The organism is Aquibium pacificum, from assembly GCF_040839445.1.
Classification (GTDB): Bacteria; Pseudomonadota; Alphaproteobacteria; order Rhizobiales; family Rhizobiaceae; genus Aquibium; species Aquibium pacificus.
In genome coordinates this window covers 447,525-503,078 of the sequence record NZ_JBDPGJ010000001.1, presented here as the reverse complement: position 1 = coordinate 503,078, position 55,554 = coordinate 447,525, and the positions used below count along the sequence as shown (strand labels likewise).

Here is a 55,554-nt window from a genome sequence, read left to right as displayed (position 1 = left end):
ACCGCGACCAAGCACCAGCGCGAGGTCGGCACCGGATATTTCGATGCGGTCTCCATGGCGATCACCGGCGGCACCTCGTCGACCACCGCCATGAAGGAATCGACCGAACACGACCAGTTCAGGCCGGCCGCCGAATAATGTCTTAGAACAAGAGGAAACGCCCGAAGGGCACAAGGATCGACAGGAGATAAAAAAATGGCTCCCAACACTCGCGTCAAGGAACGTGCCGAGGAACAGTCCTCCAGCATGAGTGCCGACCAGCAGGCCATGATCCGCATGGTGGCAAACGATCTGCACCGCCTCAACCAGTCCGTCATGAAGGCGGTGGAATCGGGCGTATCGGTCGAACTCGTGCGTTCCGCCCGCCATCACGGCGGCAACGGAAACTGGGGCGATCTCCTGATCCCCGTGGTCGTGACCCAGGGCCAGGCCTGATCCTCGTCCGCCGGTCCATCGCGGACCGCCATGAAGATGAGAAAAAGCCGTTCGCCGTCTGGCGGACGGCTTTTTCATGTGGAAACGCCACGGGGGCCGGATAGTATCAAATGATAGTGACTGGTTCCGGAAAATGCGGGAGCTTGGACGCGCATCTTTCGTGGTGAGCCGTGACGCCTTGTGTAGGATGACCCTCCATGGAGCTGGCGAGATACTCCGCGCCCGATCATTCCCGGGAAGTTCTCGCGGGATATGGTGCGATTTCCTACTTTCCTCGGCGGCATGTCGTCACGTAGGTTGCGGATGTCTCAACCCTGAATTGCGTTATTGCGTGACGGCGCGCCGATCGAGGAAAGCCGAAGGCTCCGGATGATTGAAGACAGGTATTTGAACGCGTCCCATGTCCTGGTGGTGGGGAGTTCGTCAGTCAATTGCGTGGTCGTATCCCGCGTTGTCGAGCGGATGGGGCTGAAGGTGCGGGTGGAACGGCCCGAAAATGCCGCCCTGGCACTTCGCGATACGACCCCCGCCATCGTGATCCTGGATGGCGGCGCGGACAATCAGGACTGCGACGGGCTCCTCGGAGACCTTCAGAAAACCCGGGAGGCCTCCGAAGGCGCGTTGCCGGCGGTCATTCTGCTTTCCACCGCCAATGTCAGTCCCGATACCCTGGCGGCGCCGGCAATCGACATGGTGGTCTCGAAGCCTCTCACCATCGACCGCCTGCAGCCGGCCATCGAGGCGTTGCGCGCGCGCAACGGCGACTTCGCCCGGAAAAACGGCTGAAGCCTTCCCTTCCCGGCGTGGCAAAGTCTATAGTCATGTCATTGCTTGATTTTACCCCGGTGATTGATGCCTCCCGAAAAGAAGGAAGCCCGGTCGGCTGGACGCGGCACGCGCGTCCGCACGCCGGCGTTCGTGAAGAACCTGCGCGGCGTTAAGGACTGGAAGGAAGCCCAGACCTGGCTCGAATGGCGCGGTATCGAGGACATCGAATGTATTACGCCGGACCAGGCGGGCGTGGCGCGCGGCAAGATGATGCCGTCCAAGAAGTTCACCTCGAACACCTCGCTGGCGCTTCCTTCGGCGGTCTTCATGACGACGATCACCGGCGGCTACCCGGAGAACGGCAACGGCTTCGCCTATCCCGAGGACGACGGCGACCTGAAGCTCGTCCCGGATCTCTCGACGCTTTCCGCCGTTCCCTGGGAATCGGATCCGACGGCGCACGTGATCTGCGACCTGGTCCACCAGGACGGCCGCAACGTCGAGTTCACGCCCCGCAATGTCCTGCGCCGCGTGCTGGCGGCCTATGACCGTCGCGGGCTGAAGCCCGTCGTGGCGCCGGAGATCGAGTTCTATCTCGTACGCAAGAACCCCGACCCGGACTATCCGCTGACGCCGCCGGTCGGCCGGTCGGGCCGCCCCATCGGCGGTGGACAGGGCTATTCGATCGCGGGCGTCAACGAGTTCGACGAACTTATCGACGACATCTATCACTTCTCGGAAGGGCAAGGGCTCGAGATCGACACTCTCATTCACGAGGAGGGGGCCGGACAGCTCGAGATCAACCTGCGCCACGGCGATCCGGTCGAACTCGCCGATCAGGTCTTCATCTTCAAGCGCACGATCCGCGAGGCCGCCCTCAAACACGAGACCTATGCGACGTTCATGGCCAAGCCGATCCAGGGCCAGCCCGGCTCGGCGATGCACATCCACCAGTCCATCGTGGACAAGAAGACGGGCCGCAACATCTTCACCTCCGAGGACGGAGGGGAATCGGACGCATTCCTCCACTTCATCGGCGGCATGCAGCAGCATATGCCGAACGCCCTGGTGATGATGGCGCCCTACGTGAATTCCTACCGTCGCCTGACCCAGGCCGCATCTGCCCCCGTCAACACCAAATGGGGCTACGACAACCGGACGACCGCCTTCCGCATTCCGCGGTCGGATCCCGCCGCCCGGCGCGTCGAGAACCGTGTCCCCTCCTCCGACGCCAATCCCTATCTCGCGCTTGCCGGATCGCTGGCCTGCGGGCTGATCGGAATAATAAACGGCACGAAGCCGGACCAGCCGGTTGGCACCAGCGCCAACGAGGATGAGATCGACCTTCCGCGCGGCCTGCTCGAGGCCGTCGAGCGCTTCGAGGGCGATACGAGCCTGCGCGACATTCTCGGCGATGCCTTCGTCTCGACCTACGCCGCGATCAAGAAGGCCGAGTTCGAGACCTTCATGGAAGTCATCTCGCCCTGGGAGCGGGAGTTTTTGTTGTTGAACGTATAGTCGAGGGATGAGGGGAGTGCGTAACCACGTACTTCTGGTCGATCGCATCGGTGCGGCAAACGTCGATCCGAGAAACGATCTTCTCCAGCAGATCGCTAGCGCCGGCAAACTGCTGCAGCTACTCATCCGACGGTTGGCAGCAGATCGAACGCACACCTATTCCCCTGCTCTCCTACTCCCCTGAAATCATGACCTACATCTCCCCCATCTCCCCCGGCTTCTCCTGGTATGAAGACACCGTCGGAGAACGTCCCGAATACCCGTCGCTCGACGGCGACCTGACGGCGGACGTCGTGATCGTCGGCGGCGGCTTCACCGGGCTGTCGGCCGCCGCGCATCTGGCCAAGTCCGGCGTCGACGTGGTCCTGATCGAAGCGCACCGCTTCGGCGACGGCGCTTCGGGCCGCAACGGCGGGCAACTCGGCACGGGCCAGCGCGCAGGCGCTGAGGAGATGGAGGCCGAATACGGTTTCGAACGCGCCAAAGCGCTCTTCGACCTCGCCGAGGAAGCCAAGGCGAACCTTCTGGAGTTTGCCGAGACCAACGGCATCGAGATCGACTTCCGGCCCGGCCACCTCAACGTCACCCACAAGAAGCGCGAACTCCCCGAATTCGAGGAACACGCAGAGGCGATGACGGTCCGCTTCGGCTATCCTCACCTGTCGATCATGGACTCGGCCGAGACGGCGGAGCGCGTCGGCTCCACGCAGTATGTCGGCGGGGTCAGGGACACCGGGACCGGGCACATCCACCCTCTGAAGCTGGTGGTGGGAACGGCACGCGTTGCTGCCGCCGCCGGCGCGAAGCTGTTCGAGAACACGAAATCCACCGGCATCACGTCGAATGGCGGCAAGATCCGCGTCGGCACAGCAAGCGGCAGTATCACCGCCGACAAATGCCTCATCGCAACAAATGCCTACGGCGCGGATCTCGAACCCGTCAGCGCCGCCCATATCATGCCGATCGGTTCCTTCATCGGCGCCACGGTGCCGCTCGGAGACGACAGCCCGGTTCTGCCCGGCGGCGAATCCGCGTCCGATTCGCGCTTCGTGGTGCGCTATTTCCGCAAGTCGCCGGACGGCCGGCTGCTCTTCGGTGGGCGCGAGATATATGCAGTGGACGACCCGAAGGACATTGCGATCCACATCCGCCGCCAGATCGCCGAAATCTATCCCGCGCTGAAGGACGTGGAGATCACCCACGCCTGGGGCGGCTATGTCGGTATCACCCTGCCGCGAAAGCCGTTCGTGCGCGAGGTCATGCCGAACGTGATCTCGGCCGGCGGCTATTCCGGGCACGGCGTGATGCTGTCAAACTTCACCGGCAAGCTCTACGCCGAGGCCGTCGCCGGCAACCGGGACCGCCTCAAGCTGATCGAGGACCTCAAGATACCGCCCTTCCCCGGTGGCCGCCGCTTCCGCGCGCCGTTGCTCTTCCTCGCGCTCAACTGGTACGCGCTGCGCGACCGTGTCTGACGCCGCGGCGGGGAGCCCGCGACTTGATCTTCGTCAACGACATGAAGCTCTTGCCGGTCCAGATGAAAAGTTCGGGCGGAGCCACCTGTCTCTTGGAGCTACCGGCCGTCGGGAGGAGATCATGGCGGAACTGTCGAGCGGGACCCCACCGCCGGTCGCGCGTCCGACTGGAATGCCGCAAATCCGGGAGTTGAGCGTCGGGGACATCCGCGCCGCGCTGATGAACGGCCTGTCCGATTTCGCGCACGCGCCGCTCTACGGCCTCTTCTTCGGCGGTGTCTTCGCTCTCGCCGGCATTGTCATCGTGCTTGCCCTGACGTGGTGGAACATCCCCTGGATGATCTATCCCTTTGCGATCGGGTTTCCGCTGATCGGCCCCTTCGCGGCGGCGGGACTTTACGAAGTGAGCCGGCGCCTGGAAACGGGCAGCCCGCTCGTCTGGAGCGAGGTCCTGTCGGTCGTCTGGGCGCAGCGTGGCCGCGAACTGTCCTGGATGGCCTTCGTGATGCTTTTCGTCTTCTGGATGTGGATGTATCAGGTCCGGCTCCTGATCGCGCTCTTCCTCGGCCGCATGTCCTTCTCGACGCTCGAAAAATTCATGACGATCGTCTTCACCACCGAGCAGGGCTGGATCTTTCTCGCGGCCGGACACGTCGTCGGCGCGGCGATCGCGCTGGTGCTCTTCTCCATCACAGTGATCTCGATCCCTCTCCTCATGGATCGGCAACTGGACTTCGTCACCGCCATGATTACCAGTGTCAGGACCGTGCTGATGAGCCCGATCCTGATGATCGGATGGGGCATCGTCGTCACATTGGCGATGCTGCTTGCCTGCGCACCTTTTTTCCTGGGCCTGCTGATCGTGCTCCCGGTACTAGGACATGCAACCTGGCATCTCTACCGGCGGGCCGTGCTCCCTGCAGCCTGAGGTGGGTCAGCGCGGCTCCCACCGGACCGGCAGGTTGAGAATTCCCCGGAACGCCCAGCCGCCGATCCGCACCTGCGCGTTCTCTTCGATCTGAAGCCGGTGGAGGCGGCCGAATAGCTTCGGCAACGCCACCTCGGCCACCATGCAGCGCGACGCCCACGCACCGGCGCAGAAATGTGGGCCGGCGCCGAAGGCGATCGACTTGGACGTGTCGCGCGAGACGTCGAACCGGTCCGCGTCGGGAAAATGCGCCTCGTCGCGGTTGGCGGAGCCGAACATGAAGAAGACGCGGTCCTCCGGTTCGAACGTGATGTCCCCGTAGCGATGCTCGACCGCCACGCGGCGTGGCGACATGCCGATCGGGGCCAGCCATCGGCAATATTCGTCGAACACCTGCATCCAGCCGGCCTCACCCGCCTCCACCTTCGCCCGTTCCGACGGATGGGTCAGCAGCGCCCAGACCGCGCCCGATATGGCATCGCGCGGTTCGTTCTGGCCGCCGCTGATGGCGAGCTTCACGTTCGCGCGCACGCTCTCCATCGGCATCCCGCCTTCGAGCATGACGCTGAGCAGGCTCGGGTTGGGAGCGGCGCGAACGACGGGCAGCATGTCGTCGATCGCCGCGTCTATGCCTGCCGTCGCCGCGTGGCAGCGCGCCTCCACCTCCGGATCGCCGGCGTAGTTGGCGATACCGTCGATCATCGCCTGCGACCAGGCATCCATCTCCTGGAACCGCATGTTGACGAGCCCGGTCAGGGTCTTCAGGCACTCGGCGGAAAACCGCAGCGCGAACTCCTTGACGAGTTCGGCCCCGCCCCGCGGCTCCAGTTCGTCGAGCACCTCATCCGCATGCGCCTCGAACTGCTGCTTCCAGACGTCGCGCACGGTCTTCGGCGACACCGACGGAAAGATGGCGCGGCGCTCGGCCATGTGCGCCTCGCCGTCCTTGCGCATCATGTTGTGGCCCATCAGGCGGTTCATCAGCCCACCCGGCTGGTGCGACGAAAAGACGGCAATGTTCTTCTCGCAGACATAGATGTCGTCGCGCCGCGAAAGCAGCGTCGCGCCGAGTTGCGGCACGAAGGCGATCGGCGCCACCGCGCGCATGCGTTCGAGATCGGGATAGGGATCGCGCCAGAAGGCGGCCGGATCGATTTCGTAGCGCGGCGCGTCCAACATGGTCTCCTCCCGGTCGCCAGATCACCAGCACCGGCGCGCGAGCGCAAGGGCGCGGTCTCGCTTTGCGATCAGAGCGGCCAGAAGAAGAGGATCGCGGGAACGGAGACGGCGAGGATGATCGCTTCCAGCGGCAGGCCGATGCGCCAGTAGTCGCCGAACCGATAGCCGCCCGGGCCCATGATGATGGTGTTGTTCTTGTGGCCGATCGGCGTGAGGAAAGCGCAGGAAGCCGCGACCGCCACGCCCATCAGGAACGGGTCGGGCGACACCTCGATCGAGTTCGCCACGCCGACCGCGATGGGCGCCGCGATCAGCGCTGTCGCCACGTTGTTGAGGAAGTCCGACAAGGTCATTGTGACGATCATCAGGATGGCGAGGATCGCCCAGGCCGGCAGGAACGAGGTCTGCGCCACGATGGCGTTGGCGATCAGGGCGGTACCACCCGAATCCTCCAGCGCCAGCCCGATCGGGATCAGCGAGGCGAGGAGCACGATGACCGGCCATTCGACGGAATCGTAGACCTCCCGCGGCCCCACGATGTTGAAGATCGCATAGAACCCGACCGCCGCAGCAAGCCCGATCGCCAGCGGCACGAAGCCGATCACTGCCGCGGCGATCGCCGCGACGAAGATGCCGATGGCGAGCAGTGCCTTGCCGCGCTGGATGACGGTGTGGCTGCGTTCGGCGAGCGGCAGCACGCCCATCCACTCCGCCGCCTGCGCAACGCGGCTGGCGGGGCCGATGAGGAGGAGCACGTCGCCCGGCTTGATCTGCACCGCTCGCACCCGCTCCCGGAAACGCTTGCCCTGGCGGGAGATCCCGAGCAGCGACACGCCCTGGCGGGTGAGAAGCCGCATGCCGTCGGCGGTGCGGCCCACGGCGCGGGCGCCATCCGGCACGATCGTCTCCACCAGCGTCAGCGACTTGCTCGTCAGTCCCTCATCCTTGTTCTCCGATGCGATCTCGAGCTTGGTGGCGCCTATGAAGGCTTCGATGGCTTTCGGATCGCCTTCCAGCACCAGCCGGTCGCTCTCGCGTATCTCGTCGCCAAGCGCGAAGCCGGGCAGGCGCCTGCCGTTCCTCACCAGTCCGAGGATCGTCACGTCCTGCTCGCCCGCCAGTTCGACCATGTCGTTTGGCGTCTTTCCGATCCATTCGGATTCCTCGGGAACGTCGGCTTCCGCGACGAAGAGCCCGCCGGGGCCCTCCACGATCGGGGTCGCCTTCTGGGCGTGCTGGGGAATGAAGCGCCATCCCACCGTGGCGACGAAGGCGATGCCGGCGACGGCGCAGATGAGGCCGACCGGGGAGAAGTCGAACATCGAGAAGGGTTCGCCGAAGGCGCGGTCCCTGTATTGGGCGATGACGATGTTTGGCGGCGTACCGATCAGCGTGATCATTCCGCCGAGAATGGTGGCGAAGGACAGCGGCATCAGCGACAGCGACACCGGCCGTTCTGCCTTGCGCGCCGTCTCCAGGTCGAGGTTCATGAGGATGACGAGCGCGGCGACGTTGTTGATGATCGCCGACAAGGCAGCGCCTACGACGGCCATGATGCCGATATGGGCAGAAAGCGAGCGGCCCTTGTCGACGACATATTGCGCGATGAACTCGACGGCGCCCGAATTCATCATCGCCCGCGACACGATTAGCACGAGAGCGATGATGACGACCGCTTCGTGGCCGAAGCCGACGAAGGCGTCCTCCGCCGGGATCACGCCAGCCGCCACGCCGATGACGAGCGCGCCGAACGCGACCAGATCGTAGCGGATGCGGCCCCAGACCAGCATCGCGAAGACTGCCCCGAGCAGCCCGAAAAGGAACATCTGCTCGAATGTCATGCGATGGAATTCCCCCGAATTGACCCGGTCAACGCCCGCCCCTCGGCGCGGGTTCCGCCCCGCTGGCCGCAGCCATGGTCAGATGCAGCGCCCGCCGTCCACCTCCAGCGCGACGCCGGTTATGAATTCGGCCTCGTCGGAGGCGAGCCAGAGCGCGGCGTTGGCGATGTCGAGCGGCGTCGAGAGCCGGCCGAGCGGGATCGACGCCCGGAACTGCGCGCGCCGCTCCGGCGTATCTTCGCCCATGAATTGCGCCAGCATTCCGGTCTCGCCCGCGACGGGGCACAGGCAGTTCACACGGATCTTCTGCGGCGCGAGTTCGACCGCCATCGACTTCGTCGCGGTGATCGCCCAGCCCTTGGACGCGTTGTACCAGGTGAGCCCGGGACGCGGCCGCAGCCCCGCCGTGGAGGCCGTCGTGATGATCGATCCGCCGCCCTGTTCCCTCATGATCGGCACGACGGCGAGCGCCGTCAGGTAGATCGCCTTCATGTTCACCGCACCGATCAGGTCGAAGGTCGGTTCGTCGACGGTGAGCATGTCCTGGTTGCGGTGGGTGAAGCCGGCATTGTTGACCATGACGTCGATCCGCCCGAAACGCTCGATGGTGGCGGCGACCATGGCTTCGATGTCGGCCTTGATCGAGACGTCGGCGGTCACCGGCAGCGCGGCATCCCCGATCTCGCCCGCGACACGCTCGGCACCCTTGGCGTTCAGGTCGGCGACGACCACCTTCGCCCCCTCTTCGGCGAAACGCTTCGCCATGCCTTCGCCGAAGCCGGATGCTCCGCCGGTGATGACGGCGACCTTGTCTTTGAGACGCACTTGTCGATTCCTTTCTGTGTGATGTCTTCCAGTTCGCCGACCACCGACCCGAATCTCTAGAGATCTTCGGGCTTCAATCCCGTGTGTCGAGCGATGCGGGCGAGCATCCGTGGACCCACCTCCTCGCGATCATGGAAAGCGAAGACATAGTTGGGCCAGCCATCCCTTGTGAGTACGCGATGTGATCCATCCTGGCGCTTGACCGCCCATCCTATGCGCTCAAGAGAGGCAAGGACGCGCCGGGCTCGGGTTGATCGCCACTGGCTCATGCCGCAACGATAAAAAGCTCTCCAACCTCAGGCACCGTCTCGCCATGTTCGATGCGGTCGGCCAACGTCCTCAATGCCAGGGCTTCGACCTTGCCGCGCGCCTCTTCCCGGCTCGCGCCGTAGGCCATGACGCCAGGCAGGCTCGCAATCTCGGCGATCCAGCGACCGTCTTCTTCCCGTTCGAATTCGATACGCAGCATGCGGTCGTTCCAATCATTCAGCCGGCGCCGATGTCGGCCTCATCTCTACCAGCAAGCACCTCCGATTGACCAGCATTGGCTGGATCACGCTCATCCCGCAGTCGAGGCATCACTTGTCTGCGTCTCACCCGTGGTTGAACACAATCGTCTTCGTCGCGCTCATGTCGTAGAGGGCCTCGAAGCCCTTTTCGCGGCCATGGCCGGATTTCTTGAAACCGCCGAACGGGAGTTCGATGCCGCCGCCGGCGCCGTAGCCGTTGACGAAGACCTGGCCGGCGCGCACGCGCTTGGCGACGCGATGCTGGCGCGCACCGTCGCGCGTCCACACCCCCGCGACCAGCCCGAACTCCGTTCCGTTGGCGATCCGGACCGCGTCCGCCTCGTCCTCGAAGGGCGTGACCGCAAGCACCGGCCCGAACACCTCTTCCTGCGCGATCGCCTTCGCCGGATCGACCGAGCCGAACAGCGCGGGGGCGAAATAGTAGCCTCCGGACGGCGCGTCGGCGCTGACCGAACCGCGCGCCAGCACGTCCACGCCGGCCTCCTCGGCTGCCGCCACCAGGCCGGAGACCCGCTCCAGCTGCTTTCGATTGATCAGCGCGCCGAGATCGAGGTCGGCGTCGTGCGGGCCGGCGACCAGCCTGGAGAACCGCTCCGCCAGCGCGGTGGCAACCTTTTCGTAGACCTCGCGCTGGACGAGGACGCGGCTGCCGGCCGAGCAAGTCTGGCCGCCGTTCTGGATGATGGCGTTGACCAGCACCGGCATCGCCGCGTCGAGATCGGCGTCTGCGAAGACGATCTGCGGCGACTTGCCCCCGAGCTCCATCGTGACGCCGCGATTGTTGATCGCCGCCGCCTGCTGGATCGCGGTTCCCGTCATCGGAGAACCGGTGAAGGTCACGTAGTCCACCAGCGGATGGGCCGACAAAGACGCTCCAGCGTCACGCCCGTAGCCGGTGATCACGTTGAAAACGCCTGCCGGAATGCCGGCTTCCAGTGCCAGTTCGGCGATGCGGATGGCGGTGAGCGAGGCATCCTCCGCAGGCTTCACGACGAGCGTGTTGCCCATTGCGAGCGCCGCACCCGCCACGCGTGCGAGAATCTGGAGCGGATAGTTCCAGGGAATGATCCCCGCCACGACGCCGTGCGGCTCGCGAAGCGTCAGCGCCGTATAGCCATCGAGGAACGGGATCGTGTCGCCGTGGATCTTGTCGCCCGCGCCGCCATAGAACTCGTAGTAGCGCATGGTGGCGGTCACGTCGGCCCTGCCCTGCCGGACCGGCTTGCCGGTGTCGCGTGATTCCAGCGCCGCCAGTTCGTCGCCGTTCTTCTCGACGAGATGGAAGAGCCGGGTCAGGCAGCGGCCGCGTTCGACCGCCGGCGTCCGGCTCCAGGGTCCTTCGTCGAAGGCCTTGCGCGCCGAACGAACCGCGCGGTCGACATCCTCCGCGCCGCTCGCCGGAATGGAAGCAAAAACCTTGCCGTCGGAGGGCGAGATCACGTCAATGCGCTTGCCGGACACCGCCTCGACCTGCCGGCCGTCAATGACGTTCATGAAGGCAAGGCCCTCCGCCACCGTCCGCGAGAAATGCGTTCCCATGTACGCCGCTCCAATTGCTTTCCATCACCATCGCTTTATGCTGCACCGCAGCAGCGGGTGTCGTCGCGACAAGGTGAAACCCGCGCCGCTCGCGCGTGTCAAGCCCGGCGCGGCGGCGCTGGCGGACTGGCGTTTCTAAATCGATTAGATTATAGCGGCCGTGACGAAGCCCTCCCGAAAGCGCGGAGCCATGACAAGCCAGATCATTCCCGTCGATCCGTTCGACTTCATCGCCTTCGGCGGAACCGGCGATCTTGCCGAACGCAAGCTGCTGCCGGCGCTCTATCAGCGTCAGATCGCAGGGCAGTTCACGGAGCCCACGCGCATCATCGGCGCCTCGCGCTCCAAGCTCAGCAACAAGGAGTACCGCGAGTTCGCCAGCAAGGCGATAACGGAACACGTGCCCGAGAAGGACATCCATGCCGACGAACTCCAGAAGTTCCTGGCAAGGCTCTCGTACGTCGCGGTCGACGCCGTGTCCGGTACAGGCTTCGAGGGGCTTCGCAAGGCGCTTGGCGACAGCGAGCGCATCCGCGTCTACTATCTGGCGGTCGCGCCCGCGATCTTCGGCGACATCTGCCTGAAGCTGAAGGACCATGGGCTCGTTTCGGAACAAGCGCGCGTCGTGGTGGAAAAGCCGATCGGCCGCAACCTCGCTTCCGCCCAGGCCCTCAACGACCAGATCGGGCAGGTTTTCGCCGAGCACCAGATCTTCCGTATCGACCACTATCTGGGCAAGGAGACGGTGCAGAACCTGATGGCGCTGCGCTTCGCCAACGCGCTCTACGAGCCCTTGTGGAACTCCGCCCATATCGACCACGTCCAGATCACGGTGGCCGAGACAGTGGGGCTGGAAGACCGGGTCAGCTACTATGACAAGGCCGGCGCCCTGCGTGACATGGTGCAGAACCACATCCTCCAGCTCCTGTGTCTGGTGGCCATGGAAGCGCCGTCCAACATGGATGCCGACGCGGTGCGCGACGAGAAGCTGAAGGTGCTGCGCTCGCTGAGCCGGATCAACGGCAACGAAGCGAGCAAGCTCACCGTACGCGGCCAGTACCGGGCCGGCGCATCGGCAGGCGGCGCGGTGAAGGGATACGCCGAAGAGCTGCAGAACGGCGCCAGCCCGACGGAGACCTTCGTCGCGATCAAGGCCGAGATCGCCAATTGGCGTTGGGCAGGCGTCCCGTTCTATCTCCGCACAGGAAAGCGTCTCGCCACCAAGGCGTCCGAGATCGTCATCGAATTCAAGCCCATCCCGCACTCGATCTTCGGCGACCACGCCGGCATGGTCTATGCGAACCAGCTCGTGATCCGGCTGCAGCCGGACGAAGGCGTGAAACAGTGGATCATGATCAAGGATCCGGGTCCGGGGGGCATGCGGCTGCGCCACGTTCCGCTGGACATGAGCTTCGCCCAGTCCTTCGCCGTGCGGAACCCCGACGCCTATGAAAGGCTTGTGATGGATGTGGTTCGCGGGAACCAGACGCTGTTCATGCGCCGCGACGAGGTCGAGGCGGCCTGGCGGTGGATCGATCCCATCCACGAGGCCTGGGAGGATTCCGGTCAGTCTCCCAATGGATACACCGCGGGAACCTGGGGACCGTCCGGATCGATCGCGCTGATCGAGAGGGACGGGCGAACCTGGCACGATCCGCAGTAGGATAGGAGCGCTCTTGTTGAACTGGAAGGAATTCGCATCGGCGCAGGCGTTGGCGCAGGCGCAGGCTGACGAGGTCGCGGGCTGGCTGTCGGATGCCATCGCCACAAAGAACGTTGCCTCCCTCGCCGTTTCGGGCGGCAAGACGCCCGCGCGGTTCTTCGAGGTTCTTTCCACACGCGTGCTCGACTGGTCGAAAGTCACTGTAACGCTGGTCGACGAACGCTTCGTGCCGCCCACGTCCGACAGGTCGAACGAGAAGCTGACGCGGGACGCCCTGCTGCGCAACGAGGCCGCGAAGGCGCACTTCGTCCCCCTCTATTCCGAGGTGGACACGCCGGAAGCCGCGGCAGAGAAGGCAGAATACCGGCTGGTGGAGGTGCACTTTCCACTGGATGTGGTGGTCCTCGGGATGGGCACGAACGGGCATACCGCGTCGTTCTTCCCGGATGCCGAAAATCTCTCCGAGCTTCTGGATCCGAAAACCCCGCAGACCGTCCTGGCGGTGCATGCGGCGAGCGCCGGGGAGCCGCGCCTGACGCTCACCCTTCCGCGGCTGGCCGAGGCGAGACACCTCCTGCTCCACATCGAGGGCGGCGACAAGCGGGACGTCTTTGATGAGGAGATGTCGGCCGACACGCCGCGGCTTCCGATCCGTTTCGTCATGGATGCGGCCACGAGCGAGCCGAGCGTCTACTGGGCACCCAGCAAGGAAAGCCAGCGATGACCGCCAGCAAAGCCATCGAAGCCATCACCGCGCGGATCCGCGAGCGCTCGAGACCGCGCCGGGAGAGCTATCTTGCGCGGGTCGATGAGGCCGCCGGCAAGGGCGTGAACCGTTCCGTACTCTCCTGCGGCAACCTCGCCCACGGCTTCGCCGCTTGCGGCGTGGGTGACAAGCAGGCGCTTGCCGGCGACCGGGTGGCGAATGTCGGCATCATCACCTCCTACAACGACATGCTTTCGGCGCATCAGCCCTTCGAGAGCTTTCCGGCCCTGATCAAGCAGGCGGCGAAGGAGGCCGGCGGCGTGGCGCAGGTCGCGGGCGGCGTGCCGGCGATGTGCGACGGCGTCACGCAAGGCCAGCCCGGCATGGAACTGTCGCTGTTTTCGCGCGACGTCATCGCCATGGCGACCGCGGTCGGCCTGACGCACAACATGTTCGACGCGGCCGTCTATCTCGGCGTCTGCGACAAGATCGTGCCGGGGCTCGCGATCGGCGCGCTTACCTTCGGCCACCTGCCGGCGGTGTTCATCCCCGCAGGGCCGATGACCACTGGCCTGCCCAATGACGAGAAGGCGCGCATCCGCCAGCTCTTCGCCGAGGGCAAGGTCGGCCGCGCCGAACTGCTCGAAGCCGAATCGAAGTCCTACCACGGTCCCGGTACCTGCACCTTCTACGGCACAGCGAACTCCAACCAGATGCTGATGGAGATCATGGGCCTGCACACGCCCGGCGCCTCCTTCGTCAATCCCGGCACGCCGCTGCGCGACGCGCTGACCAAGGAAGCGACGAAGCGGGCGCTGGAGATCACCGCGCTCGGCAACGACTATCGCCCGGTCGGCCGCATGATCGACGAGCGCTCCTTCGTCAACGGCGTGGTCGGGCTGCACGCGACCGGCGGATCGACGAACCACACGATCCACCTTATCGCCATGGCCGCGGCCGCCGGCATCGCGCTGACCTGGCAAGACATATCCGACATTTCGGACCATGTGCCGCTGCTGGCGCGCGTCTATCCCAATGGCCTCGCCGACGTGAACCACTTCCATGCCGCCGGCGGGCTGGGCTTCCTGATCCGCGAACTGCTCGATGCCGGCATCCTGCACGAGGACGTCGAGACGATCTGGGGCCACGGATTGCGGCCCTATGCCGTCGAGGCGAAGCTCGCGCCTGACGGCACCGTCTGCCGCGATCCCGCGCCGGAAACGAGCGGCGACGAGAAGGTGCTCGTCCCGTTCCCGAAGGCGTTTCAGCCGACCGGCGGACTGATGGTGCTGACGGGCAACATGGGCCACGCCATCATCAAGACCTCGGCGGTAAAGCCGGAGCGCCGCGTGATCGAAGCGCCGGCCGTCGTGTTCGACAGCCAGGAGGACCTGAACGCCGCCTTCAAGGCAGGCGAGCTCGACCGCGACTTCGTCGCCGTCGTCCGGTTCCAGGGGCCGAAGGCCAACGGCATGCCGGAACTGCATCGGCTGACGACAGTGCTGGGCGTGCTCCAGGACAGGGGCTACAAGGTGGCGCTCGTCACCGACGGACGCATGTCGGGCGCCAGCGGCAAGGTGCCGGCTGCGATCCACGTCACGCCGGAAGCGGTCGAGGGCGGGGTCATTGGCAGAATCCGCGACGGCGACGTGGTGCGCGTCGATGGCGAATCGCGCACGCTGCACGTGCTGGTGGACGACGCCGAAATGGCCGCCCGCCCGGCGCCTCAGCCTGACCTGACGGCAAATGGCTACGGACTCGGCCGCGAACTCTTCGCAGGCTTTCGCGCGCTTGCATCGCGCGCCGATCAGGGTGCCGGTGCGTTTGGTCAGGCTGCCTGAACGAAGAGGCGCTCGGAGCCACGCCGAATGTCTCCCGCCGCGAACCTCGTTGACGGCATCGCGGTTTCGGGCGTACTACCCCGCGCCATGTCCAAGATCGTGCTTCCCCTCCTGATTTCCGTCCTGCTCCTGTCGGGCTGCGGCGGCGGCTCGCCCTATCGCGTGGAAACGCGCGACCCCGGCGCCGTCAGGCAGGAGCAGGACATCGACACGCTGCTGAGGCAGGTCAAGCGCGAGCGGCAGATCAACGACACCCGCAGCGGCATGTAATCGATCAAGCACGACGGCAGGAAAATCGTCAGTAGGTCGTGCGACGTTCCTCGCTCGGCGGACGGCCGAATTGCAGCCGATAGCTCTGTGCGAAGTAGGAATGCGACGTGAAGCCCGTCGCGATGGCCACGTCCAGGATCGGCATGTTGGTCTGCCGCAGAAGCTCGCGGGCGCGTTCGAGCCTCAGCCGCATGTAATAGCGTCCGGGCGTCATGTTCAGATGGCGCAGGAAAAGCCGCTCCACCTGCCGCACCGACAGGCCGGCGGACTTGGCGAGTTGCACGGCGGAGAAGGGCTCGTCGAGGCTGTCGGCCATCACGGCGACGATCTTCTTCAATTTCTCGGACTTGCCCGTGAGGTCGCGCTCCGGACCCACCCTCTGGCGGTCTGTCGTGCCGCGGATGCGCTCGTGGTGGAACTGGTTTGCCACCTCGTTGGCGACGTTGGCTCCGAAATCGGCGCGCACGATTTCCAGCATCAGGTCGATGGAGGTCGTCCCCCCGGCGCAGGTGTAGCGCTTGCGGTCGATCTCGTAGACGTTGCCCGTGCACTCGATGTCGGGAAACCGCTCCTGGAACCCGGCACGGTTCTCCCAGTGGATGGTGCAGCGGTAACCTTCGAGCTGCCCCGCCTCGGCAAGCAGGTACGAGCCGACCGACAGTGCCCCCAACGCCCCGCCGCGACGGCCCCAGGACCGCAGCGCGCCCAGAACCTTGCTCTTGCCGGGGAATTCGAGCGCAAGGCCGACGCAGACGAACAGGATGTCGGCGGGAGGCATGTCCGCGACCGCATAGTCGACCTTCAGCGGCAATCCGTTCGACGCCATGACGGACTCGCCGTCTGCCGAGATCGTCTTCCAGGCATAGTAGTCGCGGCCTACCAGCCTGTTGGCCGACCGGAACGTGTCGATCGCCGCCGACAGCGAGAACATCGAGAACTTGTCGACGAGCAGGAAGGCGAACTGTCGGACAGGCAGGGCGGTATCGGACATGGATGTCGTTTCTACAGGAAGTGGCGCGCGGGGCAAAGGATGCCGCCCGCCGCCCTCGGGTTCAGAAACGCGGCGGCTCCCTGCCAGCCCTGCGGCACGCCGATACCAGCGTGTTGGCCATGAGCATGGCGATCGTCATCGGCCCCACGCCGCCTGGTACCGGCGTGATGGCACCCGCGACCTTCTCGGCTTCCGCGAACTCGACGTCGCCGACGAGCCGCGTCTTGCCCTCTCCGCGCTCGGGAGCTTCGATCCGGTTGATGCCGACGTCGATGACGGTGGCGCCGGGCTTCACCCAGTCGCCCTTGACCATCTCCGGCCGACCTACCGCCGCAACGAGAATGTCGGCGGTACGGCAGAGCCCCGGAAGGTCTTTCGTGCGGCTGTGCGCGATCGTTACAGTGCAGTTGGCGGCGAGCAAGAGGTTCGCCATCGGCTTGCCGACGATGTTGGAGCGTCCGACGACGACGGCGCTGAGGCCAGAAAGATCGCGCCCGCGCACCCGCTCCACGAGCAGCATCGAACCGGCCGGCGTGCAAGGCACGAAGGCCGTCGACGTGTCGCCGGTGCCGAGCTTGCCGACATTGATGAAGTGGAACCCGTCGACGTCCTTGTCGGGCGAGATCGTCTGAATGACGCGGCCGGAATCGATATGTCTGGGCAGCGGCAATTGTACGAGGATGCCGTGGATCGCGGGATCGCCGTTAAGCTGGCCGATCAGCGCCAGCAGGTCGGCCTCGGACGTGTCTTCCGCGAGCGTGTGCTTGACGGAGTGGAAGCCACACTCCTTGGCCTTGCGCGACTTGGAATTGACGTAGACTTGACTTGCCGGATCCTCGCCGACAATGACGACGGCGATCCCCGGCGTGATGCCGGTCTCGGCGATGAGCTTGTCCGCTTCCTGCTTGACCGAAGCCAGGACCTCTTCGGCGACTTTCTTTCCGTCAATCACGTCCGCCATGCGAAACTCCCCGTACTCTATTGGAATGCGGGGAGCCTTATCCGACATTTCGTCCCGCGATAAGCGCGACAATGCGCCGTCCGGTGCCGTAAACCCGAAAGGGCCTTTCGGACTCAGAGGAAGCGCCTGCGTCCCCTGTTCTCGGCCAGCTCGCGCAGCGCCTCGCGGAATTCGCGCAGGCTTTCGCGTATCTCGTTGATAGCGGTGCTGTCGGCGCTTGCCGCCTGTCTGCTCTCATTCTGCGCGGCAGCCGCTTCCCGCTGGGCAGGTACCTCTTCGAGCGAGGGACGCGGATAGGGCGCCGGGTTGTAGCCTCCCTGCGCGTAGGGAGCGGGGCCGAATCCCTGGCGCGGGTCGGCGCCGGGATATCCGTAGCCCCCGGGGGCGCCCTGCGGGGCGGGCTGCCAGTATGGACCCGCTGCAGGCGCCTGTCCGTATCCCATGGGCATGGAGGGATAAGCGCCGTGGCCCGGATAGCCCGCCTGACCCCTGTCGTCGCCATAACCGGAGGGATGGGCGACCGGCTGCGGATAGGGTTGGAACGGCGCCTGCGCGTATGCCGGCGGTGTTCCGTAGGGCTGGTACTGATGCGCCGGATAGTCCGGCTGCTGACCGCTCTGCCCGTAGGCGTCCGGGGTATAATGCCGCCGGTCGTGCCAAGCGGGACCGGCCTGATGGCTCGGCGCGTAGCCCTGCGGGGCGGACGGATGGTCAGCCTGCTGGGCGGGAGCCCACGGATTCTGCGGCTTCGTGTGATACATTCTTGCCTCCTCGGCGGTGGTGGCCGATTCATCGGCCTGGTTTTCCTCGTACGCTTCACTCGGTATTCCGGTACTCCGGTACGCACCGACGCTCGCTTCGCCGAACGGTTGCATGTCCGGCTGCGGCGCGGGCGAACCCGGACCCTGTTCATGATCGGGGACAGGGGCGGCGGCGGCGGCCCGTCCTTGCGGTGGCTGGGGCGCGGGCGTGTCGTCTCTGCGCGATCCCCGCGCTCCCCCCTGCGAACGCACGTCGTCCCGCAGGCTGTCGAACGTGCCACGGCCGATGCCGAACATCAGGCCGAGCCCGAGACCGAGGAACGCGCCGAAGATGGTCATCGAGGCGCGCGACATGCTCGACGGTTGCAGCGGCGGCATCGCCGCCGAGATGACGCTGACGTTGGCGGTGTTCATGTCCTTCTGCTCGCCGGTTTCGCGGGCCCTGAGGAGAAATGCCTCGTAGACGGCGCGCTTGGCCGAGGCCTCGCGTTCCAGTTCGCGCAAGGTGACCAGCTCACCGCTGAGATTGGCCTGACGGGCCTTCAACTGGGCGAGCCGGGCTGCGAGTTCCTGTTCGAGCTGGACCGCGCGGCGCAGTTCCACCTGGATGGAGGACGCGACTAGGCGGAGTTCCTGTTCGATGCGCCCGCGCGCCGCCCCGACCTGTTCCTCGATAGCGACCCGCTCGGGGTGGCGCGGGCCGAGGCGCGCCGAGACCCGGTCAGCCTCCTGACGAAGCAGTGAATACTGCGATCGCATCTCGGTAAGCACGGGGGAGCTCATCTGCTCCGGCAGATTGCCGGCGAGAATGGCGTCAACGGTGAGGTCGCGCGTCGAATCCGCCCTTGCCTGAAGCTCCAGCGTCCTTGCCCGTGCGATTGCAAGCTGGTCGTTGAGCTTGACGATCTCGTCGTCTGAGATGAGTCGGCCTTGGGCATCGACGATGTCGTTCTCGGACTTGAACGTTTCGACCTTCCGCTCGGCTTCCTCGACGCTCCGGCGCAGTTCCGCGAGGCGCTGAGTCAGTTCGTCGGATGCCCGGCCGACGGTACGTGACTGGATCGCCCCGTAGGCCTCAAGGAACACTTCCGTCAGGGTATTGGCGATCAGTGCCGATTTTTCCGGTGATTCGGTTTCCACGTAAATCTCGACGACGAAGGTCCTGCCGCCGCGCTGCACCTCCAGAGACTTGGCAAGCGTTTCCACGGCCAGCGCCTTGCGGAGGATCGAAGGATCGGCGGTGTCTCCGCCCGAGAAGAGGATTTTCCGGATGTTCGGAATATAGCGTCCGATCGCGCTTTCTTCGGTCCCGTTGAACTCGGGATCGCTTGCCAGTCCCAGCTTGTCGACGACCGTGCTCAGCACGGAGCCGGACGTCAGCACGCGCACCTGGTTTTCGACGATCGCCAGCGTGGCTTCGGTCGACAACCCTCCTCCGCCGGTGACTTCGTTTCCGACGATCTGGAGCTGACGCGGGTCGATCAGCAATTCGGCCCCAGCGGTGTATTTCTTGGGAGTGGAGATTGCCAGCAAGGCGGCAATGACCGCTCCCGCGATTGCCGCGCCCACGATCAGATAGCGGGACTTCCACACTCCGCCCATTACCTTGAGCGGATCGATGAGCGGCCGCCAATCGCCGTCGCCGTCCGACGCGGAATTCGACGCCCGCGCATGCCGTGCGCGGTCTCTGGGTTCGAACTCCGTGTCCGGACCCTGAGACCGCCGGGCGGTAGAGGCGGCTATTTCGGCCGCCTGCGGGCGAGCCTGCGGCCGCGCCACCTCGGCCACGGGACGATCCTCACTTTCGAAGATATCGCGAAGTTCCCGTTCCTGCTCCCTGAAGGGTACGTCATCGTCCTTCGTCGCGATCGGCTCCTTCGACAGGGCGGCGAGAAGCGGGCTCTTGGCCGCCTCGCGGCGGGATCGGGCGAGACGGTGCCGCTCCGCCGCATAGCTCTTCCAGTCGACCGGTTCGGCTTCCCGGCTCTCCGGCCCAGCCGAATCGCCGCGTTCCCGCGAGCGTGCGCTCACGAGACTGAGGAGCGAGCCCTTTCTCTCTGGCAGGTCGCGGCTTTCTGATTCCGACATGTTCCGCAGGTTCTTCAACGCTGTGACGCGACGACCGGGTCTGGGCGCCATTCGTTAAGCCACGCTAAAGAGACGTGGAAAACAAAAGGTTAATGAGCGTTAGCGATCGGTTGAAATTCGACCGCTCCGCCGAACGGGCCGTTAAGATTTCCCCGTTAGCGTGCCTCAACCGAACGATCATCGCCAGGACCCCGCTGATGACATGGGTGGGCGGGCTTCCGCGCACGAACAGGCTGAACCGTATAGTGGATTTCGCGCTGGCGAGGTCCACCGTGCTGCGCGACTACGCCGCCGCGATCACCGGCACGGCCGGCCGCCTCGTCTTCTCGCTGTTCTACTTCGTCGCGCTGGCGAATACCCTCACGATCGCCGAGTTCGGCCTCTTCGCAACCGCTTCGGCGGCGGGCGTGATGCTGTCGCGAATCCTGGGGTTCGGCTTCATTTCGCCTCTCTACCGGATAGCGACGGTCAAGCCGCTTCTCCTCGGCGTCTTCACCGGCGGCTTCATCCTGATGTCGTTGCTCTCGCTCCCGGTGCTGGCGGCAGCCAGCTGGATGACCTACGCCATCTTCTTCTCCGGCGAGATGGCGCTGACTGCCTTCGCTCTCGTCATCGTCGCCGAGACCCTCTTCTGGCGCCCGATCGAGGTGACGCTCATAGTCAACAATGGGATGAACCGGTTCGGCCGTGCGGCGACGCTGGCGATCCTGGCAACCTTCCTGCGTGCTGTGGCCGCGGTGATTTTCTCGTTCTCGCCGACGCCGGGGCTCGACAACTGGCTGCTGTACTACCTCGCCGCCAACGCGACGGCGCTGCTGGTGGCGGCGGCCTTCTTCTATCCCCGTCGCCGCATTCGCATCAGGATACCTCTGTACTTCCGCAGGCTGCCGGATGCGCTTTACGTGGCGGCCGCCGACGTCGTGTTCTATCTCCAGATGGAACTGGACAAGCTCCTGGTGCTGGCGATCGGCGGACCGCAGCTTGCGGGCATCTACGCAATCATCATGCGGCTGGTGGATCTGACGGCGATCCCGATCCGCACGTTCACGATGATGCTCATCCAGAAGATGATGCGCGCCCGCGACATGCTCGGCAGCCTCAAGTTACGCCTGGGCATCGAGGCCGGCGTGTTCGTGATTTCGACCCTGGGGCTTCTGGGGCTGGCGGGGCTTCTCTACTTCTTCCCCAATCTGCTCGGCCGAAACGTCGCCGAGGCCGCCCCGATGCTCATCCTGGTGCTCTGCGTTCCGGGTCTGCGCAACCTCGTCGAATACCAGGCGGAACTCCTCTTCGCGCGCGGCCAGACCCTCTTGCGGTCGCTAAACCTGACCCTCCTGGCCGGGATGAAGGGACTGTTTCTCGCCTCGCTGCTCTTCTGGTCGCGCGACACGAGCCAGATGCTCGTCATGCTGAACCTGGCGTTCCTTGCGCTCTATCTCGCCTCCGCCGCCCTGACCTATTCGGCCATGAAAATGCCGGCGAAGCGGTTCTGAGGGGTCGGCTCTCGCGGCAGAGGATGCGACAGATCGGGGAAGGCTTCAGTTCGCTTCGGCGACCAACCGTCTCACCCGGCCGATGTCCATCCCGATGAAGGATTGGAGCCCGATCGCCACCTGCTGCGGCGACATGCCGTCGACGAAGGCGCGGAAGTTCTCGTCGGAGAGAGCCGGACCCCGCCAGTAGATCCTGCAGAGTTCCTCCTGCGTGGAGAAGTGGCCCCGGCCTTCGAGCACTTCGTCGGCATAGCGGCCGTAGATCATGCATTCGGAGAATTTGCGGGCCGAGCCGATGGCTTCCACCCAATGGTGGCCGCTCATCTGCTCGATCCTCTCGCACATGCCGATGATGGCATCCCGGCGCCAGGCGATCAGGGTCGCGATGTAGTCGTGCGGGGAAAACGCCGGCGCCTCGATGCCGAGGATTTGGCCCGCATGACGGGACCATTGGTTCTGTTCGCTGTCCGGATCGTCCGGTACGGCGTTTTCGCGGCGGAACAGCCTCAGGTCGCCGTCGCGCCAGAAGACCGAACAGTCGAAGTCCTTGAGGATGACGACGTCGGAATCGCAGTAGACGAGGCCGTCCTCCTGCGCGTGCATGGCGATTCCGATCCGCCGAAGCTGTTGCACGTGCCAGCCGCGGAGCGGCATGGTGCGCGTACTGAGCCAGATCCGGCGCCGGAAGAGGCTGGTGGGATCCTGGAACGAGCGCAGCCAGCGCGGCAGCAGATCGCGCTCGTCGATCACGATCCGCTTCGCCGATTCGAGCTGGCGGAACAGCGGCACGTCCGAATGTTCCACGAGGATGTAGTGCCTGGAGAAGCCGGTGACGTGCCGGTCGATGGTTTCGCAAAGCAGCTTGCAGCGTTCGAAATCCGGCGCATAGCTCGCCGTCACGATGGAGGAACTCCCGACGGACTGCACGTCCCGGGGCGCATCGGATGGGCGGACGATCATGTTCACCGCCCCCTCACCTTCCGAGCAGCAATTGCCGCACGATCCTGATGAGGAACACGGGATTCCCGATCATGTACCGCCTCCAGAGGCGCGACGGCTCCAGGATAAGGCGGAAAAGCCATTCGAGCCGCGACCGCCTGATCCAGGTAGGCGCGCGAGGCACCGCTCCGCTCATGAAATCCAGCAAGGCGCCGACCGCGAAGGCTAGCGTGCAGTGCTGATCCGTCAGGTTCCGGTCCATCCACAATTCCTGGCGCGGAACACCCATCGCCACCAGCAGGACGTCGGGGCGCAGTTGCCTGAGCCGTTCGAGGATGCCGCTTTCCTCGCGGTCGGAGAAGAAGCCGTCGCTGACGACGATGATCTCGTGCTGGGGCAGCATCGCCCGGAGGTTTTCCGCTGCGACTTCGACGTTGCGGCGCGATGTGCCCAGGAGGCCGACCCTTACCGGCGTTGCGAGCGCCTTCAGGAAGGCCGGGACAAGATCGGTGCCATTGAGGTTTGCGGGAAAGTTGGCGCCGTACAGCATGCGCGATGCCATGTCGACGCCGACGCCGTCGGGCAGCACCATAAAGTCCTGCATCGCCGCTGCGTATGCGGGATCGGCGGACGCCGAATTGGCGGCATGGGCGTTGAGGAACCCGACCTTCGTGAACCGCCGCTCCCTCATGCGGCGCTCCAGAACGTCGATCGCTTCGCTCCAGGAAAGAGGTGCGACATCGACGCCGAGGATGTTCCGCGTCGGCCGCGTTTCCGCGACAGGAGAGCTGAGGTGCCGGACGCTCTGAATATTCATGCCGCGGCCTTTCCGCGGGTAGAGGCGAGCTTGGAAAGACCCAGAACGATCTTTTCGTCAAGCGCGCGCAGTTGCGCCTGGTGGAACTGGCGTCCGTCGACGTCCGGCATTCTCTCCGACGCCGCCTCCGCGAGCGCTGCCGCGAACGCCGACGGATCGTCCACAACGCGGCAATTGGCGGGAAGATAGCTGATGCCTCGCAGCGAGCGCGACGTCGCGATGCAGGGCAGGCCGAGCTCGAACGCCTCGATTGTCTTTAGCTGGACGCCCGTGCCCGCCTGTGCGATCAGCGGCAGCACCGCCGCGCCCCGGACGAATGCCTTCGCATCCTCCACCCGCCCGATAAATTCGACGCCATACGGGGCTTTCAGCCCCGCCGGTATGTGTCCCGCCACCTGCGTCCGGAAGTTTCTCGGGAGCCAGGGTGTCACCTCCCGCAAAAACCATTCCAGGCCGATGCGGTTCGGCTGCCAGCTCCACGTTCCGATGAGAGCGGCGTCGCAGGCGATCTCGCGGCTGGCCAGCATTTCCTCAACGAACGGCCGGGTCACGAGCGGAAGCGCCGCCGAACGATCCTCGCTGGCCACGCCGAGGGCGGCACGGTCTTCCTCGGCGAGCGTGAAGGTGAAGCTGGATCGATGGCAAAGCCGCGCCTCGATCTGCCTGAGCAAGCGTGCCTCGCGCGTGAACAGTATGCGCTGCACGATGTCCTGGACGGCCTCGGCGTTCTCCGCGGCGGAACGGTGCTCGACATTGTGGGCGATGAAGATCGAGGGCTTGTCCGAGAACAGGGTCTCGAACGCGCCCACCAGTTGCACGCCGTTGATGACATAGGCGTCGAAGGGACCGACCCGCTGGAGCGCGCTACGAACGTCCGCTTCGTTCGTCGCTCTCAGCTTTGCGGATGCGAAGGTCACGCCCGACATCAGCGCTTCCGCCAACCATTTCGCCTTCTGAAGCGCCGGGGCACCTTCCGTGCGGACGTTGATCTCTCCGAGCGAAACGGTGTTCTCCGGATCGGACGGCGGCCTGCCCGGCCACGAGTAGCCGAGGATCGTGACACGCGCACCCGCACGGCGCAGAGCGGCGATGATCGCCGCGCTGGCGATCTCGTATCCGGTCCCGGGTTCCCCGTCGGGGACGAGCGATGTGACGAAGATGAGATGCATGTCGGTTACCTGATGTCTTCCGATAGCGTGACGCTGTGAAATCTTGCTTAAGCCACGCAATCGCCATGCCGCAGGAACCGGATTCGCGGCTCGCCTGTCCGCCTTCTTCCTCCATTGCTTAACCATGTCTTAACAGGGGATGCGCTTTATGGAGCCAAGCGCAGCCAGGTGCCCAGATGCCGCCGATCTCCAGTTCCGAGAACATCACGGTCGTAGCCCGGTCTCCCGGGCTTTCGCGCGATTCCATCGAGATCGCAGTCACCTTGCCCACCTACAAGCGACCCGAGCAGCTTCTCGCAACGATCGAATCCGTGATGGCACAGGCGACGGCACGCAAGTTCGCGCTCGTGGTCATGGAGAATGACGCAGAACGGCACGCCGGAGCCGATGCCGCCGCACCGCTGTTCGAAAACGGAACAGTGAGGGGCGTCCTCATCATCGCCCACGAGCGCGGCAACTGCTGCGCCTACAATGCCGGCTGGTCGACCGCGCTCTCGGAGTTCCCCAATCTGCGCTACGTGCAGGTGATCGACGATGACGAGATCGCCCGCCACGACTGGCTCGAACGAATGTGCGCGGCAGCAGAAAGCCTGGACGCCGACATCGTCGGCGGTCCGCAGGTGCCGGAATTCGCGCGCCCCGACAGCGATCACTGGCGCAACCACCCCGTCTTCTCGCCGCCCTACGGCGAAACGGGCCGCGTCGATGCCCTCTACTCCTCCGGCAATCTTCTCGTTTCGAAACGCGTGCTGGATGCCATGCCTCGCCCCTTCCTCGATCCTCTGTTCAATTTCATGGGCGGCGGCGATTCCGATTTCCTGAGCCGCGCCGCGACCAAGGGCTTCAATCTCGGCTGGTGCGCGGAAGCGGTGGTGGTGGAGACGATCCCCGACAGACGGCTCGAAAACGAATGGATCCGCTCGCGCTCGCTCCGCAACGGGGTGATCTCGACACTGGTGGAAAAGAGAAAGCGCGCCGGCAGCCCTTTCGGGTCTCTGCGAGTGGCGGCGAAGAGCCTCGCGCTGCTGGCGGCGTCACCGCTCAGGGCAACCGCCAGTCTTCTACGCACCGGTTCGATGTCGGCAGCACTCTATCCCGTCCACGTGGCGCTCGGCCGGATCCTGGCCGAATTCGGCTATGCGAATGAACAATACCGCCACGCTGAAAAGAACTGACGCGGCGGCGATCGCCTCGCGGATTTCGCGGCGCACCGTAGCGACGGTGATCGCCACCATCCTGTTCGCGATCATCATGATTTCCTTCCGGCCGTTCGATCCTGCCGGCCCTGAAGCGGCGGGTGGCGACATCGTCAACCAGATCGGGTTCAGCGCCCTCGGCGCCGCGGCCGTCTTCAGCCTCTTCGCCTTCGTGGACCGGCGCGTGCTGACGTCCCTCCTCAGCCCCTGGTGGCTGCTGATGATGGCCTTCTTCATGCTCTCGGTGCTCAACGCGACGGACCCGATGGGGGCCTTTCGAACCGCCCTCTTCACCTTCATCGGCATCATCACCGTTGCCGCGGTGCTGACCGTTCCGCGCGACGCCGACTCATTCTCTACCGTATTGGGAGTCGCGGGAATCCTGGTCGTGGTTCTCTGCTATGCCGGCCTCTTCCTCTATCCGGGCATCGCCATCCACACGTCGGCTTCCGCCGAACCGCAGCACGCCGGTCTCTGGCGGGGACTGTTTTCGCACAAAAACGTAGCCGGCCCGGTGATGGCGGCCCTGTCTTTCGCCGGACTCTATCTTTTTCGCCGCGGCAGACGCCGGTCGGGGTTCATCCTCTTCGTCACCGCCCTGTACTTCCTGTCGAACACCGGGTCGAAGACGACGGCGGGGATCGTGCCACTGGCGATCGTCATGGTGATGGGTCCGAGCATCTTCGGTATGCGCCGGCTCGTCCCGGTCATCTTCGCCGTCGCTTTGATACTGTCCGCCGTCGCCACCGTCGGCATCGTGATCTCACGCCCGCTGTGGGAATTGTCCCAGCAGCTCTCGCCCGGCTTGACCTACACGGGCCGGACCGCGCTCTGGAGCTTTTCACTCGACATGCTGGCGAACCGCCCATGGTTCGGATACGGCTACGAGAGCTTCTGGGGAACGCCGCTCCTCCTCAACCAGGATCAGCCGTTCGACCGCAGCTGGGATATCCGCAACATCGTGCACGGCCACAACGGCTATCTCGATATCGCCGTTCTCATGGGCCTGCCCGCGCTCGTCGTGGCGGTCATGACCTTCCTCGTGGTGCCGATGGTGGATTTCCTGCGCGTCAGCCACCGGAGGGAGAACGTGTTCCTCGCCGACCTGTTCATGATGATCCTGATCTTCACCTCGCTGAACGCGTTCCTCGAGAGCTTCTTCTTTCGAAGGGCCGACCCGGTCTGGCTCTTCCTCGTGCTTTCGGCGTTCGGCCTCAGATTCGTGGCGCGGTTCCCGGTTCACCGGAAGGTCCCCGACTGACGCCGTTGCGCTGCCTTCGGTTCGGGTGCTAACCCGCCATCGAACGGAGAAAGCAATCATGAGCGTCAAACTGCTTCTGGTCGGCTGCGGCAACATGGGCTTCGCCATGCTGGACGGATGGGTGCGTTCCGGCAAGCTGGTACCCGGCGAGGTCTTCGCGATCGAGCCGAACGAGGCGCTGCGCGAGCGCGCCGCGAAGCTCGGCGTCGCCGTCGCCGCTTCCGCCGACGACGTTCCCGCCGGCATTGATCCGACCGTGGTGATCTTCGCGGTGAAGCCGCAGATGATGCGGGACGTCGTTCCCGCCTATCGTCGCTTCACGGACAAGGCCGCCTTCGTCAGCATCGCCGCCGGGACCGGCGTGGCGGCACTCGAAAGCCTGCTCGGAAGCGACGTCCCGATCATCCGCTGCATGCCGAACACGCCCGCTGCGATCGGCAAGGGGATGATGGTCGTCTACGCCAATGGCAGCGTCTCGGCCGAGACAAAGGCATTCGTCTCCGAACTCCTGTCGGCGAGCGGCGAGGTCGCAGAGATCGACGACGAAAGGCTGATGGATGCGGTCACCGCGGTTTCGGGCTCCGGTCCGGCCTACGTTTTCCACTTCATCGAATGCCTTGCGGCGGCCGGAGAGAAGGCGGGGCTGCCGGCGGAGGTGGCGAAATTGCTCGCCATGCAGACGGTCTACGGTGCCGCCAGCCTTGCCCGCGAAAGCGGCGAGGAACCGGGACGGCTTCGCGAGCAGGTGACCAGCCCCAACGGTACGACGGCGGCGGCACTCGGCGTGCTGATGGGCGGGGATCGCCTGAAGTCGCTGGTGGCGGATGCCGTGGAAGCCGCTCGTGCGCGCGGTGAAGAGTTGGGCAAGAGCTGACGCACTGGGTCCCCTGGCGGGGCTAAAGCCCGAGGCGATCCTTGATGGCCAAGGCGCACTCCATGGTGGAGGCGGTCGAGGTATCCACCTTGAGATCGTACTGCATGTCGCGGTGAACTCGGCCGAACTGCCAGCGGGCAAGCCCGGGAAGCCGGTCGCCGCGTGCGCTTTCGCGTGCTTCCAGCACCTCGAGCGGAGCAAAGACGCCGACGGCATGAAATGTCACTCCCTCGAGGAGTTGGCGATAGACGTCGTCGCTCTCTCCGATCAGCACGTCGTCGACGATGAGATCGTTGCCTGCGCGTGCCATCGCCGCGACCGCCTCACGCATTCCTCGCAGCAGGCGAGCGCCCAGCGGACCCGTTTCGATGGCGACGGCGCTGTGCCCGTCCTCGGTCACGGTCCGGTATCGAAAGGTCTCGGGATGATCCTGTAGCGCCTCCGGCAGCATGTCCAGGAAGGCGTCCATCTGCACGTTCAGGAAGGGTGTCGTGGCAATCGCCTGCAGCGCCTTGGCGATCGAACTCTTGCCGGCGCTGCCCACCCCGTTGAGAAGGACGACGCGCCCGGGCATGGTGTCAGCCTGCCTTGCCGTGGAGCATCTCGTCCTGCCGCTGCCTCAGGGCCCAGAGACGTGTCGAGCGGTCCGGCGCGGCGTTGTCGGCGGTGAGAAGTTCGCCCTTGCGCACCGCCTGCAGCACCTTGCCACCTTCGAGCAGGCCGACAGGCACCGCACGCGCGGCGCGCGATTCCTCGGCGCGCATCGTCCAGGAGCGGTAGCAGGTCTCCCCTATCGCGTCGAAAGTCTCGCCCGGCTTCAGGTCGCGCTTGGCGACGGCGCAGACTTCCGCGACCGGCCGCGGCAGCGGCACCATGTCGGGCCTGCCGGTCAGCATGATGCGCGCGGCAGTCAGCGGCACTTCCAGCGAGGTCAGATGGTAGGGCCGGTGAAACGCATAATACGGCCCCTTCCCAACGTGCAGATCGTCCATTCGCTCGATGATGCGCGGATGTGTGGCCTCGACCACCACGAAGACCCCGGGCGCGACGCCCTTGCCGATCGTGTAGTCGACCACGCCCTTGCGTGAGAGAACGCCTCCGTCCGCCCGCGGGATCAGCACCTTCGCCAGATCGTCGCGGCCGGCATTCGGGCCGTGCATGCCGGGCACGTCGGGCACGAGGCCGGTCGCGTTGGCGATCGCGCACATCTCGACCATGGTCTTGGACCCGTCCACGAACTCGACCAGCATGCGCGGGTTCATGTTGCGCCGTGTCGCCTCCTCGACATAGTCGTCAGGTACAGCGTCGTGGTCGAGCGGGTTGTTCTTGCCCTTGCCGGCCGACACGATCGTATAGCCGAGGGCGGACGCGAACTCGATCAGTTCCATGCACGAGGAAGGCTCGTCGCCGGCGCCGACGGAATAGATCACGCCCAGCCGGTCAGCCTGGTGCTTGAGGTAGGGGCCGATGGTGACGTCGGCCTCGACGTTCATCATCACGACGTGCTTGCCGTGCTCCATGGCCATGAGGTCGAAGTCGGCCGCCACGCCGGGCTTGCCTGTGGCGTCGATCACCACGTCGATCAGAGGGTTCGTCACGAGCAGTTCGTTCGACGTGATGCCGATCCGGCCGGCCTCGATCGCCGCGGTGAGACCGGACGCTGTATCAGCCTCGCGGGCCATCGCCTCGTCGCCGTAGGCGATGCGGATGGCTGCGCGGGCGGTGTGCGGACGGCGGGTCGAGATGGCGCAGATTTCGACGCCCTTCATCAGCATGCCCTGGGTCACCAGGTCGGTTCCCATCTCCCCGGAACCGATGACGCCGATCCGCACGGGGCGCCCCTCCTCGGCCCTGCGGGCGAGATCCCGGGCGAGGCCGGTCAATGCGACGTTGGTCATGCGGATTCCGGATATAGCGGTGTCATGGTGGGGCAGTTAGCAGATTTGCAGCTGCGATTGTCAAACGAACTGGGGAACGCCGCCCGACGGCACTTGTTTCCTCTCCCTGCTGTCGAGGATTGCGGCTATCACCCGGTCATGTCCGAAAAGATCCACCTTTTGATCGAACAGTGCGAGGCCGTCTGTCGCGAGGCGGCGTTGCGTGCAGGCGCGAGCGAGGCCGCGGCCACGGCGCTTGCCCGCGCGAGCGTGGCGGCGGATGCGGAGGGAAACCATGCTGTCGGGATGGCGCACCTGTCGCTCTATCTCGATGCCCTGCGCGAGGGCCGCATCGACGGCAAGGCCGTGCCGGAGATCGGGCGGCCGTTGCCAGCCGTCGTCCACGTGGATGCACGCGGCGGCACTGCCCATCTCGGCTTCGATCTCGCCTATGAAAAGCTTGTGGAGGCGGCACGAAGCTTCGGCATCGCCGTCTTCGCGCAGAAGAACGCATTCACCTGCGGATCCCTCGGCTATTTTGTGCAACGGCTCGCCGAAGATGGACTGGTGGCACTCGCGGCCACCAACGGTCCCCGGCTGATGACGGTTTCCGGCGCCAGGGAACCGGTCTACTGCACCAATCCGTTGGCCTTTGCCGCGCCGATGCCCGACGGCGACATGCTGCTCATCGACCAGGCGACCAGCCCGACGGCCTTCGCGAAGGTCAGGAGCGCCGCGGGCCGGGGCGAGGAGATACCGGAGGGCTGGGCGGTCGACGCCGAGGGGCGCCCGACCACGAGCGCGGCGGAGGCCGTGAAGGGCGCACTCGTGGCCTTCGGCGGTTCGCGCGGCGCCAACATCGCGCTGATGGTTGAGATCCTCGCGGCCGGGCTGACGGGTGCGAACTGGTCGCTCGACGCGCCCTCCATATCCGAAGGAGACCGCTCGCCGCGAACCGGACTGTTCGTCATCGCCATCGAACCGTCCGCCTTCGGTCAGGATTTTCCCGAAAGGCTCCGGACGCATGCCGGACGACTGGCGGCCAAGGGCGTGCACGTGCCGGGGCGCACGAAGGCCGCCGCCCGTTTGAGGGCACGCCAGGAGGGGTTGTCCGTCCCGCGTCATCTCTTCGAGAAAATCGAAGCCTGGGGGCGATCGTGAACCTTCGTTCCATTGGCAGTCGCGCCGGGAAGCGCCATAAGGGGTCCCGCATCCCCAGTCCCCGCCGATGACCCTTTCCCAGGACCAAGACATCCCTCGCCTTGCCCGACTGCCCTCGCCCCTGCAATGGGCGTTGCTGCTCGCGATCTCCGCCGCGATCTCGGCCGGGCTGGAACTGCTACGGCTGCCAGCCGCGCTTCTGGTCGGCCCGATGCTGGCCGGCGTCCTCTTCGGCGTCAACGGCGCGACGATCAGGCCGCCGGAGCAGCTCTTCGTGGCCGCCCAGGGCATCATCGGCGCGATGATCGTCGCGGCCATCCGGCCGGACATGGCGGGCGCGCTGCTGGACCAGTGGCCGATCATCCTGGGAGCCGTACTCGCAACGCTAGCCGCGTCGAGCCTCCTGGGCGCCATGGTGGGCCGCTGGGGATCGCTGCCTGGCACCACCGCTGTCTGGGGTTCCGCCCCGGGTGCCGCGAGCGCCATGGTCCTCATGGCAGACGCGTTCGGTGCCGATGCCCGCCTGGTCGCCTTCATGCAGTATCTCCGCGTGATATTCGTGTCGATTTCGGCGGCACTCATCGCGCGCATCTGGGTCGACGTGTCGGGCGTCGCGTCTCCACCCATCGAGTGGTTCCCGCCGCTGCTCCTGCCGGATCTTGCCACCACGCTCGTCGTGGCGCTCGCGGGCGCGTTCCTGGGAAAGCTGTCGCGTATCCCCGGCGGGACGCTTCTGGGACCGCTCGTCATCGGCGTACCGTTGCACCTCGGCGCGGGGCTCGACCTGCAACTCCCCGAATGGCTGCTCGCGGTAAGCTATGCCTTCGTGGGATGGTGGATCGGCCTGAAGTTCACGCGTCCGATCCTCGCCCACGCCGCGCGGACACTTCCGCAGATCCTCGCGGCGATCCTTCTGCTCATCGCCTTCTGCGCGGCCATAGGCGCGGCTCTGTCGTCTCTGCTAGGGGTCGATCCGCTGACCGCCTTCCTTGCCACCAGCCCCGGCGGAATGGACTCGGTCGCGATAATCGCGGCGGCCTCGCGCAACGTCGACATTTCCTTCGTGATGACGTTCCAGATGACTCGTTTCCTTATCGTTCTGCTGCTTGGCCCGCCGGTTGCGAGAATGATCGCCTCGCGGATGATCCGCCGCCCGCCTTGATGCGGTCGGGAGCAGTGTCTATGTGGCGGCGACATGAATCGCACCGCAGGGAATGCTTGGAAAATGTCCGGACCCGTCTCACGCTTCCTCGGCGACAGCCCGCTGCGAGTGCTCATCAAGCTCCTTGTGGTGTCGTTCATCGTCGGGTTCGTCATGAACATGTTCGGCTGGTCGCCACTCGACGTCTGGTACGCACTGCGTGAAGCCGTGCTCGACATCTGGCATCTCGGATTCGATGCGTTCGGCCGCTTCGCCGGCTACATCGTACTCGGCGCCGCGATCGTCATCCCCGCCTTCATCGTCCTGCGCCTGCTGAGCTTCAGGCGCTGACGGGCTCCGCAGCGCCGGCATCGGCGAATTCCGCCGCGACCTCGAACAGGATGGCGTGCCGTTCGGCGAGAGCGGGAACGTCGGTCGAATAGCCGCCGCCGATGACGCCGCAGACCGGTACGCCGCCGCGGCGGAAATGCCCGATCACTGCGGTATCCCTCCGGCGCAACCCGTCGTCGGTGAGCGCCAACTTGCCGAGACGGTCGGTCTCGTGCGCATCGACGCCCGCATTGTAGAAGACGAGGTCCGGCCGCGCGTAATCGGTGAGCAGCGGCAGGATTTGGTCAAGCTTGCGCAGATAGGCCTCGTCGCCGGTGCCGTCCGGCAGCGCGATGTCGAGATCGGAAGGGATCTTCCGGGCGGGATAGTTCCGCTCGCCATGGATGGAGAAAGTGAACACCCGCGGTTCGTCGGCAAAGATGTCGGCCGTGCCGTCCCCCTGGTGAACGTCGAGATCGACGACGAGCACGCGCCTTACCGCTCTCTCCGCCAGCAGCGCGCTCGCCGCGACGCCGACGTCGTTGAAGGTGCAGAATCCCGCGCCCTGCGCCCGCCTCGCATGGTGACTGCCGCCCGCCGTGTTGCAGGCGATGCCCATGGCAAGCGCCATCCTCGCCGCCAGCAAGGTGCCGGACACGGCCAGATGCGCGCGCCGGGCGATCCGTTCGTCGACCGGAAAGCCGATCTCCTTCTCGATCGGCGACGGCACCGATACAGAAAGCACCTGTTCGACATAGATCGGATCGTGCGCCAGCCCGAGGATCTCGGCACCGACGGGTTCGGGCACGTGCAGCGCGCCGTCGGCGGTCAACCCTCGCCGCTCCAGCGATTCCATGAGGAAGCGGTACTTGCCCATCGGAAACCGGTGATGGGCAGGAAATTTCGCGTCGTAGTCGGGGTGGTGGACGATATCGAGCGGCATCCAGCCTTAGCTAGGTCTCGTGCGCGAGGAAGAAAAGAGCGCACATACTATCGCGCCGCATCGCCGCACTCTAGAACCTCCCTGTCTCGTCGAAGGAACCCGGATGGAAGACGCTCTCGGCAAGCAGCCCCTCGAAGTCGCCCCTGTGCCTCGCGACGGCAATACCTTCATGGTGACGCATCGGCTCGTGCTCTCGATCGCGGTCCCGATGACGCTGGCATACCTGACAACTCCCCTTCTGGGCATCACGGACACCGCAGTGGTCGGCCAGTTCGGCGACGCCGCTCTTCTGGGAGGGCTTGCGGCCGGCGCGATCGTTTTCGATCTGGTGTTCGCTACCTTCAACTTCCTGCGGTCCGGCACCACCGGTCTGGTGGCCCAGGCCTACGGACGCGGCGACGGGCGCGCCGAGCAGGCATGGTTCTGGCGCGCGTTTGCGATCTCGATCGGCATCGGCGTCGTTCTCGCCCTCGTCGGCCCGGCGATCGCGTGGATTGGCGCGCTGTTCATCGACGGCGGTCCCGCCGTGACCGAGGCGATGAAGAGCTACGTGATCATCCGCCTCATCTGCGCACCCTTCGCGCTCGCCAATTATGCCATCCTCGGCTACGTGCTCGGCCGGGGCGAAGGCATGCTCGGCCTGTTCCTCCAGATCCTGCTGAACGGCGCCAACATCGCTCTTTCGATATGGCTCGGGCTGGTCCTCGGATGGGGTCTGGAAGGCGTCGCCTGGGGCACCGTCTGGGCCGAGCTGATCGCCTCCATCGTCGGCCTCAGCATCGTACTGAAGCGTTTCGGAAAATTGCCGCGCCTGCCGCTTTCGGAACTCCTGGATCGGATCGCGCTCAGGCGCATGATCGCAGTGAACCGCGACATCATGATCCGCTCCTTCGTCCTCCTCTTCGCATTCGCGTTGTTTGCCCGCCAAGGCGCCCAGCTCGGGACCCTGACGCTCGCGGCCAACGCCGTGCTGATGAATTTCTTCCTCGTGGCGGGTTACTTTCTCGACGGCTTCGCAACCGCTGCGGAACAGCTCGCCGGACGCGCAGTGGGCGCCGGCCAACGGAAGGCGTTCGCGGACAGCGTGAGGCTGAGTTCGTTCTGGGGATTTGCCCTGTCGGGGCTTGTCGCGGCGGTCGTCCTGATCTTCGGCGACCAGTTGGTGGCGTTCATCACCACCGCGGCGGACGTGCGCGAACAGGCGTCCGCCTACCTGCCCTGGGCCGCGCTGACAGCCGTGTCGGGCGTCCTCGCCTTCCAGATGGACGGCGTCTACATCGGCGCGACGTGGTCGCGCGACATGCGCAACATGATGCTCCTGTCCTTTGTGCTCTACGTCGCGGCGCTCTTTGGGTTGACCGCGCTTTACGGAAACACCGGGCTGTGGGCGGCGCTGCACGTCTTCCTGATTGCGCGGGGTCTCAGCCTCACGGCGATCCTGCCGTTCCGGATGCGGGAGACCTTCGCGTCGGCGCCGTTCCCGCCCGAGGAGCGCCGCTGATCAGCCGATCGGCTGTGCCGCCCAGTGGTCGACCCGGCTGTCGCGGATTTCGCCAAGCGAGGTGAGCCCCTCCCGGTCGCAGTAGGCCGACAGCCCCTTGACCATCCGCCCCGGCAGCGATGGCCCGGCATAGATCATTGCCGTGTAGAGTTGCACCAGATCGGCGCCCGCCCGGATCTTCTCCAGTGCCGTCTCGGCCGAGTCGACTCCGCCGACGCCGACCAAGATCGTTCGCGCGCCCACGCGCTTGCGAATGCGGGCGAGCACCGCCGTCGAGCGGCCGAACAGCGGTCTTCCCGACAGTCCCCCCGACTGGTTCGTCTGTGCGTCAGCACGGAGGCCGGCCCGCGAAAGGGTGGTGTTCGAGACGATGATGCCGTCGATCCCGTTCGCTTCCACTTCGGCGGCGATGTCGTCGAGGTCGCCTTCATGCAGGTCGGGCGCGATCTTCAAGAGGATCGGGACAGCCGGCGCGGCCGAAGATCGGCGAGCCTCTGCGACGCGCAGCAGGAGTTCGGCAAGTTGCTCCCGTCCCTGCAGGTTGCGCAGGCCCGGCGTGTTTGGCGATGAGATGTTGACCGTCAGATACGTGGCGAGCGGCGCGAAGCGGAAGACGCCGGCGACGTAGTCGGCGACCCGGTCGGCGGTATCCTTGTTGGCGCCGATGTTGACGCCGACGATGCCTTTGTGGCCCCGCCGGGACGAAAGCCGCCGGAATGCCGCCTCGTGGCCTTCGTTGTTGAAGCCGAGACGGTTGATGACGGCCTGGTCGCGCGTCAGGCGAAAGATGCGCGGCCTCGGATTGCCGGGTTGCGGCAGCGGCGTTACGGTTCCGACCTCCGCGAAGCCGAAGCCCAGCCCGAGCAGTGCATTGGGAACTTCCGCATTCTTGTCGTAGCCCGCGGCCATTCCCAGAGGATTGGGGAACTCCAGACCGCCCAGCCGGACTGCCAGCCGGGGATCGGGTGCGGCGCGGTGACCGAGCGGCAGTCCGGTCTTCAAGGCCGTGATCGACAGTCCGTGCGCCGTTTCCGGATCGAAAGCGAAGAGGGCCCGCCGCCCGGCCACCTCGAGCAGACTTCTCACGCAATGAGGTCCGGAAAGACGTGACGCCCGTCGGGTCCGAGCGGCAGCGGCTTCACCCATAGAACGTTATGCGTGGAGAGCGAAGCGTAGAGATGCGGGAACAGCGCGCCGCCGCGCGAAACCTCGTACTTGAGCTGTTCGCCCAGACGGTCCGGATCGACGGCGACGAGGACCAGATCGGCCTGCCCTGCGAAATGTTTGGCTACGGTCTCCTCGACCTGAGCGGCGGTCGAGAAATGGATGAAGCCGTCGGCCACGTCGATCGGCGCTCCGGTGAATGAGCCGTTCCGTTCGGCCTCGTGCCACATCGCGGAAGGGCAGATCTTGTAGATTGGTTCGGTCATGGCCGCCCTATAGAAGCATTTCGCTGACGAGGGAATGGCTGCGACCGCCGCTACAACCCATTTCCGGCGCATTCCCATGCATCATCTGTCGCGGGCAACAGGAGGACTTCATGCGCACGATCTTGATCGCATCGGTGCTGGCGCTGGGAACGGCCGGCGCGCAGGCCCAGGACGATAGCCGCTACACGCTCCAGCGGACCGACGACGGCTATGTCCGGATGGACAAGATGACCGGGGCGATGTCGATCTGCACCGAAAGAAGCGGTCAGTTGGTCTGCAAGCTCGCGGCCGACGAGCGCGGGGCCCTGCAGGCCGACATGGAGGAGATGCAGGACCGGCTTGACGGACTTGAGAAACGGCTGGCTGCGCTCGAGACCGGACGGCAAGACGCTGTCGGCGGGCTGCCCACCGAGGACGAGTTCGAGAAGTCGCTCAGCTACATGGAGCGGTTCTTCCGCAGCTTCATGGGAATAGTTCGGGAGTTCGAGCGCGAGGAGAAGCCCGCGCCGGAGCGTACCTGACCGCTGCCTGTCAATCGGACGGCAGCGGCACGGTCCGCCGCGTCGACAGGTCGAGGAGAATGGCCACCACCTCCCCCGTCGCGATCGGTTTCCCGTCGCCGAGGCGGACGAGTTCATGGCGCAGGTGCAGCGTCTTGCCGCCGGGGCGCAAAGGCAGCGAGTAGAGCACGAGCCCCTCGCCTGCCCGGGCCGGCATGTGGTGGGTAATTTTCATTTCGAGAGCGACCCGGCCGATGTTTCGCGCCTGAAGAAGCGCGATCCCCACCCCCGCCCGTTCCCAGACATGGGGAGCCGCGTCCGTGAAACGGCCGATGTAGAACTGTTCGAGAAAATCCCCGGCAGCGTCGCATTCCGCTGGCGCGACGATGGTACGCTGGGAGATCAGCCCGCCACGTGCCAGCATTTCCTCACCCGGTATCGGCATTGCCACCCCGACCTCGAGGCCGCGCGGAACCGCATTCTGGGCCGCGACCGCTTGCACCTCGAAACCTGTGGGAATTCCCTGGCAGGGCGCATCGAGCGCGGAGGCCGCGAGCTTGCCGGTCAACAGATTGTCCAGAAGATGAACGGAATGGCCCGCGAATGGTCCATCCGCAATTACGCCTGACCGCGTACGCGTGATCGTACCGGCGCGCAATTCGGCGTGGAAACGCACGTGGCGGGTTGCCGGCAAAGGTCCATCGATGCGGCCGCCGCGCATGCCGGCAAAGAGCCGCGCGGCCTCGTCGAATCGCTTGAAGTAGAACTGGACGTTGAGGTGGTCGTTGTCGTCGCATTCCCATGTGTTGACGAATGAGCGGTGCGTCTCCGCGAATGGTCCCACCGAAGCCGCGCTCCCGCCAGATGCCTGCTCTTGCATTTCCTTGCCCCGACTCTCGCCCATCTTTCGCACGGCTTCTTATCAGAAGGAGGGCATTGAAGCGGAACGGGAATTCGGACTCTTGCAATGGGAAACGCGACGACGGAGACCGAGCTTTTTAGTGCGCGGCAAAGGCGAACGGCTGAACGCCGAGCAGGTCCAGCAGCAGCGAGGACGCGAAGAACCCGCACGCGGCGATCAACGTCGTCCTGGCGAACAAGGCGTACACCTCGCGCAGGACGGTCGAAAACATGCGGTTCGAACGCTCGCAAGATGGCCTCCACCTTTCGTCCAGGTAGATCCAGGCCTCCGTCCGCCTCGGTGGCACGGCGTGGGCCTGCAGGGCCTTGAAGGTGAGTATGGCGGACATGAGAAGCGTGGTGATGGCACCGCATTTGAACGCTAGCACGGGATCGAAGGAAAACGCCACCATCAGCAATATGATGGCCAATGATCCGAAGAGCACTGCTCTCCCGACGCAGATCTCGGCGACGTGCCTGACGGGCTCCATACCCGGCCTCCGACATTGGCGATTTGCCAGCAGAAATCCCGAAACACGTGTTCTGTTCCATCCGAAACGTATCTTCCGCGCGACCGCGGGTGATCCGTTCCGCCTATCTGCTTGAATTCGCCGGGCGAGCCCGCATAATCACCTTCCCGTTATCCGACCGGCGTGCGAGAAGAGTCGGAGCCGGGCATGGGAGGGCGCCTTTGGCACCGGAGTTGAAATTCGTCGTCGCGGACGATCACCCGCTGTTTCGCGGCGCCCTCAGGCAGACGCTTGCGGGCACCGCGGAGAATGCGACCATCCTCGAGGCCGGCACGTTCGCCGAGACCAAGACGATCGTCTCGAACACCGACGACATCGACCTCGTCCTTCTCGACCTGACGATGCCAGGCGCCAGCGGCCTCTCTGGACTGGTCGCCTTGCGTGCCATCAATTCCGCTGCACCCGTCGTCGTCGTCTCGGCGCGGGACGATGTAGAGACCATCCGTCGCGCGATCGAGCTCGGCGCTTCCGGATTCATCTCGAAGTCGGCCAGCATGGACGAGATCAGGAAGGCCGTGGAGACGGTGCTCGCCGGCGGCGTCTGGATCCCGATGGATGTCGATCTCGGCGCGGAGATGGATCCCGAGATATCCGACCTTATCCAGCGCCTCCAGACGCTGACCCCGCAGCAGGCCCGCGTGCTGAGCATGATCGCCGAAGGGCTTCTGAACAAACAGATCGCGTACGAACTCAGCGTCTCGGAAGCGACGGTCAAGGCGCACGTCTCGGCCGTGCTGCAGAAGCTCAACGTGGACAGCCGCACGCAGGCGGTCATTCAGCTGTCGCGCATTGGCTCCGAGGCGCAGCAGGTCCCGGGTTCCTGACCCAGCCGACCTGCCCGGCGCCGTGTCTTCATTCTGCCGCGGGCGTAAGCTTGCGGTTGCGCATCAGTACGGCGCGAAGTGCCGCAGGTTTCACCGGCTTGTTGAGGATCGGAACGTCGATCGAACCGGCCTTCTCGCGCACTTCCGAGGACCGGTCGGCGGTCACAAGCACCGCCGGCATACCTTCCCCGAACCGCTCGCGCAGGGCGCGGATCACGTGCAGCCCGTCGTCCCTGTCGAGGTGATAGTCCGCCAAGATCACGTCGGGCGGCATCGCCTGCATGAGTTCCTTCGTCTCCGGCAGGTGGGTGAAGGTCGACACGCGGCAACCCCATCCTTCGAGGAGGAGGCGCATTCCGTCGAGGATGCGTCCGTCATTGTCGATGCACATCACCTTCAGCCCGTCGAGGGATCGTCCCGCGGCGGCCGAACCGATGGCCGTCACCGTCGCCTCCTGGTGGAGTGGCGCTGCAATCGGCAGGATTACCGAAAATCGTGTCCCGCGGTCCTTGTAGGACGAGATGCGAATCTCGAGCCGGAGGACCCGGGCGATGCGGTCGACGATCGACAGCCCCAGCCCCAGCCCCTGCGCCTCGCGCATGCCCTCGTCGAGACGCGTGAACTCGCGGAACACGGTGTTGAGTTTGTCGGGTGCGATGCCGATACCCGTATCCAGCACCTGGATCTCGACGAGGTCCCCCCGGCGGCGCGCGCCGACCAGCACCGTTCCCCGGCGGGTATACTTGATCGAGTTGGAAACAAGGTTCTGCGTCAGGCGGCGCAGGAGGTTGCGGTCCGTCGAGACGGTCAATGAGCAGGGCACCACCTTCAGCTCCAGGCCCTTTTCCCGTGCCATTGGAAGGAAGTCGTTCGCGATCTGGCGGAAGAGACCGTCCAGGCGGAACGACGTGACGGACGGTTTCATCGCACCGGCATCCAGCCGTGAGATATCGAGCACCGCGCCGAGGATCATCTCGACAGATTCGAGGGCGGATTCGATGTTGCTCGCCGCAGAGCCGATCGACCCCTTGCCTGCCTGTTCCAGGAGCGACGAACAGTAGAGCCGTGCCGCATTGAGCGGCTGGAGGATGTCGTGCCCGGCGGCGGCGAGGAATTTCGTCTTGCCGAGATTGGCTTCCTCGGCGAGCATCTGCGCCTGCGCCAGTTCCTCGTTGACTTGCATGAGTTCGGCGGTCCGGCGGGCAACGCGCTGTTCGAGCGTTTCGTTGGCGCTCTTCAGGGCGAGGCCGGCGCGCACGCGGGCGGTGATGTCCGCGTAGGTCGCCACGATGCCGCCATCCGGCATCGGGTTGGAACGCACCTCGATGATGCGCCCGCTTGCTGCGAGTTCGATCTGCCAGGGATTGCCGAAGGTATTGAGCCGCTCCAGCGTCAGGCCTTCCGCCCCGTGGGCGATGTCGCCGCGTCGCGCCAGATGCTCGAGCACCTGACCGATCGAGACCCCGACCTGGCCAAGTTCGTCCGGCAGGTCGAAGAGCAGGCGGAACTGGCGGTTCCAGCAGATCAGGCGGAAATCCTGATCGAACACGGTGACCCCCTGCTCCATCTGGTCGAGCGCGGTCTGGAGCAGGTCGCGGTTGTGCTGGAGCGCCTCGGAAGCGTCGTCGAGCAGCTTGAACGCGTCCTTGACGGTCGAGTCGCGCCGCTGCAGCAGCAGGGAGAGGATCAGGCGCGCCGAGGAGGAACCGACGGCGCTTGCCAGCAACTGCTCGGAAAAGCGGATCACAGTCACGTCCGCCGGCACGCTCCCGTCGATACGCCGGCCGGAATTGTGCCCGAAGGTCTCGAACGATCGCTCCGTCCGCTCGGCGCCGAGATAGCGCGAGATCGTGTCCTTGAGATCATCGACGGTGACGGCGGTGCGGAACCGACGCAGGCTCGGCATCGGGCTGACCTCGCGCGGCACGAAGATCGAGGCCTGGATGCGCTCGAGCGGCGACGCAGCGCGCGAAAGCGACCCGAGGATGTAGCCGGCGGTGTTCAGGAGCAGGCTCCAGAAGACGCCGTGATTGAGCGGTTCCGCCACGACGCCGAACAATGCTTGCGGCCGCAGCGCCTCCAGGCCGAGCGGGCCGTGGACGATGAAGGCCGTATCGGCCGGTGCCAGTGACGGAAGCAGGAGCGTATAGCTCCAGGTCAGGATACCTGCGGTCATCCCGATGATCGCGCCGCGCGCGTTCGCCCGCCGCCACAGCAGCCCGCCGAAGAAGCAGGGCGCGAACTGCGCGATCGCGGCGAAGGACATCAGGCCGATCGACGCGAGCCGCGCATTGTGGGTCGATTCCCTGTAGTAGAGAAACGCCGCGAAGAGGATGATGAAGATGGCCATTCGGCGCACGTTCATGATCACCTGCGCCCAGTTCTCGTTTTCACTGCGGCCGGCGCTGAGCAGGCGCCTGAAGAGCAGCGGGATGACGAGGTCGTTTGAGATCATGATGGAGAGCGCGACGCTCGCAACGATGACCATTGCGGTCGCCGCCGACAGTCCGCCGATGAAGGCGGCAACGGCAAGCAGGTCGTGCCCGGTGAGCAACGGCAGCGACAGCACGTAGAGATCGGCGCTCGTCTGGCCGCCGACGCTGACCAGCCCCGCGAAGGCGATCGGTATGACGAAGAGGTTGATTAGCACGAGATAGACGGGGAAAACCCAGGTCGCGGTGCGCAGTTCCGACGCGCCGCGGTTTTCCACGATCATTACGTAGAACTGGCGCGGGAGCATGATGATCGCGAAGGCGCTGAGGCCCGTCAACACGAACCAGGTGGCAAAGGACGTCGGGTAGGCCGATGCAGCGGCCACTTCGACGTTCGCCCTGACCGCAGCGATCAGATTGGCCGGGCCGTCGAAGAGGAAGAAGACGACGGTTACGCCGACGGCCAGGAATGCCGCCAGCTTGACCACCGATTCGACGGCGACCGCGAGGATAAGGCCGTCCTGGTGCTCGGTCGCATCGGCGTGGCGCGTGCCGAAGAGCACCGCGAACAGCGCCAGAAGCACCGCCACGAGCAACGAAATGTCACCGATGATCAGATCGATCGATGGCGGTGCGCCGTTGTAGTGCTCCACCATCAGGCTCACCGACCCGGATATCGATTTCAATTGCAGCGCGATGTACGGGATGGCGCCGATCGTCGCGATGATGGTCGCGATGGAGGCGACCGCGAAGCTCTTTCCGTACCGCGCTGCCAGGAAATCGGCGATGGAGGTGATCTTCTCGGCCTTCGAGAGACGGATGATGCGGTTCAGGAGCTGATAGCCGAATAGAAACACCAGCACCGGCCCAATGTAGATCGCGACGAATTCAAGTCCGCGTTCCGACGCAAGGCCGACCGAGCCGAAGAAGGTCCAGGACGTGCAGTAGATCGCTAGGCTGAGGGCATAAATCCACGGGCGAGGCTTGCCCGGCTGCAGGCGCGCGGCGCGGCGGTCGCCGATGCTCGCGATCGCGAAGAGCAGTGTCAGGTAGGCGACAGCGATAATGACGACGACCCAGCCGTGCATGCCGGTTCCTCCTGGCGCCGATGTTCATCAACTCCGCGTCAAAAAGCAAACGCCCCGTCACGCCGCATCATCCGCCGGAACGCGTGCGGCCCATGCATCCAGCGGCTGCGACTTGTCGTATAGTTCGCGGGCAGATCGGGATTCGCCGCTCTGCCGCCTGGTTCAAAGGAGAGGGTCCAATGTTGAAGGAATTCAGGGAATTTATCTCGAAGGGGAACGTCATCGATCTCGCCGTCGGCGTCATCATCGGTGGCGCGTTCGGACTGATCGTCAAGTCGCTGACCGACGACGTCATCATGCCGATCGTTGGCGCGATCTTCGGCGGCGTCGACTTCTCGAACTACTACATACCCCTTGCATCCGGTGTCACGGCCACGACGCTGGAAGCGGCCAGGGAACAGGGTGCGGTTTTCGCCTACGGCAACTTCATCACCGTGATCATCAATTTCCTGATCCTTGCCTGGATCATCTTCCTGATGATCAAGGCCGTGAACAGCCTTCGCCGCCGCATGGAGGAACCGCAGGCGACGCCCGCGCAGCCCGCCCCTCCCCCGGCCGACATATTGCTCCTGACCCAGATCCGCGACCTGCTCGCCAAGGGCGGCGAGCCTCCGCGGGCGGTCTGACGCTCCGCGAAGATCGGGCCAACAGGGAGACGCTTGCGGTCCGAACCGGGACCACGAGCGTTTTCCTGTTGAGCGGAGCTGCCCTGCGCCGGCGAGACTTGCCTATTGGCGGCCGTTTCTCTATGCGCTCGACATGAACACCGCGGCCCATCCCGACACTGTCCTCATCATCGACTTCGGCAGTCAGTTCACGCAGCTGATCGCTCGGCGCGTGCGCGAATCCGGCGTCTATTCCGAGATCGTTCCGTTCCAGTCGGCAGAGGAGGCGTTCCATCGGACAAGGCCCAAGGCGGTGATCCTGTCGGGCGGCCCCGCCTCGACCAGTGAGGCCGGCAGCCCGCGCGCGCCGCAGGTCGTCTTCGATTCCGGCGTGCCGGTGCTGGGAATCTGCTACGGCCAGATGACGCTGTGCGTCCAGATGGGCGGCAAGGCGGAAAGCTCGCCCCACCGCGAATTCGGCCGAGCCTTCGTGGAAATCGAGAAGGAATGCCCGCTGTTCGACGGCATGTGGGCACCGGGCCAGCGCCATCAGGTCTGGATGAGTCACGGCGACAGGGTCATTGCTCTGCCCGAGGGCTTCGAGATCCTGGCACGCTCGGACGGCGCGCCGTTCGCCGTCTTCGGCGATACGGACCGGCGAATGTACGGCATCATGTTCCATCCCGAAGTGGTTCACACGCCCGACGGTGCCAGGCTGCTGTCCAACTTCGTCCACGGCGTCGCCGGCCTCGCGGGTGACTGGACTATGGCCGCCTACCGCGATCAGGCGGTCGAGGCGATCCGTAGTCAGGTCGGCGACGGCAAGGTCATCTGCGCGCTGTCGGGCGGCGTCGATTCTTCCGTCGCGGCGCTGCTCATCCACGAGGCGATCGGCGAGCGGCTGACTTGCATCCTCGTCGACCACGGCCTCATGCGCAAGAACGAGGCGCAGGAAGTCGTCGAGATGTTCCGGCAGCACTACAACCTGCCGCTGATCCTGGTGGACGCCTCGGACCGCTTCATCGGCGCGCTCGAAGGCGAGAGCGACCCGGAGAAGAAGCGCAAGACGATCGGCCGCCTCTTCATCGAGGTCTTCGAGGAGGAAGCAGGAAAGCTCGGCGGCGCCGACTTCCTCGCCCAGGGCACGCTCTACCCCGACGTGATCGAGAGCGTCTCCTTTTCCGGCGGCCCGTCGGTGACGATCAAGTCGCACCACAATGTCGGCGGCCTACCCGCCCGCATGAACATGAAGCTGGTCGAGCCCCTGCGCGAACTCTTCAAGGACGAGGTGCGCATCCTGGGCAAGGAACTCGGCCTGCCAGAGAGCTTCATCGGGCGCCACCCCTTCCCCGGCCCCGGCCTGGCGATCCGTTGCCCCGGCGGCATCACGCGCGAGAAGCTCGAGATCCTGCGCGAGGCCGACGCGATTTATCTCGACGAGATCAGAAAGGCCGGTCTCTACGACGCGATCTGGCAGGCCTTCGCCGTGCTCCTGCCGGTCCAGACGGTCGGCGTCATGGGCGACGGCCGCACCTACGAATTCGTCTGCGCGCTGCGTGCGGTAACCTCGGTCGACGGCATGACCGCCGACTTCTATCACTACGACATGGAGTTCCTCGGCCGCGCGGCGACCCGCATCATCAACGAGGTCCGCGGCATCAACCGCGTCGTTTACGACGTGACGAGCAAGCCTCCCGGCACGATCGAGTGGGAATGATCCCACTCCGAGCACCGCCTCGAAAGGCCGCAGCCGCATGAACCAGACCGCCATCTTCTGGCCGATGATCGCGCATGTAGCGCTGGTCTACGGCGTCTACTTCATGATGTTCCTGCGCCGCATGTCAGCCGTCAGGGCCGGCAGCGCCAGGGTATCGCAGTTCCGGGAAAACCGGGACGAGCCGGCGCAGAGCCTGTTTGTGCGCAACAACCTGACGAACCAGTTCGAGCTGCCGGTCCTCTTCCACGTTTGCTGCCTCGCGCTCTACGCGACGGGCGCTGCGGGAGCGGTTGCGGTGGCGCTGGCGTGGCTGTTCGTGCTTTCGCGCTACGTGCACGCCTGGATTCACGTCACAAGCAATCGCATCCGCTTCCGCCAGCCGGCTTTCACGCTCGGCTTCCTGGCGCTGGGCGCGATGTGGATCGCGCTCGCGATCCACATTCTCTGAAAAAAAGCTCAGTCGGCGTCGGCGGGCGTCAGCTTGAGGAGCCTGCCGCCGGCGCGGTCCTCCAGTGCCCAGAGCGCGCCGTCGGGACCCTGCTCGACCTCGCGGATGCGCGCGCCCATGTCGAAGCGCTCCACCTCGCCCGCGAGCGTTCCGTCCTCCTGTTCGCCCAGTTCGACATGGATGATGGCGCGGGCGCTGAGGCCGCCGATCACGGCATCACCCTGCCATTCCGGGAAGACGCCGCCCGAGTAGATGACGAGCCCGGCCGGCGAGATCACCGGGGTCCAGGATGCTTCCGGCGCCTCGAATTCGGGGCGGGTCGGATGGTCCGGTATGTCGCTGCCGTTGTAGTTGCGTCCGTTCGAGACGACCGGCCATCCGTAGTTTTCACCCGGCTTGATCAGGTTCAGCTCGTCGCCGCCGCGCGGTCCCATCTCATGCGCCCAGAGCCGGCCCTCGCCGTCGAAGGCGATGCCCAGCATGTTGCGATGGCCGACGCTCCAGAAGGTTTGGGCAAGCTCGCCCTGATCCTGGAACGGGTTGTCGTCCGGAGTGGAGCCATCCGGGTCCAGACGGATGATCTTGCCGAGGTTGACCTCCATGTCCTGCGCCGGCGTCTGCTTCTGACGCTCGCCCGACGTGATGAACAGGTGCTCGCCGTCGGGCGAGAACGCAAGGCGGTGGGAGTAATGCCCTTCCCCGGTCACCTTCGGTTGCTGCCGCCAAATGACCTGCAGATTCTCCAGCGACGCGGAACCGCCGTCACGGACCAGGGTCGCGCTCGCCACCGCCGCGCCGCGTGTGTTCCCGTCGCCCGGCTCGGCAAAGGAGATGTATACCCGGTCGTTCTCGGAAAACTGCGGATGCAGGACGATATCGCCCAGACCGCCCTGGCCGCCATAGGCGACGTTCGGCACGCCGGAAATTTTCGTCTTCTCGCCATCCTGCGAGACGAGGAGCAGGTTTCCGGATTTCTCGGTGACGAGCAGGTTTCCGTCGGGCAGGAAGGTCATTGCCCACGGCTCGTTGAAATCGGTAACCGGCGCCACGGACAGCGTGGTGCCTGCGTTGCCGATCACCGTCGCGCTCTGCGCCGAAGCGTTCGAAGCGACGAGGGGAACCGCAAGGGCGGCAATGACAACGGGTCGAATTCGCATGATCTGCAGCCTCCTGAAGGAAATCGGGTCTGAAGGTCAGATAGGGCGCGCTGCTGGTTGGGTCTTTCACGCCTGCGTGAGCGCATCGGCATTTCGCCCCGGTTCCCCCGTCGCGCTGCGATTCGCCTCGCGGATCAATTGGGCGATCATCCGGCATTCGTCGTTGCGCGGGCTGTTCTTGCGCCACGCCAGGCAGATCGTTCGCGAGGGTTGCGGGTCGGCGAAGGGAACGATCTTCATGTCGCGGGGCTCTCCGCCGGCCGTGATCGCCATTTCCGGGATGAGCGTGATCCCGAGACCGTGCGAAACCATCTGGAGCAACGTCGTCAGGCTCGTCGCGCCATAGCTCGCCATCGAGACCGGCCTGACCGAGCCGCACACGGCAAGCGCCTGGTCGCGCAGGCAGTGCCCCTCCTCCAGGAGCATCAGGCGCTCCAGCGCGGGGCTCTCGGGCGGCACCGGGGGCGACACGAACTCCGGATCGTCCGACGGCACCGCCAGAAGGAAGCGGTCTTCGAACAGCGGCTCGGCCCGCAATCCTTCCTCATCGATGGGCATGGCCGCGAGCAGAGCGTCGAGCCTGCCGCGCATCGTTTCCTCGACCAGCGTCCCCGTCACCGCCTCCCGCAGTTCGAGGTTGAGGTCGGGGAAGTGCCTTTTCACCTCCGGCAGGATGCGCGGGAGAAGATAGGGCGCGATCGTGGGGATCATGCCGAGGCGGAAGCGGCCCTGCATGGGCCTGCGCCCACGCCGGGCAATCGCCTCGACGTCGCGGATCTCCGCCAGGATGCGTTCGATGCGAGGCCGCAGGAGCCGCGCCTCCTCGGTGATCTTCACGCCGCGCTGGCCGCGTTCGAAGAGGCGGCAGCCCAGCCGCTCCTCCATCTCGGCGATCTGCGCAGACAGCGCCGGCTGGGTGACGCCCATCAGCGCCGCCGCGCGTCCGAAGTGCAGCGTCTCGGCCAGCGCGCCGAAATATTCCATCTGTCGGACAGACACCCGGATCATAACCGTCTCCTATCGGAATCGATAGAAAACTCAATTTGTTTTGATGGAGCAAAACCGCTAGTTTGGAAATGTTCCAAACTGATGGATCGAGGACTCGCCCGCCAGAGGCTCTTTCGTGGCGTTCGCGCTGCAACCAGCCCGCCGCGCGGGAAATGAATCCGCCGGGACCGGCACGGATCACGTCCGAACGGAAACGCTGGACACCAGGGAGACAGAAATGGACGCTAGAACTGAAGAAGGCGCGGGCAAGTGCCCGTTCACCGGCGGCGGCCGCCGCGGACACAGGAACCGCGACTGGTGGCCGGAACAGCTCGACATCGAGATGCTCCACCGCAACTCCAACCTGTCGGATCCGATGGGCGAGGCGTACAACTACGCCGAGGAGTTCAAGAGCCTCGACCTCGACGCGGTGATCGAGGACCTGCGCAAGGTGATGACGGATTCGCAGGACTGGTGGCCGGCCGATTTCGGCCATTATGGCGGCCTGTTCATCCGCATGGCCTGGCATAGCGCCGGCACCTACCGCATCACCGACGGCCGCGGCGGCGCGGGAGCGGGCCAGCAGCGCTTCGCTCCGCTCAACAGCTGGCCGGACAACGCCAACCTCGACAAGGCGCGTCGCCTGATCTGGCCGATCAAGCAGAAGTACGGGCGCAAGCTTTCCTGGGCCGACCTGATGGTCCTGACCGGCAACGTCGCGCTGGAAACGATGGGCTTCAAGACCTTCGGCTTCGCCGGTGGCCGTGCGGACGTGTGGGAGCCCGAAGAACTCTACTGGGGGCCGGAAGGCACCTGGCTCGGCGATTCGCGCTACAGCGGCGAGCGGGAGCTCGAGGATCCGCTGGCGGCGGTCCAGATGGGCCTGATCTACGTCAACCCCGAAGGTCCGAACGGCAAGCCCGACCCCGTCGCGGCGGCGAAGGACATCCGGATGACCTTCTACCGCATGGCTATGAACGACGAGGAGACCGTGGCGTTGATCGCCGGCGGCCATACTCTGGGCAAGACCCACGGCGCGGGCGATCCGTCTCTGGTCGGCGCCGACCCGGAGGGCGCGGCGATCGAGGATCAGGGGCTTGGCTGGAAGAGCGCCCACGGCACCGGTTTCGGTCCCGACACGATCACCGGCGGGCCGGAAGTCACCTGGTCCCAGACGCCCACGCAGTGGAGCAACCACTTCTTCGACAACCTGTTCAGGTTCGAATGGGAACTGACGAAGAGCCCGGCCGGCGCCTACCAGTGGGTGGCCAAGGACGCGCCCGAGGACGTGCCGGACGCGCACGACCCGTCCAAGAAGCGCCGTCCGACCATGCTGACCACCGACCTGTCGTTGCGGTTCGACCCGGAATACGAGAAGATCTCGCGCCGGTTTTACGAGAACCCGGACCAGTTCGCCGACGCCTTCGCCCGCGCCTGGTTCAAGCTGACCCACCGCGACATGGGACCCAAGGTCCGCTACCTCGGCCCGCTCGTGCCGCAGGAGACGCTGATCTGGCAGGACCCGATCCCCGACGTCGATCACGAACTGGTCGGGGACGGGGATATCGCCGACCTGAAGGCGAAGGTCCTTGCCTCCGGTCTCACGGTATCCGAGCTCGTCTCGACGGCCTGGGCCTCGGCCTCGACCTTCCGCCGTTCGGACAAGCGGGGCGGCGCCAACGGCGCACGCATCCGCCTCGCGCCGCAGAGGGACTGGGAGGTCAATGACCCGGCCCAGTTGTCCCTGGTCCTGGAGAAGCTCGGATCCATAAAGACGGAGTTCAACGACGCCCAGACCGGCGGGAAGAAGGTTTCGCTCGCCGACCTGATCGTGCTGGCCGGCTGCGCCGCGGTCGAGAAGGCCGCCAGCGACGCCGGCGTCGGCGTGAAGGTGCCCTTCACGCCGGGCCGCATGGACGCCTCGCAGGAAGAGACCGACATCGACTCCTTCCGGGCGCTCGAGCCCCGCGCGGACGCCTTCCGCAACTACCTCAGCGGCAAGCAGTTCATGATGCCGGAGGAAGCCATGGTCGACCGGGCCCAGTTGCTGACGCTGACCGGTCCCGAGATGACGGTCCTGCTCGGCGGTCTGCGCGTGCTCGGAGCCAACGCCGGCGGCTCGGACCACGGCGTGTTGACCAGGGATGTCGGCAAGCTGACGAACGACTTCTTCGTCAACCTTCTGACCATGGACACGGCTTGGAAGGCCGCCGCCGACGGCACCTTCGAAGGCCGCGACCGCAAGACCGGCGAGCTCAAGTGGCGCGCCACACGCGTCGACCTGATCTTTGGGGCGCACTCGCAGCTGCGCGCCTTTGCGGAGGTCTATGCCTGCGCGGACTCCAGGGAGAAGTTCGTGAACGACTTCGTGGCGGCCTGGAACAAGGTGATGAACGCCGACCGCTTCGACCTCGTCTACGAGAAGAAAGCGGCATAGCAGCGACTGTCTTTTCAAGTTGTCGAACGGGCGCGGAGCGATTCCGCGCCCGTTCTTTTTTCGCCGATGCCGGAGCAGACAGCTTGTCTCCGTCGATGCCGCGGTCTACCAGTCCGCCGCTCGGGTAGCCGATCACGGGGAAACCGCAATGCGACTTGGCGGACGCTTGGCCGCGGCCATCGAAGTTCTGGAAGACATCCGCACGAGGCACCGCCCGACGGCGGACGCGCTGCGGGACTGGGGTGTTTCCCACCGCTTCGCGGGCGCGGGCGACCGCGCGGCAGTCGGCAACATCGTCTATGATGCGCTGCGGCGGAAACGCTCGGCGGAATACCTCTTCGGCTCGGACACGCCGCGCGCGGCAGCCTTCGGCGCGCTCCTGCTCGAATGGGACGAGTCGCCGCAGTCGCTGAACGAGGCCCTGAGCGGCGACAAGTTCGCGCCTCCCCTCCTCTCGGAAGACGAAATCGAAGCCTTGAGTGCAAACCGGCTGGACGATGCGCCCGACGCGGTACGCGCCGACGTTCCGGACTGGTGCGCGCCGTTCCTGGAGGCGCAGTTCGGAGCCGGCTGGGTCGCGGAAGGCCAGGCGCTTTCGGCCCGCCCACCGCTCGACCTGCGCGTGAACACGCTGAAGGCGGGCAGGGACAAGGTGCTGCGCGAACTTTCGGGCATGCATGCCGCCCCCACCGCGATCTCGCCCAACGGGATCCGCATCCCGCCCATCAGGGGCAGCGGACGGCATCCCAACGTCCAGGCGGAGCCGGCATTCCGCAAGGGATGGCTGGAGGTGCAGGACGAAGGCTCCCAGATAGCCGCCATCCTTGCCGGGGCCGAACCCGGCATACAGGTGCTCGACTATTGCGCCGGCGCCGGGGGAAAGACGCTGGCCCTGTCCGCCGGGATGGAGAACCGCGGCCAGATCTTTGCCCACGACTCCGAAAAACAGCGTCTCGCCCCCATCTTCGACCGGCTGCGCCGCGCGGACGTCCGCAACGTCCAGGTCGTCTCCCGCGCAGAAGACCTCGCTCCGCTCGAGCGGAAGATGGACCTTGTGCTCGTGGATGCACCCTGCACCGGGTCCGGAACATGGCGGCGGCGCCCGGATGCCAAATGGCGCCTGACGGATCGCCAACTGGACGTCCGCATGGCCGAACAGGAGAAGATCCTGGTGGAGGCAAGCCGCTTCGTGCGTCCGGGAGGGCGGCTGACCTATGTAACCTGCTCGATGTTTCCGCAGGAGAACGTCGAACGCATCGACGCCTTCCTTGTGGCGAATAGCGATTTCATGCCCGTCGACCACGCACGGCTGTTCGAAAGCCGCTTCGAAGGCAAGAGCGGATCGGCGCGGATAGACGCTGTCAAGGGAATCTCCCTGACACCAGCATACAGCGGGACCGACGGCTTCTATGTTGCTGTCCTGTCGCGAGCGGCGTGACGCTTCCTGAGGCACTTCGATGGAACAGTTGTTCGAGCAGTTTTCGGATCCCAGCAAGTTCGTCGGCCATATAAACTACATCCTCGTGATCCTCTCCGTGTCGATGAGCAGCATGCGCTGGCTGCGCATCTTCGCCATCGCCAGCGGGATCACCGGTGTCCTCTACTACGGCTTCATGGTCTCCGACCTGATCAGCGCGACCTGGGAGTTCATCTTCACCACCGTCAATGCGATACAGCTCGCGATCGTGTTGCTCGCCGGTCGCCGTCGGCGACATTCGGACGACGAGCGGCTCTTCATCGAGACGGTCATGCCGACGCTGGAAGGGAACCTGCGCGCCCGCTTGCTGAAGCTAGCTCGCTGGGAGACGAAGGAGCCCGGCGAGGTCCTGATCACAGAGGGCGAGATCGCGCCGCTGCTCGTCTTCATCGCGCGCGGCGCGGCGAGCGTCGAAAAGAACGGCAAGATCGTCGGCGTGTGCGGCCCGGGCGACTTCCTCGGCGAGATGAGCTTTCTCTCTGGCAAGCCGGCATCGGCAACGGTCCGGGTCTCGAACGAGATCCGATGCTGCGTCTACGAGCCGGCGGTTCTGCGCGCCCTGCTGCAACGCAATCCCCAGATCAAGCAGGCATTGGAATTCAGCTTCAACCGTAATCTGGTCGGCAAGCTCGACCGTATGAACGACAGCAAGCACGCGACGGTGTGAGTGGTCGACCCGGGAGGTCGGCTCGCCGCGGGATTGAGGTGACCGATGCGGAATACACGGACGACGACAATCGTGGTCTTCCTGGCGCTCGTGCTGGGTGGCGGCCTGACGATTGGCTACCTGAACACACCGGGCGAATGGTACGCGAATCTCGCCAAGCCGCCTTTCAATCCGCCGAACTGGCTGTTCGCGCCCGCCTGGACGATTCTCTACGTCCTGATCGGCATTGCCGGCGCGCGCACGTGGAGGCGTGCACCGAAGAGCGCCGCCATGGCCGCATGGTGGGCGCAGCTCGGGCTGAACTTCCTCTGGTCTCCCGTTTTCTTCACGCTGCACATCATCGGCGCGGCCTTCCTGGTGATTCTCGCGCTGCTGGCCGCGATCATTCTCTTCATCGTCATTGCCTGGCGCATCGACCGTGTCGCCGCGATGCTGTTCCTTCCCTACCTGGCCTGGGTGGCTTTCGCGTCGCTCCTTAACGGGGCTATCCTTTGGCTCAACTGATCCTTCCGCAGTGCAACAATCGCTGATTGCCTATCGGCGATCCCTTTGCGATAACGCCCGCACAGGGGAATTCAGCCATGGCCGCAATGCTGGTATCCGACATCGATTTTGAAGAACGCGTGCGCGCCAGCTTCGCACGTCAGAAGGCCATGGCGACAATTGGTGCCGAGCTGACCCAGGTGACGCCCGGCATGGTCGAGATCGAGATGCCGTTTTCGGAAGAATTGACCCAGCAGCACGGGTTCCTTCATGCCGGCGTCATCTCGACGGCGCTGGATTCGGCCTGCGGGTTTGCCGCCTATTCGCTCATGCCGGCCGATGCGGCGGTGCTGACCATTGAATTCAAGCTGAACCTCCTCGCGCCGGGCCGCGGCGAACGCTTCCTGTTCAGGGGATCGGTCACCAAGCCCGGCCGCACGATCATCGTCGCCGATGGCCAGGCCTATGCCTTCGGCAGCAACGGTGAGGCCAAGCTCGTCGCGACGATGACCGGAACGATGATGGTCGTCCAGGGGCGCGAAGGTATCGAGGGATGAGCGACGCGCCGCCGTCCGTCAGCCGGATGGGCGGCAAGGCCGTCCTCTTCGTCATGGCTGCCCAACCCGAGTACGGCCCGCACCTCAAGGCGCGATTCGCGCCACTGATGACCGGCGTCGGGCCGGTGGAGGCCGCCGTCGAGATGACCGCCGCTCTCGCAACGCTCGGCCGGACCGGTTCACCGCCCGATCTCGTCGTGTCGCTCGGTTCCGCCGGCAGTCGGGTGCTCGAGCAGGCGGAGATCCATCAGGCGGTATCGGTCTCCTACCGCGACATGGATGCCTCGCCCCTGGGTTTCGACAAGGGCGCGACGCCCTTTCTGGACCTGCCGGCGGTCGTTCCCCTCCCCTTGCGGATTCCGGGCGTTCGCGAAGCGACGCTCTCGACCGGCGCCAATGTCGTCTCGGGACCCGCCTATGATCTCGTCCAAGCGGACATGGTCGACATGGAGACCTATGCCGTGCTGCGTGCCTGCCAGAAATTCGCTGTCCCGCTGATCGCGCTGCGCGGCATCTCGGACGGAGCCGCCGAGCTGCGCCATGTCGGTGACTGGACCGAATACCTGCACGTCATCGACGAGAAGATGGCGCAAGCGGTCGATCGGCTTGAGGCGGCGCTTGCCGAAGGTCGCATAATCTGAAGCGACAGGGACGCGATCGCCGGTCAGGTCGTGGTCAGTCCGGAGAGCCAGCTGAAGTGGACGTTGTAGCCCTCGCCGGAGAGCAGGCTGACGGTCTCGTAGAGCGGCAGGCCCACGACGTTCGTATATGATCCGACGAGCTTGACCACGAACGTCCCGGCGAGCCCCTGCACGGCATAGCCGCCGGCCTTGCCACGCCATTCGCCCGAGGCAAGATAACTCTCCAGTTCCTCGCGCGACAGGCGCTTGAAACGCACACGCGTCTCGACCAGCTTCTGGCGAACCTTCCCCGCCGGCGTGATCAGGCAAAGCCCGGTGTAGACCCGGTGCGATCGGCCGGACAGCAGCCGCAGGCAGTTGGACGCCTCGTCGAGCAGGTCCGCCTTGGGCAGGATGCGGCGTCCGACCGCCACGACCGTGTCGGCGGCGAGGATGTGTGCATCGCCTTCCCAGCCCGCCTCCTTCGAGAGCGAGGCCAGTGCCTTCTCGGCCTTCTCCTTCGAAAGCCGCTTGGCGAGCGAGCGCGGATGCTCCGCCTTCTGCGGCGTCTCGTCGATGTCGGCGGGAAAGACCCTGTACGGTTCGATGCCCGCCTGCTGCAGGAGTTCGATCCGGCGGGGAGAGCCCGAGGCGAGCACCAGCTTCTGGAAAATGCTCATCGAAATCCTGTGGCGGGAAAGTTGCCTGCCAAAGCCGAAGGCTTACTTGAAACGGTAGGTGATCCGGCCCTTGGTGAGATCGTACGGCGTCATCTCGACCAGCACCTTGTCACCGGTCAGGACACGGATGCGGTTCTTGCGCATGCGTCCGGCGGTATGGGCAATGATCTCGTGTTCGTTTTCCAGCTTGACGCGAAACATCGCATTGGGCAGCAGTTCCGTGACAGTGCCCGGAAACTCGAGGACTTCTTCCTTCGGCATTCGATACCTTTTGTTGAATGATGTCTCCGGCGCGCGATCAGGCGGGGGGCCGGATTTTGCGCGGAACCTATATGATTATGGTGCGGATGTGAACACTGCTTGTTCAGGTCCCGCCGGTGGCGTTTTCCAGCCCGAAACGCGACCTGATCCGCTTCTCGAGCCTCTCCCTCAGGGCACGATATGCGGACATGATCTGGTCGCGCGTCCCCGTCGCGGTGGACGGGTCCGGCATCGGCCAATACTCGACTTCCGCCGAAACCGAGCGCGTCAGATCCAGTGCCGCATGATGAGCCTCCGGCGCGAGCGTCACGATCAGGTCGAAGTAGCCGTCCTCCAGGTCGTCCATCGTCCGCGGGCGGCGGTCGCCGATGGCGAGTCCGCTCTCGGCGAGCACGGCATCCACGAACGGATCGCGTTCTCCGGCCCGGACTCCCGCCGAGGCGACGAATATCCCGGCCGGCAACATGCGTTTCGCCAGCGCCTCCGCCATCGGCGAGCGTATGGCATTCATGCCGCAGAGGAAAAGCACCGAATTCGGCGGCTTCCCGGAAGGCGTCCCCGGCGGCACGGATGAGGAAGGCGCGACACCGATCAAGGCTCACCCGCGCCAGTGCAGCACGCAGACCAGCGTGAAGAGCCGCCGCGCCGTGTCGAAATCGACCTCGATCTTGCCGGCGAGCCTGTCCATCAGCGTCTGCGAGCCTTCGTTGTGCAGTCCGCGCCGGCCCATGTC

55 protein-coding genes (2 of these 55 running past the window's edge) are annotated in these 55,554 nt (G+C 65.3%); 29 read left to right on the top strand and 26 right to left on the bottom strand.

Annotation, left to right across the window (positions count from 1 at the left end):
- The 6 genes from aceA to ABGN05_RS02455 form a co-directional block, all read left to right on the top strand.
- Positions 1-138, top strand: partial view of an isocitrate lyase gene (aceA, locus tag ABGN05_RS02480; protein WP_367952408.1) — the final stretch only. Its footprint begins 1,152 nt before the window's first position; 138 of the gene's 1,290 nt are visible here — the last part of the coding sequence; its start codon lies off the left edge, out of view; the stop codon is at positions 136-138.
- A 57-nt stretch (positions 139-195) separates the two neighbouring features.
- Positions 196-435, top strand: coding sequence for an SMc00767 family acetate metabolism repressor (locus ABGN05_RS02475; protein ID WP_367952407.1), 240 nt, complete (start codon positions 196-198; stop codon positions 433-435).
- A 327-nt stretch (positions 436-762) separates the two neighbouring features.
- Entirely contained in the window at positions 763-1,221 is a 459-nt protein-coding gene (locus tag ABGN05_RS02470) for a response regulator (protein ID WP_367952406.1), read from the top strand.
- A 66-nt stretch (positions 1,222-1,287) separates the two neighbouring features.
- Positions 1,288-2,721: a glutamine synthetase family protein gene (locus ABGN05_RS02465; RefSeq protein WP_367952405.1), complete on the top strand. Its 1,434-nt coding sequence runs from the start codon at positions 1,288-1,290 to the stop codon at positions 2,719-2,721.
- A gap of 188 nt (positions 2,722-2,909) precedes the next feature.
- Positions 2,910-4,196 carry an NAD(P)/FAD-dependent oxidoreductase gene (locus tag ABGN05_RS02460; protein ID WP_367952404.1) on the top strand — a complete coding sequence of 429 codons (1,287 nt, stop codon included), beginning with the start codon at positions 2,910-2,912 and terminating at the stop codon, positions 4,194-4,196.
- 121 nt (positions 4,197-4,317) lie between these two features.
- Entirely contained in the window at positions 4,318-5,124 is an 807-nt protein-coding gene (locus tag ABGN05_RS02455) for a DUF2189 domain-containing protein (RefSeq protein ID WP_367952403.1), read from the top strand.
- Positions 5,125-5,130: 6 nt separating this feature from the next.
- On the opposite strand, the gene ABGN05_RS02450 is transcribed toward ABGN05_RS02455, so the two are convergent.
- The 6 genes from ABGN05_RS02450 to ABGN05_RS02425 form a co-directional block, all read right to left on the bottom strand.
- On the bottom strand, positions 5,131-6,303 hold the full coding sequence (locus ABGN05_RS02450; RefSeq protein ID WP_367952402.1) for a cytochrome P450: 1,173 nt from the start codon (positions 6,301-6,303) through the stop codon (positions 5,131-5,133).
- A 68-nt stretch (positions 6,304-6,371) separates the two neighbouring features.
- Positions 6,372-8,144 (bottom strand): SLC13 family permease, encoded by a 1,773-nt coding sequence (locus ABGN05_RS02445; protein ID WP_367952401.1) that lies wholly within the window; start codon positions 8,142-8,144, stop codon positions 6,372-6,374.
- A gap of 78 nt (positions 8,145-8,222) precedes the next feature.
- A complete protein-coding gene (locus ABGN05_RS02440; protein ID WP_367952400.1) occupies positions 8,223-8,969 on the bottom strand; it encodes an SDR family oxidoreductase in 747 nt (248 codons plus the stop codon).
- Positions 8,970-9,025: 56 nt separating this feature from the next.
- On the bottom strand, positions 9,026-9,238 hold the full coding sequence (locus tag ABGN05_RS02435; protein ID WP_367952399.1) for a type II toxin-antitoxin system HicA family toxin: 213 nt from the start codon (positions 9,236-9,238) through the stop codon (positions 9,026-9,028).
- Positions 9,235-9,438, bottom strand: coding sequence for a type II toxin-antitoxin system HicB family antitoxin (locus ABGN05_RS02430; RefSeq protein ID WP_367952398.1), 204 nt, complete (start codon positions 9,436-9,438; stop codon positions 9,235-9,237). The genes ABGN05_RS02435 and ABGN05_RS02430 overlap by 4 nt, the downstream gene beginning before the upstream one ends.
- Positions 9,439-9,562: 124 nt before the next feature.
- Complete coding sequence (locus tag ABGN05_RS02425; RefSeq protein ID WP_367952397.1) at positions 9,563-11,038, bottom strand: aldehyde dehydrogenase family protein; 1,476 nt, start codon at positions 11,036-11,038, stop codon at positions 9,563-9,565.
- Positions 11,039-11,228: 190 nt separating this feature from the next.
- On the opposite strand from ABGN05_RS02425, the gene zwf reads away from it, so the two are divergent.
- The 4 genes from zwf to ABGN05_RS02405 are packed head-to-tail and all read left to right on the top strand — an operon-like array spanning position 11,229 to position 15,518.
- Positions 11,229-12,701 carry a glucose-6-phosphate dehydrogenase gene (zwf, locus tag ABGN05_RS02420; RefSeq protein WP_367952396.1) on the top strand — a complete coding sequence of 491 codons (1,473 nt, stop codon included), beginning with the start codon at positions 11,229-11,231 and terminating at the stop codon, positions 12,699-12,701.
- 16 nt (positions 12,702-12,717) lie between these two features.
- Entirely contained in the window at positions 12,718-13,425 is a 708-nt protein-coding gene (gene pgl / locus ABGN05_RS02415) for a 6-phosphogluconolactonase (RefSeq protein WP_367952395.1), read from the top strand.
- Entirely contained in the window at positions 13,422-15,248 is a 1,827-nt protein-coding gene (edd, locus tag ABGN05_RS02410; RefSeq protein ID WP_367952394.1) for a phosphogluconate dehydratase, read from the top strand. Before pgl ends, edd begins: the two co-directional genes overlap by 4 nt.
- A 27-nt stretch (positions 15,249-15,275) precedes the next feature.
- Positions 15,276-15,518: a hypothetical protein gene (locus ABGN05_RS02405; protein WP_367952393.1), complete on the top strand. Its 243-nt coding sequence runs from the start codon at positions 15,276-15,278 to the stop codon at positions 15,516-15,518.
- A gap of 28 nt (positions 15,519-15,546) precedes the next feature.
- Here ABGN05_RS02405 and ABGN05_RS02400 read toward each other — a convergent pair whose 3' ends face one another.
- From ABGN05_RS02400 to ABGN05_RS02390, 3 genes are all read right to left on the bottom strand, one after another.
- Entirely contained in the window at positions 15,547-16,509 is a 963-nt protein-coding gene (locus ABGN05_RS02400; protein ID WP_367952392.1) for a GlxA family transcriptional regulator, read from the bottom strand.
- 61 nt (positions 16,510-16,570) lie between these two features.
- The gene (folD, locus tag ABGN05_RS02395; RefSeq protein ID WP_367952391.1) at positions 16,571-17,470 is read right to left on the bottom strand and encodes a bifunctional methylenetetrahydrofolate dehydrogenase/methenyltetrahydrofolate cyclohydrolase FolD; all 900 of its coding nucleotides are present in this window, start codon (positions 17,468-17,470) and stop codon (positions 16,571-16,573) included.
- Positions 17,471-17,583: 113 nt separating this feature from the next.
- Positions 17,584-20,319 carry a Wzz/FepE/Etk N-terminal domain-containing protein gene (locus ABGN05_RS02390; RefSeq protein ID WP_367952390.1) on the bottom strand — a complete coding sequence of 912 codons (2,736 nt, stop codon included), beginning with the start codon at positions 20,317-20,319 and terminating at the stop codon, positions 17,584-17,586.
- A 197-nt stretch (positions 20,320-20,516) separates the two neighbouring features.
- On the opposite strand from ABGN05_RS02390, the gene ABGN05_RS02385 reads away from it, so the two are divergent.
- Entirely contained in the window at positions 20,517-21,812 is a 1,296-nt protein-coding gene (locus ABGN05_RS02385) for a lipopolysaccharide biosynthesis protein (protein ID WP_367952389.1), read from the top strand.
- A 45-nt stretch (positions 21,813-21,857) separates the two neighbouring features.
- Here ABGN05_RS02385 and ABGN05_RS02380 read toward each other — a convergent pair whose 3' ends face one another.
- Genes ABGN05_RS02380 through ABGN05_RS02370 form a run of 3 tightly spaced genes read right to left on the bottom strand, consistent with a single transcriptional unit; the run spans position 21,858 to position 24,737 of the window.
- Positions 21,858-22,772: a DUF6492 family protein gene (locus tag ABGN05_RS02380; RefSeq protein ID WP_367953125.1), complete on the bottom strand. Its 915-nt coding sequence runs from the start codon at positions 22,770-22,772 to the stop codon at positions 21,858-21,860.
- 13 nt (positions 22,773-22,785) lie between these two features.
- Complete coding sequence (locus tag ABGN05_RS02375; RefSeq protein ID WP_367952388.1) at positions 22,786-23,568, bottom strand: WecB/TagA/CpsF family glycosyltransferase; 783 nt, start codon at positions 23,566-23,568, stop codon at positions 22,786-22,788.
- A complete protein-coding gene (locus ABGN05_RS02370) occupies positions 23,565-24,737 on the bottom strand; it encodes a glycosyltransferase family 4 protein (RefSeq protein WP_367952387.1) in 1,173 nt (390 codons plus the stop codon). Before ABGN05_RS02370 ends, ABGN05_RS02375 begins: the two co-directional genes overlap by 4 nt.
- A 176-nt stretch (positions 24,738-24,913) precedes the next feature.
- Between ABGN05_RS02370 and ABGN05_RS02365 the strand changes: the two genes are divergently transcribed.
- Genes ABGN05_RS02365 through proC form a run of 3 tightly spaced genes read left to right on the top strand, consistent with a single transcriptional unit; the run spans position 24,914 to position 28,068 of the window.
- Positions 24,914-25,912 carry a glycosyltransferase family 2 protein gene (locus ABGN05_RS02365; RefSeq protein WP_367952386.1) on the top strand — a complete coding sequence of 333 codons (999 nt, stop codon included), beginning with the start codon at positions 24,914-24,916 and terminating at the stop codon, positions 25,910-25,912.
- Positions 25,881-27,194, top strand: a complete 1,314-nt coding sequence (locus ABGN05_RS02360; RefSeq protein WP_367952385.1) for an O-antigen ligase family protein — start codon at positions 25,881-25,883, stop codon at positions 27,192-27,194. The genes ABGN05_RS02365 and ABGN05_RS02360 overlap by 32 nt, the downstream gene beginning before the upstream one ends.
- A 58-nt stretch (positions 27,195-27,252) precedes the next feature.
- The gene (gene proC, locus ABGN05_RS02355; RefSeq protein ID WP_367952384.1) at positions 27,253-28,068 is read left to right on the top strand and encodes a pyrroline-5-carboxylate reductase; all 816 of its coding nucleotides are present in this window, start codon (positions 27,253-27,255) and stop codon (positions 28,066-28,068) included.
- Between the two features lie 22 nt (positions 28,069-28,090).
- Here the strand turns inward: proC and ABGN05_RS02350 are convergent, their stop codons facing one another.
- A complete protein-coding gene (locus ABGN05_RS02350) occupies positions 28,091-28,642 on the bottom strand; it encodes a chloramphenicol phosphotransferase CPT family protein (RefSeq protein WP_367952383.1) in 552 nt (183 codons plus the stop codon).
- A gap of 4 nt (positions 28,643-28,646) precedes the next feature.
- Entirely contained in the window at positions 28,647-29,966 is a 1,320-nt protein-coding gene (locus ABGN05_RS02345) for an NAD(P)H-dependent oxidoreductase (RefSeq protein WP_367952382.1), read from the bottom strand.
- A gap of 138 nt (positions 29,967-30,104) precedes the next feature.
- On the opposite strand from ABGN05_RS02345, the gene ABGN05_RS02340 reads away from it, so the two are divergent.
- From ABGN05_RS02340 to ABGN05_RS02330, 3 genes are all read left to right on the top strand, one after another.
- Entirely contained in the window at positions 30,105-31,106 is a 1,002-nt protein-coding gene (locus ABGN05_RS02340) for an Ldh family oxidoreductase (RefSeq protein WP_367952381.1), read from the top strand.
- A 67-nt stretch (positions 31,107-31,173) separates the two neighbouring features.
- Complete coding sequence (locus ABGN05_RS02335; protein ID WP_367952380.1) at positions 31,174-32,268, top strand: AbrB family transcriptional regulator; 1,095 nt, start codon at positions 31,174-31,176, stop codon at positions 32,266-32,268.
- A 63-nt stretch (positions 32,269-32,331) separates the two neighbouring features.
- Positions 32,332-32,598 (top strand): DUF6460 domain-containing protein, encoded by a 267-nt coding sequence (locus ABGN05_RS02330; RefSeq protein WP_367952379.1) that lies wholly within the window; start codon positions 32,332-32,334, stop codon positions 32,596-32,598.
- On the opposite strand, the gene ABGN05_RS02325 is transcribed toward ABGN05_RS02330, so the two are convergent.
- A complete protein-coding gene (locus ABGN05_RS02325; protein WP_367952378.1) occupies positions 32,588-33,520 on the bottom strand; it encodes a histone deacetylase family protein in 933 nt (310 codons plus the stop codon). The genes ABGN05_RS02330 and ABGN05_RS02325 overlap by 11 nt on opposite strands.
- Positions 33,521-33,623: 103 nt before the next feature.
- Between ABGN05_RS02325 and ABGN05_RS02320 the strand changes: the two genes are divergently transcribed.
- A complete protein-coding gene (locus tag ABGN05_RS02320; protein WP_373695875.1) occupies positions 33,624-35,021 on the top strand; it encodes an MATE family efflux transporter in 1,398 nt (465 codons plus the stop codon).
- On the opposite strand, the gene ABGN05_RS02315 is transcribed toward ABGN05_RS02320, so the two are convergent.
- Positions 35,022-36,107, bottom strand: a complete 1,086-nt coding sequence (locus ABGN05_RS02315; protein WP_367952377.1) for a quinone-dependent dihydroorotate dehydrogenase — start codon at positions 36,105-36,107, stop codon at positions 35,022-35,024. It abuts the gene before it with no gap.
- The gene (locus tag ABGN05_RS02310; protein ID WP_367952376.1) at positions 36,104-36,451 is read right to left on the bottom strand and encodes a DUF952 domain-containing protein; all 348 of its coding nucleotides are present in this window, start codon (positions 36,449-36,451) and stop codon (positions 36,104-36,106) included. The genes ABGN05_RS02315 and ABGN05_RS02310 overlap by 4 nt, the downstream gene beginning before the upstream one ends.
- A 110-nt stretch (positions 36,452-36,561) precedes the next feature.
- Here ABGN05_RS02310 and ABGN05_RS02305 point away from each other — a divergent pair, with 110 nt between their 5' ends.
- Positions 36,562-36,972 carry a hypothetical protein gene (locus tag ABGN05_RS02305; RefSeq protein ID WP_367952375.1) on the top strand — a complete coding sequence of 137 codons (411 nt, stop codon included), beginning with the start codon at positions 36,562-36,564 and terminating at the stop codon, positions 36,970-36,972.
- Positions 36,973-36,982: 10 nt separating this feature from the next.
- Here ABGN05_RS02305 and ABGN05_RS02300 read toward each other — a convergent pair whose 3' ends face one another.
- Together ABGN05_RS02300 and ABGN05_RS02295 are read right to left on the bottom strand one after the other, a co-directional pair.
- The gene (locus tag ABGN05_RS02300) at positions 36,983-37,795 is read right to left on the bottom strand and encodes a thioesterase family protein (protein ID WP_367952374.1); all 813 of its coding nucleotides are present in this window, start codon (positions 37,793-37,795) and stop codon (positions 36,983-36,985) included.
- Between the two features lie 154 nt (positions 37,796-37,949).
- Positions 37,950-38,342 (bottom strand): hypothetical protein, encoded by a 393-nt coding sequence (locus ABGN05_RS02295; protein ID WP_367952373.1) that lies wholly within the window; start codon positions 38,340-38,342, stop codon positions 37,950-37,952.
- Between the two features lie 200 nt (positions 38,343-38,542).
- Between ABGN05_RS02295 and ABGN05_RS02290 the strand changes: the two genes are divergently transcribed.
- Complete coding sequence (locus ABGN05_RS02290) at positions 38,543-39,205, top strand: response regulator (RefSeq protein ID WP_367952372.1); 663 nt, start codon at positions 38,543-38,545, stop codon at positions 39,203-39,205.
- Positions 39,206-39,233: 28 nt separating this feature from the next.
- On the opposite strand, the gene ABGN05_RS02285 is transcribed toward ABGN05_RS02290, so the two are convergent.
- The gene (locus ABGN05_RS02285) at positions 39,234-42,725 is read right to left on the bottom strand and encodes a PAS domain-containing hybrid sensor histidine kinase/response regulator (protein WP_367952371.1); all 3,492 of its coding nucleotides are present in this window, start codon (positions 42,723-42,725) and stop codon (positions 39,234-39,236) included.
- A 179-nt stretch (positions 42,726-42,904) separates the two neighbouring features.
- Here ABGN05_RS02285 and mscL point away from each other — a divergent pair, with 179 nt between their 5' ends.
- The 3 genes from mscL to ABGN05_RS02270 all read left to right on the top strand — a co-directional run bounded on the left by mscL (position 42,905) and on the right by ABGN05_RS02270 (position 45,495).
- On the top strand, positions 42,905-43,351 hold the full coding sequence (gene mscL, locus ABGN05_RS02280) for a large conductance mechanosensitive channel protein MscL (RefSeq protein WP_367952370.1): 447 nt from the start codon (positions 42,905-42,907) through the stop codon (positions 43,349-43,351).
- Positions 43,352-43,484: 133 nt separating this feature from the next.
- Positions 43,485-45,047, top strand: coding sequence for a glutamine-hydrolyzing GMP synthase (gene guaA, locus ABGN05_RS02275; RefSeq protein ID WP_367952369.1), 1,563 nt, complete (start codon positions 43,485-43,487; stop codon positions 45,045-45,047).
- Positions 45,048-45,084: 37 nt separating this feature from the next.
- A complete protein-coding gene (locus ABGN05_RS02270) occupies positions 45,085-45,495 on the top strand; it encodes an MAPEG family protein (protein ID WP_367952368.1) in 411 nt (136 codons plus the stop codon).
- Between the two features lie 8 nt (positions 45,496-45,503).
- On the opposite strand, the gene ABGN05_RS02265 is transcribed toward ABGN05_RS02270, so the two are convergent.
- A complete protein-coding gene (locus tag ABGN05_RS02265; protein ID WP_367952367.1) occupies positions 45,504-46,652 on the bottom strand; it encodes a PQQ-dependent sugar dehydrogenase in 1,149 nt (382 codons plus the stop codon).
- A 66-nt stretch (positions 46,653-46,718) separates the two neighbouring features.
- Positions 46,719-47,660 carry a hydrogen peroxide-inducible genes activator gene (locus ABGN05_RS02260; RefSeq protein WP_367952366.1) on the bottom strand — a complete coding sequence of 314 codons (942 nt, stop codon included), beginning with the start codon at positions 47,658-47,660 and terminating at the stop codon, positions 46,719-46,721.
- 217 nt (positions 47,661-47,877) lie between these two features.
- On the opposite strand from ABGN05_RS02260, the gene katG reads away from it, so the two are divergent.
- The 6 genes from katG (at position 47,878) to ABGN05_RS02230 (ending at position 53,901) form a co-directional block, all read left to right on the top strand.
- Positions 47,878-50,076, top strand: coding sequence for a catalase/peroxidase HPI (gene katG, locus ABGN05_RS02255; protein ID WP_367952365.1), 2,199 nt, complete (start codon positions 47,878-47,880; stop codon positions 50,074-50,076).
- Between the two features lie 148 nt (positions 50,077-50,224).
- Positions 50,225-51,514 carry an RsmB/NOP family class I SAM-dependent RNA methyltransferase gene (locus ABGN05_RS02250; RefSeq protein ID WP_367952364.1) on the top strand — a complete coding sequence of 430 codons (1,290 nt, stop codon included), beginning with the start codon at positions 50,225-50,227 and terminating at the stop codon, positions 51,512-51,514.
- 19 nt (positions 51,515-51,533) lie between these two features.
- Complete coding sequence (locus ABGN05_RS02245; RefSeq protein WP_367952363.1) at positions 51,534-52,220, top strand: cyclic nucleotide-binding domain-containing protein; 687 nt, start codon at positions 51,534-51,536, stop codon at positions 52,218-52,220.
- 45 nt (positions 52,221-52,265) lie between these two features.
- Entirely contained in the window at positions 52,266-52,724 is a 459-nt protein-coding gene (locus ABGN05_RS02240) for a TspO/MBR family protein (protein ID WP_367952362.1), read from the top strand.
- A 77-nt stretch (positions 52,725-52,801) separates the two neighbouring features.
- Positions 52,802-53,260, top strand: coding sequence for a PaaI family thioesterase (locus ABGN05_RS02235; RefSeq protein WP_367952361.1), 459 nt, complete (start codon positions 52,802-52,804; stop codon positions 53,258-53,260).
- Positions 53,257-53,901: a 5'-methylthioadenosine/S-adenosylhomocysteine nucleosidase gene (locus tag ABGN05_RS02230; RefSeq protein WP_367952360.1), complete on the top strand. Its 645-nt coding sequence runs from the start codon at positions 53,257-53,259 to the stop codon at positions 53,899-53,901. Before ABGN05_RS02235 ends, ABGN05_RS02230 begins: the two co-directional genes overlap by 4 nt.
- A 23-nt stretch (positions 53,902-53,924) precedes the next feature.
- On the opposite strand, the gene ABGN05_RS02225 is transcribed toward ABGN05_RS02230, so the two are convergent.
- The 4 genes from ABGN05_RS02225 to ABGN05_RS02210 all read right to left on the bottom strand — a co-directional run.
- Positions 53,925-54,560 (bottom strand): Maf-like protein, encoded by a 636-nt coding sequence (locus tag ABGN05_RS02225; RefSeq protein ID WP_367952359.1) that lies wholly within the window; start codon positions 54,558-54,560, stop codon positions 53,925-53,927.
- A 42-nt stretch (positions 54,561-54,602) separates the two neighbouring features.
- Positions 54,603-54,821, bottom strand: coding sequence for a translation initiation factor IF-1 (gene infA / locus ABGN05_RS02220; RefSeq protein WP_019172992.1), 219 nt, complete (start codon positions 54,819-54,821; stop codon positions 54,603-54,605).
- Positions 54,822-54,924: 103 nt separating this feature from the next.
- Positions 54,925-55,389, bottom strand: a complete 465-nt coding sequence (locus ABGN05_RS02215) for an arsenate-mycothiol transferase ArsC (RefSeq protein ID WP_367953123.1) — start codon at positions 55,387-55,389, stop codon at positions 54,925-54,927.
- A gap of 30 nt (positions 55,390-55,419) precedes the next feature.
- Positions 55,420-55,554 carry the 3' portion of a UPF0262 family protein gene (locus ABGN05_RS02210; RefSeq protein ID WP_367952358.1) on the bottom strand. Its footprint extends 351 nt past the window's final position, so only the last 135 of its 486 coding nucleotides appear in the window; the start codon falls outside the window, past its right edge; it ends in the stop codon at positions 55,420-55,422.

Excerpts from the sequence above, each read along its gene's own strand:
- edd (WP_367952394.1), top strand. The coding sequence starts at position 13,422 with ATGACCGCCAGCAAAGCCATCGAAGCCATCACCGCGCGGATCCGCGAG.
- ABGN05_RS02335 (WP_367952380.1), top strand. The coding sequence starts at position 31,174 with ATGACCCTTTCCCAGGACCAAGACATCCCTCGCCTTGCCCGACTGCCC.
- mscL (WP_367952370.1), top strand. The coding sequence starts at position 42,905 with ATGTTGAAGGAATTCAGGGAATTTATCTCGAAGGGGAACGTCATCGAT.
- ABGN05_RS02380 (WP_367953125.1), bottom strand. The coding sequence starts at position 22,772 with ATGATCGTCCGCCCATCCGATGCGCCCCGGGACGTGCAGTCCGTCGGG.
- ABGN05_RS02375 (WP_367952388.1), bottom strand. The coding sequence starts at position 23,568 with ATGAATATTCAGAGCGTCCGGCACCTCAGCTCTCCTGTCGCGGAAACG.
- ABGN05_RS02245 (WP_367952363.1), top strand. The coding sequence starts at position 51,534 with ATGGAACAGTTGTTCGAGCAGTTTTCGGATCCCAGCAAGTTCGTCGGC.
- ABGN05_RS02425 (WP_367952397.1), bottom strand. The coding sequence starts at position 11,038 with ATGGGAACGCATTTCTCGCGGACGGTGGCGGAGGGCCTTGCCTTCATG.
- folD (WP_367952391.1), bottom strand. The coding sequence starts at position 17,470 with ATGGCGGACGTGATTGACGGAAAGAAAGTCGCCGAAGAGGTCCTGGCT.
- ABGN05_RS02305 (WP_367952375.1), top strand. The coding sequence starts at position 36,562 with ATGCGCACGATCTTGATCGCATCGGTGCTGGCGCTGGGAACGGCCGGC.
- ABGN05_RS02350 (WP_367952383.1), bottom strand. The coding sequence starts at position 28,642 with ATGCCCGGGCGCGTCGTCCTTCTCAACGGGGTGGGCAGCGCCGGCAAG.
- ABGN05_RS02405 (WP_367952393.1), top strand. The coding sequence starts at position 15,276 with ATGTCTCCCGCCGCGAACCTCGTTGACGGCATCGCGGTTTCGGGCGTA.
- ABGN05_RS02360 (WP_367952385.1), top strand. The coding sequence starts at position 25,881 with ATGAACAATACCGCCACGCTGAAAAGAACTGACGCGGCGGCGATCGCC.
- ABGN05_RS02320 (WP_373695875.1), top strand. The coding sequence starts at position 33,624 with ATGGAAGACGCTCTCGGCAAGCAGCCCCTCGAAGTCGCCCCTGTGCCT.
- ABGN05_RS02430 (WP_367952398.1), bottom strand. The coding sequence starts at position 9,438 with ATGCTGCGTATCGAATTCGAACGGGAAGAAGACGGTCGCTGGATCGCC.
- ABGN05_RS02295 (WP_367952373.1), bottom strand. The coding sequence starts at position 38,342 with ATGGAGCCCGTCAGGCACGTCGCCGAGATCTGCGTCGGGAGAGCAGTG.
- infA (WP_019172992.1), bottom strand. The coding sequence starts at position 54,821 with ATGCCGAAGGAAGAAGTCCTCGAGTTTCCGGGCACTGTCACGGAACTG.
- ABGN05_RS02365 (WP_367952386.1), top strand. The coding sequence starts at position 24,914 with ATGCCGCCGATCTCCAGTTCCGAGAACATCACGGTCGTAGCCCGGTCT.
- ABGN05_RS02285 (WP_367952371.1), bottom strand. The coding sequence starts at position 42,725 with ATGCACGGCTGGGTCGTCGTCATTATCGCTGTCGCCTACCTGACACTG.
- ABGN05_RS02390 (WP_367952390.1), bottom strand. The coding sequence starts at position 20,319 with ATGTCGGAATCAGAAAGCCGCGACCTGCCAGAGAGAAAGGGCTCGCTC.
- ABGN05_RS02225 (WP_367952359.1), bottom strand. The coding sequence starts at position 54,560 with ATGAGCATTTTCCAGAAGCTGGTGCTCGCCTCGGGCTCTCCCCGCCGG.
- ABGN05_RS02450 (WP_367952402.1), bottom strand. The coding sequence starts at position 6,303 with ATGTTGGACGCGCCGCGCTACGAAATCGATCCGGCCGCCTTCTGGCGC.
- ABGN05_RS02340 (WP_367952381.1), top strand. The coding sequence starts at position 30,105 with ATGTCCGAAAAGATCCACCTTTTGATCGAACAGTGCGAGGCCGTCTGT.
- ABGN05_RS02385 (WP_367952389.1), top strand. The coding sequence starts at position 20,517 with ATGACATGGGTGGGCGGGCTTCCGCGCACGAACAGGCTGAACCGTATA.
- ABGN05_RS02270 (WP_367952368.1), top strand. The coding sequence starts at position 45,085 with ATGAACCAGACCGCCATCTTCTGGCCGATGATCGCGCATGTAGCGCTG.
- katG (WP_367952365.1), top strand. The coding sequence starts at position 47,878 with ATGGACGCTAGAACTGAAGAAGGCGCGGGCAAGTGCCCGTTCACCGGC.
- ABGN05_RS02310 (WP_367952376.1), bottom strand. The coding sequence starts at position 36,451 with ATGACCGAACCAATCTACAAGATCTGCCCTTCCGCGATGTGGCACGAG.
- ABGN05_RS02400 (WP_367952392.1), bottom strand. The coding sequence starts at position 16,509 with ATGTCCGATACCGCCCTGCCTGTCCGACAGTTCGCCTTCCTGCTCGTC.
- ABGN05_RS02235 (WP_367952361.1), top strand. The coding sequence starts at position 52,802 with ATGGCCGCAATGCTGGTATCCGACATCGATTTTGAAGAACGCGTGCGC.
- ABGN05_RS02265 (WP_367952367.1), bottom strand. The coding sequence starts at position 46,652 with ATGCGAATTCGACCCGTTGTCATTGCCGCCCTTGCGGTTCCCCTCGTC.
- ABGN05_RS02345 (WP_367952382.1), bottom strand. The coding sequence starts at position 29,966 with ATGACCAACGTCGCATTGACCGGCCTCGCCCGGGATCTCGCCCGCAGG.
- ABGN05_RS02250 (WP_367952364.1), top strand. The coding sequence starts at position 50,225 with ATGCGACTTGGCGGACGCTTGGCCGCGGCCATCGAAGTTCTGGAAGAC.
- ABGN05_RS02460 (WP_367952404.1), top strand. The coding sequence starts at position 2,910 with ATGACCTACATCTCCCCCATCTCCCCCGGCTTCTCCTGGTATGAAGAC.
- ABGN05_RS02475 (WP_367952407.1), top strand. The coding sequence starts at position 196 with ATGGCTCCCAACACTCGCGTCAAGGAACGTGCCGAGGAACAGTCCTCC.
- ABGN05_RS02445 (WP_367952401.1), bottom strand. The coding sequence starts at position 8,144 with ATGACATTCGAGCAGATGTTCCTTTTCGGGCTGCTCGGGGCAGTCTTC.
- ABGN05_RS02240 (WP_367952362.1), top strand. The coding sequence starts at position 52,266 with ATGCGGAATACACGGACGACGACAATCGTGGTCTTCCTGGCGCTCGTG.
- ABGN05_RS02330 (WP_367952379.1), top strand. The coding sequence starts at position 32,332 with ATGTCCGGACCCGTCTCACGCTTCCTCGGCGACAGCCCGCTGCGAGTG.
- ABGN05_RS02370 (WP_367952387.1), bottom strand. The coding sequence starts at position 24,737 with ATGCATCTCATCTTCGTCACATCGCTCGTCCCCGACGGGGAACCCGGG.
- ABGN05_RS02435 (WP_367952399.1), bottom strand. The coding sequence starts at position 9,238 with ATGAGCCAGTGGCGATCAACCCGAGCCCGGCGCGTCCTTGCCTCTCTT.
- proC (WP_367952384.1), top strand. The coding sequence starts at position 27,253 with ATGAGCGTCAAACTGCTTCTGGTCGGCTGCGGCAACATGGGCTTCGCC.
- ABGN05_RS02455 (WP_367952403.1), top strand. The coding sequence starts at position 4,318 with ATGGCGGAACTGTCGAGCGGGACCCCACCGCCGGTCGCGCGTCCGACT.
- ABGN05_RS02230 (WP_367952360.1), top strand. The coding sequence starts at position 53,257 with ATGAGCGACGCGCCGCCGTCCGTCAGCCGGATGGGCGGCAAGGCCGTC.
- guaA (WP_367952369.1), top strand. The coding sequence starts at position 43,485 with ATGAACACCGCGGCCCATCCCGACACTGTCCTCATCATCGACTTCGGC.
- ABGN05_RS02325 (WP_367952378.1), bottom strand. The coding sequence starts at position 33,520 with ATGCCGCTCGATATCGTCCACCACCCCGACTACGACGCGAAATTTCCT.
- ABGN05_RS02465 (WP_367952405.1), top strand. The coding sequence starts at position 1,288 with ATGCCTCCCGAAAAGAAGGAAGCCCGGTCGGCTGGACGCGGCACGCGC.
- zwf (WP_367952396.1), top strand. The coding sequence starts at position 11,229 with ATGACAAGCCAGATCATTCCCGTCGATCCGTTCGACTTCATCGCCTTC.
- ABGN05_RS02260 (WP_367952366.1), bottom strand. The coding sequence starts at position 47,660 with ATGATCCGGGTGTCTGTCCGACAGATGGAATATTTCGGCGCGCTGGCC.